The sequence below is a fragment of the Nocardia sp. NPDC055050 genome (assembly GCF_053608345.1).
The window spans coordinates 168,990-209,958 of sequence record NZ_JBSGVG010000011.1 but is presented as its reverse complement, the minus strand read 5'-3'; the positions used below and the strand labels follow the sequence as shown (position 1 = coordinate 209,958).

The following is a 40,969-nucleotide window of genomic DNA, read 5'->3' as shown; positions in this document are numbered from 1 at the left end:
CGGGAACCTTCGAAGGTACGTGGTGGGAGGACGGACAGCGGATGGTCGAAAAGGTTGCGACAACTCGCTCCGGTCTGCCGTTCGCCCAAGCGCCCGAGCGGCATCTCGCAGTCGCGCTTCTGTTGAAACACTGGGCGGCAGATTTTGTCACCCCGATGAACTTGCCGCTGCCGGGTTGGACACTTCTCGGCGAGATGTCGAACCCTGACCTGCGAAAGTTTGCCAATGACGCTTACGCCGGAACGAACTCCGGCGACGGATTGAACCTGCGCTCCGGGATGCTGACCCCGGGCCTAGGGATGCTCGCGACCGAGGTCGTCATCCGAACTCACACCCACCTCGGGGCATACCGCTCCACGGGCACGCCACGGCTGGCGACTTCCGCAGCGGCCAAACACACGGAGATGCTGCTCGCCGCACACGCCGCAGCCGGAGCGATCAGCGTATCGAAGACCACCGCAGCCGCAATTGCTGGTGAAACCGTCGTCGCCGCTCGACATCTCAACATTCCTGTTCTCATGCGGATCGGCATGCTCGCGTTGAAGGTCCGCTCCGACACCGCGGCCCGCGCGGAAGCCGGAGCACCGTCGTGGGAAAAGCTGCTCGCTGACGAAGCGGCAACTTGGACCCTGCCCGAGGCGCTCACCATCGCGGAACTACTTACGTCCCCATAGGTTCCGTGCGCAGCCGACAATCGCCGCAGTGTCAGCGCGAAGTCCGTCGCGGTGTGCGGTGGCACGGACCGAGCGGCCACTCGCGCGACGGTTCGCAGCAGGCCATGGATGGCGATTCGATAGCTTTCGGGGCGATGCACCAATTATGTCGGTGGCGGCGGCGATCGTTCCAACTGGGCGCACCTGTTGTCCGACCGGATCGCGGGGGGTTGGCGAGGGTTACGGTCGGCGTTCGAGGGCGCTCAGGAAGCTTTCGGCAGCATCCTGGACCCGGTTCCGGTCGCCGGTAGTGAGTAGGTCGAGCAGCAGTCCACGAATCGTCGCGATCACCAATGTGGCTGTGCGGGTGGCGGTCTCGGCATCGGTGTCCGGTATTTGCGCCTCGCGTAAAGCGGCCATCCAATCGGTGACGACGTGGTCGAGGAAGTCCGCGAACTGCCGGGGGGCTTGCAGGGCGCGGCCGTAGGCGGCGAAGAACAGCCGAAACTCCGCCTGCATGCGTGGGTCGGAGGTTCGAGTCCAGACCGCGCGTGCTGCCGTCGCCAGGTCGGGATGCGGACCCGCCGCATCACTGGTGGCGGCGAACATGCGCCGCCGTAACCGCTCGAGGACGACCTGGAGCATCTGCTCCTTGGTGCCGAAGTGGTGCACCAGCGTGGTCGGCGAGACACCGAGGCCGGCGGCGACGGGCCGCCACGACAGCTCGGAGAGCCCGTGCTCGACCATGTAATCCACTACCGCGTCGAGCAATTCGTCCCTGCGCTGATAGTCGACCGGACGTCCTGCCATTACTTGCCTCCCGATCCACCACGATTGACATTCCTAGAACGACTGTACTATCTATATTCATAGTACGACTGTACGAGAAATAGATGAGCGGTCAGGAGCCCCCATGTCACGAGTCGTCGTCTTCGATGAGACCGGCACCCCCGAAGTCCTGCAGATCGTCGACGAACCGGTCGGCGACCCCGGCCCCGGCGAGGTGCGGATCAAGGTCGAAGCCGTCGGTATCAATCGACTCGACCAGATGATCCGCGCGGGCATGTCACCGCGACCGATCCGCCTGCCACACGCCCGCCTCGGCATCGAAGCGACCGGCACGATCGACGCCCTCGGCTCGGGAGTCGCCGGATGGGCCACCGGTGATACGGTCATCGTCGCGGCCGTGCCCGACATGGACACCAACGGCACCTACGCCGAACACCTCGTCCTCCCCGCCGACCGGGTCGTCGCCAGGCCCGCCGGCCTGGACGCCATCAGCGCAGCAGCGTTGTGGGTGGCGTACTCCACCGCCTACGGCGCGCTCGTCGAAAAGGCTGGGATGCAACCCGGCGACCATGTCCTGATCACCGCAGCCTCCAGCGGTGTGGGCCTGGCCGCCATCCAGATCGCCAACCAGATCGGCGCCATCCCCCTGGCCGTCACCCGGAGCGCCGCAAAAGAACGCACCCTGCTGGATGCCGGTGCCGTCGCCGTCATCGTCACCGACCGCGACGATGTCGTCGAGGCCACACACCGACACACCAACGGCATCGGCGCTGACATCGTGTTGGACTCGGTCATGGGTCCCGGCCTGGCCGAACTCGCCGATGCGGCCACGCGATTCAGCGGCAGGCTGATCACCGTCGGCTGGCTGGATCCCCGGCCGGCACCGTATCCGGCCAGCCCCATCACCATGATCCGGTACATGAGCTTCGAGCACACCCTCGACCCGGCGGCCGTGGACCGCATCACCGCATTCCTGACCGCCGGCATCCGCACCGGCGCCCTGCGCCCCATCATCGACACCGTGTTCGCCCTCGACGACATCGTCGCCGCCCACCGCTACCTGGAACAGGGCCACCACACCGGCAAAATCGTTGTCACCGTTTGACGCCGACGCCGCCCGGGCGTCCTCGCGCCTACTGTCGTCCCGATCTCGTTGGGCGCGAGGCAGAGACGGTGAACGCAGTGCGGTCATCGGTGGAGTCGGCCCACTGCAGCGTAAGCACTCAGATCCGACGCCGCGCGGTGTCGCGGCGTCGTGGAGAGTGCACGTACCCCGCTGCTGGGGACGGGTCGCCACCGGTGTGGGGCGATCAGGCCGGGTGTGACGAGTCGGTACCCGGCGAGCATGGCCGTGATCTCGTCGCGCCCGCGTGCGTGGTAGGCGATGCCCGCACTGCGGAAAGTTTGGGTGGCTGAGTGGATCTGGTGAGTGTGGACGTCGTCGGTGATGTGGGTGAACACCATCCATGTCCCGGAAGCAAGGCGGTCGGTCAACGCCGTGACCATCGCGGGAGCGTCACTGATCAGTTCCGCGGTCCCCGACACAAACACCGCGATCGGCCTGGCTGTGTCCATCACGGCAATGATGTCGCCGAGGACCGCCGAAGTGTCGGTCAGATCGGTATCGGTAAAGAAGCGGTTCGGACCCGTCAGCAGGGCACGGCCGTAGGCGGCGACAACGGGGTCGTTGTCGATGTAGAGGATTCGGGTGAGGTCGTCGTTCCGGGCTCCCGCGATTTCGTGGATGTTCGGGGCGTGCGGGTAGCCGCAGCCCAGTTCGACGAACTGGGAAACCCCGTGCTGGTCGATCAGGTACTCGACCGCGCGCAGGATGAAGCGACGTGATTCGGTGATCGCGGGCGTGATCTTGTTCGCCGCCAGGCTGGTGGCCAGCGCGTGGTCAGGCGCGTAGTGGTCCTTCCCACCGAGGATCGCATTGTGCAGGCGCGCGGGGGTGGGCCGGTACGGGTCGGCGGTGGTCATTGCGGGCTCCTGCCGCTTGGGCATCGCAAGTTGTGCCTGTTGTTGCGGTGCAACAGAATTGGATGAGCTAGCTAGCGAGGCCTTTGGGGATAGGTCATCGCGGTGTCGCTTCCGCGTCGTAGGTCATCAGCACGAGTCGACTCCTGTCGAGTTGTTGCACCGTTGGAGTTCTTCGACGCCTTCGGCGTGAGAGCCCCTTCAACGACTTAGACGCCGCAAAGGTGAATTCGGTTCCTTTGCAACGAATATCGGTCTAGCTCGGCTCCTCCGGCGTTGGGCCGCCGGTCGACTTGGTGGCATTCAGGTGGTTTGGAAGCGCATGAGGCAAGGCCGAGGTGCGGCGACATCGCCAGGCCGGAAGGTCAGGGCAGCAGGGTTAGGCGAGCACCGCGAAAATTGTTGCGGGCGAGCCGCTCCTACTGCTGAATAGCCTCACGGATCTGATCGGCCAGCACCTGGTTGCCAGCGGCGATGAACTTGCGGCACGTACTCATTGTTGTTGATTTCAGGCAGGCTGTACCCCGACGGTTTCCCCGGGCCTGCCCGGCAAATCTGTCCATCTACCGATTGCCGCCGACGATGTGTCTTGCGACTGACCAGCCGATCAAGCGGCGCGCGGCGCGTACATGATGACTGCGACACCGACCAGGCAGATCACCGCGCCGACTACGTCCCACCGATCGGGACGGAAGCCGTCCAGCGCCATCCCCCACAACAGTGATCCGGCGACGAACACGCCACCATAGGCTGCGAGGATGCGTCCGAAGTTGGCGTCGGGCTGCAACGTTGCGACGAAACCGTAGATCCCCAGGGCGATGACTCCGGCGCCGATCCATGCCCAGCCACGATGCTCACGCACGCCCTGCCAGACCAGCCAAGCCCCGCCGATCTCGGCGATTGCAGCAAGAACGAACAGCAGGATCGAGCGCACCACGGTCATGGGCAGAGCCTAGATATCCGGTTCAGGATGCTGCGATCGTGGTGGCGTACCCGTAGACAGAGCCCGAACACGATGACCGTCCTCGTGATCGATTCAGTAGCCACAGCCGCTGTCTCCTGTACTCGATTTGCGGTTCAGATCGTCTAAAGGGACTGGGCAGGTGGGGTTTTCGCTACATACGAGCAGGTCATCAGAGCCTGCGGCAAGGGCGGCGCGCAATGTGTTACGTACCGCGGTCAGCTTGGCGAGCTTCGCGTCGATGTCAGCTGGTTTCTAGGTGGCGCGGGCCTGTAGCCCAGCGACGCCGATTTGCCGAACTGGGTTGCCGCGAGCGATCGGCGACTTCAATCCCTAACTGATTTCCTCCGCCGCGCCATGTACTCGATCGCAGCAGTCCGACCGTATTCGGTCATCAAAGTAGTCGCGAGCCCTCCCGCGAGGACACACGCGACCGAGGTCCCGCTGCGGGTTCGCAGCAACCGTCCGCGGACAGGTGCGCGGACCCGGTCGCCGCGCACGAACAGGTCCACCCGCGGTTCGCTCACACAACCAGGTAGCAGCGCACCAGTCGCGGTGCATGCCCCGACTGCCAGGCATCGTGGGTCACTCGCCGGGAAGAGGATCGGCCCTGCTGCCGAGTTGCCCGCTGCCGCGATCACGGCGATCCCGGCGTGGGTCGCTGCCCGCAGCGCGGCGATCAGTCCGGCATGAGCGTCGGGCTGGCCCAGCGGGATCACGATCACGTCTGCACCCGAAGACGTCAGCCATCGAATGGCGGTGGCGACATCATCGGGACGGATGACGCCGTCCGCTGACGCGGTGCAGGCAACGTTCAGGCGCGCACGTGGCACGGTTCCGCGCAGTCGAAATATGCCCTGTCCGACCAACAGCGATGCGGAGAAGGCCCCGTGTTCGCGGAACCACAGTGGGGCAGTCCGTCCGCCACCGAACCACCGGACGGTGATGCCGGCGCCGTCCAGGTCGGCAACCGACTGATCGAAGCCGCCTTCGATCAGTCCGATCGTGAGGCGCGTCTCCCGTTCCTCGGCCATCGAGTTCGGCCACCACACGACGCGCGGATCGTGCGCGGCGGCTATCCGCGGCCGCAGATAGTCGACCGCATCGATGACGGCCGTGCGCTCGCGCTCCACCGTCGACCTCGAGTTGTCGTTGATTCCGCACATCCGGAGCACTTCCTTCGATCTACCCACGGGCTACTGACTGCAGCCGTTCATCACCTCCACAGCAGCATGTGTCGCGAACGCGCCGACCGCATCCGGGCTACCACGGTGCCCTTTTCGGTGTCAGCACCGAAGTGCGCCAAAGAATTCATACATAGTGTCGAGTTCTCATCGAAGTAATGAAACACGAAAGGAAATCGACATGGCCATCAACAGCATCGATTCGCAGCTCGGCGATATCATCGATCCGAAACTGCGCAAAATTGGCGAGCGCGTGGTTCGCCAGCTCGAACTGGCGGCAGATAAAGTTGCCGCACACGCTGCCGACGCAGCGCGGTTCCCGCTGCCCACTCAACGAGATTCCGCCGAGAATATTTTGGCGGGCTGGTTCGACACCATGCCCGAAAAGAAGCGGGCCGCCGCCGGAGTCGCCGCTATCCAGCGGGTGAATACCACCGCGATCCGCACGGCGCATCTCGGGGAACTGGCCGGGGTCGATCTGCAGACACGGACTCCGATCGCCTCGCAAGGCTCCGCTTTCGCCATCCCCAACCTGAAGTTCTCCGCCGCGGACCTCGCGAAACTGCAAAATCCGGCGTTCCTCGGCACATTGCGCGGGATGATCCCCCAGCATGCACCCGCTCGAGCGACGCGGTCGGATAGCCTCCTGCTGCGGGTGACCCAGATCCGCTGCGCCAACGAGACCAACAGCCCGTTCGGCGGTCACATCGGCGAAGACGACATGTGGCTCGGTGGCACATCCGTCGATGAAAGCGGTGACACGAAAACCATCAAGCCGATCAAACTCGGGAGTTTCAACAATAAGGAAATAAAGCACTACAATCCCCCGCGAACCTTCACGAGCTTCAATATCACAGAGCGCGGAAATTCCTTCCCCAAGGCCTATCTCGTGACACTCGTGCTAGTCGAACGAGACAATGGTAAGGCTATGCAAACATTTCTGGATCGGGTCACGAAGGAGATCAAGAAGCAGGTTCAGGACGCTCTGGTCAAGGTGGGTACGACCATCGGAGGGCCGTTCGGGCTGGTGGTCGGAACCATTTCCGCTTGGGTATTCGGTGAGCTGATCGACTACATTTCCTCGGGATGGCGGGACACTGTATTCCGGCCCCTCACTGTCACTGCCCACATCGGCTCGTACGACAGCGTATGGGTCAGCTCCGGCCGCAAGGACAGCACGGACCGAATGCTGGAGACCAAGGCGCCACAGGCGCGGTATCAGCTCTGGTACGACTGGTTGCTGTACAACTCGACAGCCGGGTTAGGAATCATCTAGTGCCGCGTCAGTCGACCTTGGTTGGGTAATTTAACCGCCGGATCTTCGCACCGACAGCGAAGTTTCGGGTCGGGCGGGCGTGCTGGTTGTGCCAGCGAATGTTGCCGCCGATCGCCGCATCCTGCACGACAGGGCTGCGGCGATCGGTGCCGTTGAGCGCGAAGCAACGGAACGCCGCGAACTCGCCCGTCTTCGCTGGTCTGCCCCGTTCTATCTTCGATGCGAAGCGTCCACCCCTTCTCGTCGAAGTCGTGGATCACTTCTGCACCTACGCTTCCGACATCTAGCCGACCCGCCTCAGCCTCCGACCATGTGCACGCCGCCGGGCGCCCATGGCCGGTCTGACGGCGCAACCATGTCTGATCAAGGTGGGAGACAACATTCACGTCGCCCTTTCGAGCTGCGCACCATCGCCAGACGGCACCCGACGCCGCGGCTCCGGCCATCGGGGGTGTTGAGGTAGTACCACTTGCTGGAGTGAGACGTTTGTTACGCACCCCTGCTCACGTCGGTCGGGTTGGAGCAAAATGGCGGGTGGAACAGTCTTTCCTGACCTTTCACAACAGATTTCGATTTCCACGGATGCCCTGACGCAGCGGGTTGAAAGTCCGCGTCGCCACAGCGAACTCACGACTGAGCGTGAGTGCTGCCACCCGATCGTGCAGCAGTCCCTAATGATTGGGCGCCCTGCCGGGGAAGTAATGCCCGTTGTCCAAATCGGCGAGCAGGCCGGGCTGAGTGGGTTCCCAGCCGAGGGTCCGGCGAGTGATGAGGTTGGACGCCGGGTAGCTCTGCGTGACTATGTTCGCGAGGAACCCGAAGTATCCCGGCACCATCAGCACGTCCGAGGGAATGCTCACGACGGGCAGGCCCAGTCGGCTGCCGATGGCCTCGGCGATATCCCGGAGTGGGATGGCCCCGTCCCCTACCGCGTGCCAGTATCTGCCGGCCGGCCCCTTCTCCAAAGCCAGGCGGAACACGGGGGCGATATCGCGGACGTGCACGGCGTTCCACAGGTTCGCGCCGTCTCCGGGGTAGCCGACGAAACCCTTCTCCTTCGCGAGCGCGATCAGCTGCACGAGGAACCCGCCACGATCGGTCGTGCTGTGCGCGATGTTGGCAAACCGCACGACCGAAGACCGCACTCCCTGCTCAGCGAGGTCGACTACGGCGGTTTCCACGACATTGCGAACCCGCAGGGTGCCCTTGTACTCATCGCCGCCCGGAAGGGCCGGGTCCTCCTCGGTGGCCGGCCGGCCCAGGTTCCCGGCTGAGCCGATACTCCCCGCCGCGACCAACGGCTTTCCGGTTCCCGCGAGTGCCTCGCCGTAGGCGAGGATGATCGGGAGTTCCGCGGCGGCCACGGCGTCGAGCCCGCCGGAGGGAAGCAGGTCTTGCCGGTGCGCGACGTGAATGACACCCTCGGAATCCGCGGCCGCGTCTTTGAGCCCGTCGAGATCCTCCAGGTCGCCGCGACGTACCTTCGCGCCGAGCGCGGACAGGGCGGCCGCGGCCGTGTCCGACCGGGCCAGGCCGGTGACCTCGTGCCCGGCGGTGACGAGTTCGGGGATGATGTACGAACCGGAATGGCCGGTCCCGCCAGTGACGAAAACGCGCATGTTATTGCTCCTAGTGCGTGATGCGGCGGAAGAAATGGCGGTGCGCGCCCACTCAGTCGGCGATGTCGACGCTGAGGGCGATGTCGAAGCTCCCCACGCCGTGGCGGGCCAGGCCCATCAGCAGCGGACCGACCCCTTCCAGCCAGCGCGCCATCTCGAGTCCGCCGACATCGAAGGGACGCAGTCCCAGGCTCTCGATGAACGCCGACACGCCGGCCTTGGCCCGCGCGTCATCTCCGGCGAAGAACACGTCCAACGGACGGCCCTGGGCGATGATGTGACCGAAGACGGTGTTGAACGCCTTCACGACGTGTGCGCTCGCGGGGGCGGCCTCGGCGATCTCTTGCGCACCGGACGTACCGTCCGGAGTGACGAGCCCGGTGGCGTCGGCGTTGAAGGTATTGGTGATGTCGATGATGACCTTGCCTGCCAGTGCATCCCCGTACCGGGCGACGACCGATACCGCGCTGGTGTACGGCACGGCGAGGACGACGATGTCGCCGGCAGGGACGGTGCCGAATGTCCCGGCCGTGGCACCGCCGCCTAGCGCGGCAGCCAGGCCCTCGGCCTTGGCCGAGTCGCGGCCGAGGATCTGCACAATGTTGCCGCCGGCGACCGCGCGAGTGGCGATGGCGTGGGCCATGGTTCCCAGACCGATGAAACTGATGCTGCTCATGGATGTGTCCGTCCTTCTCTGATCTGAATCGAACTGCTCGGACCGGGGCTCAGCCGGTGAACTCGCCGACGCCGAGGGCGAAATCCCAGTGGCCTACCCCGTTGCCGTGTGGTTCAGATGGCGGTGGTGCCGCCGTCGGAGACCAGTTCCAGACCGTTGACATAGCTGGAGTCGTCGGACGCGAGAAATAGTGCGACGGTGGCGATTTCTTCTGGGCGGCCCATTTTCCCGCGGGGGATGAGCGACTCGAATTCGGCCCTGGTGGCCTCGTCGAACAATTCTTCTTGTTTGGCGGTGGCGACCTGGCCCGGGGTCAGGACATTGACCCGGATCTTGCGGTCACGCAATTCGTTCAGCCAGACGCGGGCCCAAGCCTGTTGGACGGCTTTACTTCCGGCGTAGAGGCTCCAGCCGGGGAAGGCGCCGAGGGAGGCGTTGGATCCGGTCATGAAGATCGAGCCGTTGTCGTTGATCAGCGGCAGTGCCTTCTGCACCGTGAACAGGGTGCCGCGCGCATTGAGCCAGAAGGAGCGGTGGAACTGTTCCTCGGTGATCTCGCCGAGGACGGCGGGTTCGCCCGTCCCGGCGCTGGCCCACAGCACGTCGATCGAGCCCTTTTCCCGCTTGACGGTGTCGTACAGGCGGTCCAGGTCGTCCAGATCGGACGCATCACCCTGGACGGCGGTGACGCTGCGTCCGATCAGCTCGACGGCGGCGTCCAGCGCTTCCTGGCGCCGGGCCTGGATGAAGACGTGCGCTCCTTCCTCGACGAACAGTTTGGCGCCGGCCAGTGCCATGCCGGTGGATCCGCCGGTGATTACCGCTACCTTGCCATCGAGCTTTCCCACGATAACTCCCTTGAATTGATGGGTATCCGAAACAGTTCGGTTTTTTGTTGCGCTCGTCAATTCCGTCGAATGACGCGATGGAGGGGACCGGTTACTGACGTACGAATTCTGGTTCGATTCCGAATTCGCTTGCGCCCCATGAACGATGCCACTGAGTCGAGTTGGCGTCCAAGACCCATTTCAGCCGTGGTGATACCTTGGAGGCATCACCGGACCAGGAGGCGCCATGGATCTGGATCTGCGCAAGTTGCGCTACTTTGCCGCCGTCGCCGACAGGCTGCACTTCGGCCGCGCCGCCGATGAGCTGCACATCGCGCAGCCGGCGCTCAGTCGGCAGATCCGTGCGCTGGAACACGATCTCGGCGCAGAACTGTTCACCAGAGATCGCCACGGCGTAGCGCTGACCGACGCGGGCCGACAACTGCTGGCCGACGCCGGTCCGCTGCTCGCCTCCGCGCACGCGGTCCGGCGCCGGGTGGCAGTCGCCGCCCGCGGCAGCCACCGGCTGGTGGTCGGCTTTCGGGCCGGCATTCCGGTCATCCCAGCGGCGCGGGCGTTCGAGGCTCAGCATCCGGACGTGGTCGTGGACGTGCAGCGCATGGAATGGGACGACCAGGCCCCGATGCTGCTCGACGGCCGCGTCGACGTCGGCTATGTGCGGCTGCCCATCAACGAGACCGGTCTGCGCCTGACTCAGCTCTACACCGAGCCGCTCATGGTGGTGCTGCCCGCCGATCACCGGCTGGCAGGCAAGGAGGAGGTCTCCGAGGCCGACCTGGCCGGTGAGCCGCTGATCTGGCATGCCGACGCGAGCACGCAGCCCACCACGCGCCCGCTCCCCGACTCAGGGCTTCGGGTGCGCGGCGTGGAGGAGAAGCTCGAGCACGTCGCGGCGGGCCGCGGAATCTCGTTCGTGGGGCGTTCGGAGACCGTGTTCTATTCACGTCCGGACATCAGCTACGTGCCCGTCCCGGATCTGGCGCCCGACCAGGTGTACCTCGCGATGGCGGCATCGCGCACCTCGCCGCTGGCCGACGACTTCTTCACCGCAGCTCAGGCGACGGCTGAGATCACGGCGGAATGCGGGAACTATGAAATGTGGCGGCGTCAAAGCGATGCGGTTTCACAGCACGGCTGAGCAGTCGCGTGCGCTCGGCAGCTGGTGGTCCGACGGCCCACTTCGCACCCCGCTCCGACGGCCGCAACTGCATCGTCGGCGGCAAGCGGAGACTTCGCACCAATCCGATTCTCTGACACTGGGTGACCCGACCGAACGCTCCGGGTACGCAGCATCAGTGATCCGCCGGCTCGTCCATGGCTGAGGGTCGCATTGCATCGGCCAGTTCGCCGAGGTTCGCGAATCTCTTGCCCGGCACCGCCATTCGACCAGTCGGTTCGCCGTTGAGCCAGTACACGATCTTCTCGTCGTCAGGCTCGACGCCATACATCCAGCCCACCGCATCCGTGGCGCGCGCGAGCTCGGCGAAAATCCGATGGAACGCGGGGGAACGACTGAACAGGAAGTGCGTCGAGGTCGACCATGAGAAGACGCGTATCCGTGCGCACGAGGGGACGAACCGACTGGCGAACTGGACCTTCAGTCGCACGTTTACCTGCGTTGTCCCAGTCGTGACGAGGGCGCCCTGCGCGAGTTGTTCCTCGGCGGTGAGTTCGAAGAGGTCCACCATCTCATCGGCGCTCAGATCGTCTCGGTAGCGGTAGAACTTCCCCTCGATCTCAGTGAACATGACCGACTCGAAAAGCTTGTACCGGTGGGCGATCTCCTCGTCGACGTCGACTCGCATCGCCAGCAAGAGATCGAGGTCGTTGCCCCTCCTGCAATCGACGAACGACCGGTCGACGATTCCGCCAACGCGATAGGGCAGGTCCACTTGCCGTCGGTCGGGCAACAACACCTTCGTTGCGACCTGCAGCGGTCGAGCGGCTCGATCGGCCAATATCTGCAGTGCGTGCTCGACCTCCGCGGGCCGGACATAGATCTCGTAGTCGACTGCTGTTCCCACCGCACTCCCCCTCGAATCTCCCCGCCCATAATGAATCAGGTTCGACTGACTGTCATCCGAAATTTTCAAGGCAGCGACGAGGGGGAATCACACATGTCGAGGCACGATCGCGACGACGAACTGGCCCAATTCCTCACGAGCGTCGGCGCAGCCTGGTACGCGATCGCGTTGGACGAGATCATGGGGTGGGCGACAGCGATCGGCGGATTTCGCCCAGGCCGTGTCGGCGGCGAAGGCTACATCGTTCGAGGTGACGAGCTCGGGCCGGAGTTCGCCGACTGGATCCAGCACTGTGCGACTCACCCGGACGCACGCGACACCCTGACCATCGTCGTGTCCGATATCGCCCCTGATGTCGTAGCTCGCATCCAGATTCTCGGAGCACGCGCAACGACACAGGTGCCAACGCAGGAGGGGCGGGTGGTCATCGCCTATAACGAGGTGATTATCGAAACGGCGCGCCAGACACCGACGCCATGAGCTCGGAACCGTCGTCGTGGCGAAGTCGTCGTTTCGCGAGGACACTGAGGAACGGAGCACCCAACTCGTCCCCAGGAGCAGATGCGATGGCTACCAATGAACCTTTCGGCATCGATCCGCAAGATTTCGAACGTGCGCTGCGTGAGGCAGGAACCGAACTGCGCGACCTGCTCGGAAAAGCTGGTGACTATCTGAGCCATGTCGATCGTGCCGACGTCGGTTCATTGACGTCGCTGTTCGGTCAGTTCTTCCAGCCGGAGCAGCCACGTCCGCCGATGCCAGAGGGCGAGACCACCGGCGACACCGGCAGCGGGGTGTGGGCGATCTTCAGCATCGACGACACCGGCCAGGCCAGCGTCGACCAGGTGTTTCCGACCGAGCTCGAGGCTTTACGCGCACATCGTGACAACACCGACGATCGCCGGCGGGTGCGGTTTCTGCCCTACGGGGTTCCGGCAAGCGTGTTGGACGCGCCCTGAGGGTCCGGACAGCTCCACGGCGTCGCGCGACGCCGTGGATGCCGAATCGCGGTGAATTCTCAGGTCGAGACAACGATGCTGGAGTGTGCCGTGGTCACTGCCCCGGTTCGCAGTCGATCCACTCCAGGTAGCCGCTTCCCGTGACCGAACGTCGGCCCTGCCAGGTTCCTCGGTAGGTGTAGGCGCCGACATAGCCGCGGCCGTGCCCGTAGCGGAGCGGGCTGTCGACTTCGGCGTCGAATGTCAGGACCTCCGCACCCGCCGCATCGCGCACCAGCCAGCGCAGTTGTTGCGGGACGCGCATCGGGCGGCCGCGAGGATCGACCAGCGGTTTCGGCTGATAGGACAGAACCGTCATGGCGACGTCGTCGTACACCCGCGTTGTCCCGTCGACGCACCGTACATGCGCGAGCAGGCACGCGACCGCGCCGGCGGCGCGAACCTCGGTGAGCAGCACCTGCGTCGAACTGTCGAGGTTGATGATCTGGTAGGTGAAGAAGTCGACGGGGAGCTTGCGTTGTGTCGGAAGCGCCTGTGCCGTAACCGATTGCGGCGACATGCAACGGGCGTATTCGAACGTGCACAACGTCTGTTCGATGGCGACCGTGCCGGTCTTGTCGGTCAGGGTTCCGGTGGCGGTCGCGAACAGGCTGAGGTGGTCGTAGAAGGGGGTGCGGACGAACCACGAAACCTGGTCCGTCGCTCGGATATCGAGGCTCACGTCGAAATCGTCATACTGACCGCGGACGTGGAAATAGGGATACGCCCCGGTGATGCTGAGCTCGCGGCCCCAATCGAGACGGGAGCCGTCGTCGGCGAAAGAGCAGTCGTGTCCGGTGTCGTAGGCGCGGTAGTGGTGTTGCCCCTCGGCGGCAGTAGACGACAGGACGGTGGCCGTGTCGCGGGCGTCATCGGCGGCGAGGTAGTCGTTGTCGAAGGCCAGTGCACCAGTCGCACCGATGAAGGTCATCGTGTTCAGGTAGCGGTGCGGGCCGGGTAGCTCGGGGAGGAACACTCCGTAGTGCGTCCATGCCCACCGCCGGGACTCGGCGTGCGGTCGCATCATCTCCGGTGTCCTGAACGGCCTGGTCGAATCCAGGACGCGCGAGTCGATTCGTGGCAGGACTGCGTCCAGTATCGGGCGTGCGAGACGATCGAGTACGCGCGATCGACGGTCGGCTGCGGGGTGCTGAGTGAATGCCGTGGGGTGTTCCATGAGCGCCATTGCTCCTTCGCTGGACGGCCGGGCCCGCGCCTGCCGGTGAGAGCCACATGTGTGTGTTACCGATAGTCACGGGTAGAATTGACTGATTGGTAAATTACGCTCGGGATTCCGAACCGTCAAGAGCGACCGAACGCTATCGGTCGGCCTCCCGACCTGGACTACGCGATGGAGTGGTCGCTTCACGGTGGTCCAACCGGCACCTGGACGGCGCCGGGCGCAGACCAACGCCGAACCACACCGCGGACCCTCGGTATCCCGCGCCGGTGTGATCTCAGCGCCGGGTGCAGAACCTGGACAAACAGCAGGTCAGCTAGGCGATTTGGTTTCCGACGGCGCGTCGGATAATCTTTTGGCACACCAGCAAGTCCGGGTGGCGGAATGGCAGACGCGCTAGCTTGAGGTGCTAGTGCCCGTATTAGGGCGTGGGGGTTCAAGTCCCCCTCCGGACACGCAAAGAAGGCCCCGATCATCTGATCGGGGCCTTCTTCGTCTGCAAAATGCATCGGCGAGAGGCCGCGCAGATCTCGGTTGTGCGAGACACCAACCAGCTGGCCGTCGACAAGGACCGGACCGCTCGGGCCGCAGCCGACGAGTCCCCGCTTGCGGGCGCCGGTGCACTGCCCGCAACCGCACAGATCTTCGTCGCCCACCCGCGCGAGGCATCGCCGACCTCACACCAGCAGGTTCGAACTGATGGCGATCAGCAGCGTTGCAGAACTGGACAACAGCCCGGACCCAGTCAGAAGTGCTGGCCTACCAGACTCACAGGATTTGAACCTGCGACCACCTGGCGCGGGTTCCAGTTGTCCAGAACCTACTCATCAGTTCCGAATAGTGCTCAGTACCAAGGGTTTCCGAGAAACGACTCTTCTCAACGAATCGCATGAATTCCGGTCAAAACTGTGGGGGTTCTGTGGAGGCAGCCGCTGAACGTCCGGTCGACGGGCTCATCCCCGCTCGCGCGGGGAGCACAGTGAGCAGGCCGGGGCAGATGAGCAGGGCGGTGCTCAGCGCACCGATGAGTGTGTGTCGCAGCGTCATTGCTGACTTCCTTGTCAGGTCAGAGAGCGGTGTCGGCGTAGCGGCGTACGCGGGCGTCGTAGTCGGCACGGGCGCCGGCGTCGAGGCTGTGCAGCACCCGGTCGCGGGTGAGGTGACCGCGCACGACCGCCGTAACCCGGTCGGGCAAGACCGCGGCGGCCAATTCGTGGACGCGCATCCAACCCGGCACCGCGACCAGGGTGCGCCCGTGGCGACAAGACGCGACCATGGCTTCGGCGATGCGTTCGGGCTTAACGGTTGGCAGCACCCCGCCGAGCTGCACACCGGCGACCAGATCGGTGCGCACGACCGACGGCAGGACCGCGGTCACGGTCACACCGGTGCCCGTGAGTTCGTCACGCACCGATTCAGTGAACCGGATGACCGCATGCTTGGAGGCGCCAGCTCAACGGGCGACCACGCAAAACGCTCGGCTGGGAAACCCCAGCCGAGCGTTTGCATAAAACTACTCACGGCCTGAACAACTGACCACGTGTTGCGACGACCCCTAGAAATCGCCGTTGCGGCGCGCCACACAGGCGCGCGGACGGCCTCGCGTAGATCAGGATGTGTCCTGTGGCCTCACCCGAGTTCGAGGGAAGTGACACCGAAAACCCTGTCCTGGAGATGGTTTCGGACGCCACCGGTGTACATGCGCGCGGTCTCGAACGTGGGTGTGAGGCCTGCCGTCTCGGCCAGTAGCACCGCCGGTTCGTTACCCAGTGGCACATCAACCGCCAGTGACGCGCCGTCCGAGGCTCGCGCGCACGCAGCGAGCAATTGGCGCGCGTCGTCGACCGTGTCGGCGAACAGCGGGCCGACCCGCCAACCGTCGCGGGCGGGGCGGACAGTACAGAATCCAGTGAGGGTCGCGTCGACGATCCGCAGGAAGGTGCGGTGTGTCGGCTCGGTCAGCCAACGCGCCAGAAACATGGGCCGGGCCGCGGGAACGCAGCGCGCATCATAGGCGAGCACATCACCCACCTCATCGGGCAGCAGGACGCGAACGGTCCCGTCCGGTGCGGGCATGGTCGCGACACCGCCGAAACGCGCACTACGATAGGCGAGTTCGAATCCGCTGCGGCGATAGTTGTTCTGCTGGTCCACGACCCCGTCGAGCCCGACCACACGGGCACCCGCGTGGGTGAGCCCCTTTCGCCACGTGGCAATCCCGAAGCCACGTCCGCGCAGATCGGGTCGGACCAGATAGAAGCCGAGGAAGGCATAGGTGTCGCCGTAGTTCACCACCGAGATCGCCGTGGCGGGCTCCCCGTCGACCCGCCCGAGGAAGAATCCGTGCGGATCCTGGGCGAAGAACGCGCCGCGATCAGCCTCCCCCGGATTCCATCCTTCGGCCGCGGCCCATTCGACGACGGTGGCCCACTCGTCCGGCGTGGCCCGGGTGATGACGAGATCTGCGGGGTGCACAGCAGTTGGCATAGCCTCCACGGTAGCTGCGGGCTCGCCCCATATCGGCGCAAGCGCCACCACCGGAGGCGCCCCCGACAGGCAACATCATGGATTCTGTATTCACTTTCGAGACATCCCCGAGCAACATCGGGAACGCGGCTTCCCGATCGAGAAACCACATCCAAGTCGCCGTTTCGGACCCGGGTTCAGGACGAACCAGCCACCGCAAGCCGGTGCGGGAGCATGGCAGGTGAGCCTGCACAACGACCTCGACCACTCCCTTGAACTGCGGGTACTACCTATGGTCGAGTGGCAGGCCGCAACGCGTGCGCACCTGGAGCGGCTCGACGGGTTGGTCGGGCAGTATCGCGAGCGGCGTGTGGCGGGCACCGCCCGTCCGGTGACGGATTTTCTGTTCACCTAATGGCGTACGGAGTGCCCGCGGTCCGAAGCCTTCGGGCAGAGCCGTTGAGCTGTCAGCCCATCATGGTCGACATCGCCCAACGGCGCGCTCACTGCCGCGACAGCGGAGCATCAGGTGGTGTAGCGGGTGGCGCTGCCGCAACCTCGGTGTTCGAGCGGCAGAGCGGCGACGGGTTTGCGCCATCCCAGCCCCGATCTGCCAGGTTGCCCCAATTCGACCGCAGGTCGATCGGCGATCTCTAGGGGTCGTCGCACGTGGTCAGTTGTTCAGGCCGCGAGTAGTTTATGCAAACGCTCGGCTGGGGTTTCCCAGCCGAGCGTTTTGCGTGGTCGCCCGTTGAGCTGGGTAGCGACCGCATCCAAACGCGCCGGGTCGTGGACGGAGAGAACGCACGCCAGCAGATCACGCAGATCATCGACACCGTGGACCTGGCCTCGGGGCTCATCGGTTTCTGATTCCGCGAGCACGCGCTGTTTAGAAACTGGTTTGCGCGGTAGCACCACAATCCGGCCAGCCGGTGTTCTCTCCGGTCGAGGTAATGGAACAACTTCTACAATCGATCCAACAACGAAATGTTGCGTCGACCAGTTGAATCCGCCCAATACACCTCGGTCGTGTTCACTGAATCCCTTGCCCTGCAGGGCCTCGGCCTCGATTGGCAGCGTCGGCGGTGCTTACGACAACGCCCCCGCCGAGTCGATTATCGGGCTGTTCAAGACCGAAGTCGTTCGCCGACACGGCCCGTTCAAGACCGTCGCCGCGGTCGAGTTCGCGTTGATGGAATCGCTCGATTGGTACAACAACGCCCGCCTGCATTCCCGGCTCGACTGCCTCACCCCGGCCGAGCACGAGACGGCCTACTACGCTCAAAACCCGCCACGCCGACCGGCGCTGGTCAACTCCTGAAGCCGGTCTTCAACCCGTGACGGTTCAAACCGCCCACAACTTGGCCTAGGCACAGCAAGGCCAAGCACCACGATCGGCCGGACACTCCACTCAGCTCCGTACTGAAGGCGAGCCGAGCTGGACTCGCATCTGGAAGCGGTACTCGCATGATTCGCACCGTGAGAAGTCGCTAACGCGTGCGCGAATACGGTGCTCGATGACTTGGACTCAACGAATCGGCATAACAGGACGGCAGGATGAGCGGCGCGAGTCTGCGGTCCGCACCGCTCACCTGCCGCCAAGAGGCTAGCAATCTCGTTGCAACGCAACATATTTGCCCTCGGACTACCCGAATAGCGTCACGCTGCACCACCAATACGCCTCTCCTCACAGGTCGCCACACACCGTGTACACGAGGGTGACAACGACAGCCATGGTCGAGCGCCAATGCCGTGCTTGTCGAGCGCCAGCACGTGCAGCAGGCCGGACCATGCTGTCGATTGCCGCACAGCAACCACCGCGATGCCGACCACCCTAGAAAGATTCGACGTCTAGGCAGTGGCCTCGACTGGCATTCGCGAGGGATTCGACGTCGGTTCCTCTCACAGCCGTGACTGGGAGCGGCGCACGGTTTCCGGGTCGATCTCCTGAATCTGGATCACGACCCCGTCGGGGTCAGTGACGCGGATACTACGGCCGAAGTCCTCATCGACGAGAGTGTGCTCGTATCCATCGTCGGTCAGGCGAGCGGAGACGTCCTCGAGCCGCTCGTCGGTGGAGAATCCGAGCTCGACCGTCCCAGGTGAGCGCCCCTTTGATACGGCGGCGTCATGGACGCCGACCGCGCCGGCAGAGGCGTCCAAGTGCGCCCACACCGCGACACTGACATCCGCGCGGTAAGTGAGACCGAGTCCCTCATAGAAGCGGCGGGATGCGGCCACGTCAGCGACATAGCGGATAGGCAGAACAGTGAGCACGGAATCCTCCTGGCAACTAGGAATATCGGTGTCCCAACTCTGAAACATAGGCCCTCGATAGTCGCTCAGACAGTCCACATTTGGTGGATTCCGACGTTAGACTGCCCATTAGTGGTGGATCATGTCACGCTCGACACCGACGACCGGCGAGTGCTGCACGCCCTACAACTCGACGGCCGGGCGTCATTCGCACGGATCGCGGCCGCGCTCGGCATGTCCGAACGGGCAGTCTCACGCCGCTATCATCGGCTGCGGTCTCAGTTGGCACTGCGCGTCGTCGGTGTCACCGGCCACCACCAGCAAACGCATGAGGACTGGTTCCTGCGCATTTCGACCGCGCCCGCGTCTGCGGAGGCCGTCGCGCGTGTGCTCGCCGCCCGCTGGGACACCTCCTGGGTAGCTTTCCTGGCGGGCAGCGGCGAGCTCAGTTGCATCTTGCGCGTTCCCACCGCAACCGGTGACGGCGGCAGCGCACTCGAGCAGTTGCGGCGTGGGACAGGTATCGGAACCATGACCGCCCAAAGGCTGCTCACCCCCATCGCAGGTGTGGGCGGGTGGCCCGGTCGGCTGCAAGCACTGACCGCCACCGAGCAGCAAGCCCTGAAACCGGCCACTACGGGGCACCCCACCCCGGCACCGCCGTCAAGTGACGACGAGCAGCTCCTGCGGCTGTTGGCCACCGACGGCCGTACCAGTACCGCCCGCCTCGCCAGCGCCTCGGGCATTCCCGAATCGACGGTACGGCGCCGGATCGGTGACCTGACAGCCCGCAGTGTGCTGATGTTCGAGGTCGAGGTCGACCCCAAGCTCTACGGACGGTACACAGACGTGATCTGCTGGCTCGACGTGCAACCGGCCGCGCTCCGCACCGTCACCGCTTCGCTCAGATCCCACACCGAGGTTGCATTCGCCGCCACGACCACCGGAACGAGCAACATCGTCGCCATACTCGAGGTCACTACCGCCGACGCGCTCCACGACTACCTCGCCGACCGCATCGGCGCGCTCCCCGGCGTGCATCGATTTCAGACAGAGATCGTCTCCCGATGGATCAAGCGAGCTGGCCCCCGCCTGTCGCCGCAGGCCTGATGATGGCGGCTACGCACCCGGTACCTCACATCCACCAACGACGTGAGCGGGCAACTTCACTGGGTGAAGGCGTGGCGCCGTCGGAGCTGATGGTGCCGGTGTAGGTCATGCCGAGACCGGCATCGACGAGTATGTCTCCTCGACGGCTCCACCGGTAGGTCAGCGGAGAACCGGAACCCGAGTAGATGTTCACGGCGAAACCCCGCGCGGCCTTCACAGGGTTAGCCTGTCCCGGCGAGGTGCTGGCCGCCGGTCTGGCCTCGATCTACCGCTTCGTCGCGGGCGCACTCGGGTTGGCTGTCTGCCATCCCTGATCGCTGCTACCGCATGACTCCCGTGTGCCCGGTGGAATAGCGGCCGGGCTGCGGCCACACCGTCAGCCCGTGTGGTCCGTGGCCAACGGGGATGCGCGCCAATAGAGTCCAGTTGACGATGTCGACCGCGTACACCTCGTTGTTGTATCGACCCGACACCCAGAACACCCGACCGTCAGCGGTGATGTTGCCCATGTCGGGGCTGGCGCCGCCGGGAACGAACCACTTGTGCACCAACGCGTTCGCGGCGAAGTCCCAGACCGAGATGCTGCCCTCGTGGCGGTTGGTGATCAGCATCTGCTTCGAGTCGCGGGTGACGTAAAGCCCGTGCGTCCCTTTGCCGGTGGGGATGAAGCCGGTGTTCTCGAAGGTATGCGCGTCGATCGTGTAGACGCCGTCGGCCATCATGTCGGCGACGAAGAACACATGTCCGTCGGGTGAGAGCTTCACATCCTGCGGCATACCGCCGCGCCCGCCCGGTAGATCGATCATCTTGATCAACGTGCGCTGCGCGACATCGAAAACCGCCATGCGGCCGATGAATTCACAACTGGCCACCGCGAAGCGACCATCGGCGGTGAAGTCCATGTGGTCGACGCCCGCGCACTCGGGCACCGCGAGCGCATGCAACTTCTGCCAGGTCACCGGATCGTAGAAGTCCAGCGACTTGTCCGCTTCGGCGACGACCAGAGCGAACTTCCCGTCGGGCGTGTAATACATGTTGTAGGGGTCTCGGACGGGAAAGGACGGTCCCGCGGGCGCTCCGGTGCGCGGGTCGATCGGCAGCAGGCTGCCGCCGCCGATCGGCAGGTCGTTCGTGGCGTATAGCGTCTGCATGTCATGGGACGGCACCACATGCTGTGGCTCGGAACCGCCGGTCGAGTAGTTGTCAACGATCTGGAAGGTGTTCTGGTCGATCACCGTCACCGTGTTGGACTTGCTGTTGGGCACGTAGACCAGCGGCCGGTGATCGGCGACCGAGGGGCTGAGTTCCCGATTGGCGGCGTAGATGTCGGTGGGCGAGAGCGGCGGCGGCATGCCCGGCAACAGATCGGTCATGTGTGCGGGCATGACCGTCGTCGAGGTCGTCGACGAGGGCGCGATGGTCTCGACTGTCACTGCCTCGCTGTTCGCACAGCCTGCGGTGACGGCAATCAGCAAGGACGCAGCAGCTTTTCCGATGCGCGACGTTCGGTGGTTCACCCGCGGCACGGTTCCACCCGCAGGTGTCATCCGAATGACATGCTTCGAAAGCCTAGAACCCCACCTGGCTAAAAGCGAGCAAGCTCTCCTCTGCACGCCTTTCGGCCGAGCGTGCGCTCCCCCACCTCTCCACGCATGGTCGCCGTGGCGAATTTCTGACCTCCGGAAAGACATGACTATCGGCGGCTAGAACAACCACCTGCGCTGGCCTGGGCATTCAGCCTGCGGGTCGCTCCCCGTGCGGCTCGCACACACGACGTCGAAACCCCCGGCCCATGCTGAGCTCGGGGCGGGCGGAGGCGAGCCCGTTGCGCGAGCAGGTGACGCAACGGGCTTGATTCTCAGCGCTTCCGCAGGTCGACCACTGTGGATAGCGAATGTATCCCCCTCCGGACACGCAAAGAAGGCCTCGATCATTTGATCGGGGCCTTCTTCATCTGCAAAATGCATCGGCGAGAGGCCGCGCAGATCTCGGTTGTGCGAGACACCAACCAGCTGGCCGTCGACAAGGACCGGACCGCTCGGGCCGCAGCCGACAAGTCCCCCGCTTCCGGGCGCCGATGCACCGCCCGCAACCGCACAGATCTTCGTCGCCCACCCGCGCGAGGCATCGCCGACCTCACACCAGCAGGTTCGAACTGATGGCGATCAGCAGCGTTGCAGAACTGGACAACAGCCCGGACCCAGACAGAAGTGCTGGCCTACCAGACTCACAGGATTTGAACCCGCGATCACCTGGGGCGAGTTCCAGTTGTCCAGACCCTACCCATTGACGCCCAATAGTGCTCCGTACCAGGAGCTTTCGCGAAACGACACTTCTCATCGTTTCGCATGAATTCGCATTGATTCCGGTCAAAGTGTGGGGTTTCTGTGGGGCGTTTCCAAGCTCGCCTCAGGACATCACCACCGCCAGCGATTCTGGGGACGAAGCGACAGCGGACCGTCTTCGCGCCGAATTGTCGAAGGCTGTGGAACAGTTCGACGATCAATCTGCCAGCGGAGGAAAGTGAAGAAGGACCGGTTCCTGGCCGTACCAAGTGGCGCTGTCACCGGCCACGATCTCGGCGACGGCTCGCATTCAGTGTCGGATACCGGTGGCGCGCTTGATAAGTGCGTCGAAGGCACGGTCGGGCAGCAACCATTTCAGGAAGATCAGTGGTCGGGAACCGAACCCGACCTGGTAGCGGGTCTTGGGTCGGCGGGCGGTGACGGCCTTGCCGATCGCGTCCGCGATCACCTCCGGCGGGGAACCAAGGCGGGCGACGGTGGCCTGCGGGCCCAATGAGGCGGCCACCGCTTCAGCCTGAGCCGAGTAGGGACCGTCGCCGGAGACCTTGCGCAAGTGGTCGGCGGCGATGCCGCCCCACTCGGTACGGATACCGCCGGGTTCGATGACGACCACGTCGACGCCGAAGGACTTGGCCTCGAGCCGCAGGCAGTCGCTGAGCCCTTCGAGAGCGAATTTGGTGCCGTGGTACCAGCCGCCGAGCGGGGTGTAGATCTTGCCACCCATGGAGGTGATGTTGACGATGGTGCCGCTGCGCTGTTCACGCATGTGCGGCAGGGCCAACTGGGCCAGGCGCGCGGCGCCGAAGACGTTGACCTCGAACTGGTAGCGGGCCTCGTCGAGTGGCACGTCCTCGACCGCACCGTAGGAGCCGTATCCGGCGTTGTTGACCAGCACGTCGATGCGCCCGGTCTCGGCCACGACGAGTTCGATACCGGCGCGCACAGAGGCGTCGTCGGTGACGTCCATGGCCAGCGGGCGGATCCCGTCGGCGGCCAGTTTCTGTAACCGGTCGGTGCGGCGGGCGGCGCCGTAGACGGTGTAGCCGAGGGTGGCGAGTTTGCGGGCAGTAGCTTCGCCGATACCGGAGGAGGCTCCGGTGACGAGGGCGATCTTGTCGGTCATGTCGTCTCCTGTCGGTAAGGTGAACAACAATTCATGTTCTATCGTGAACGAGTATTCATCTTCACGCAAGGACCCTGTGGGAGAAGTTCATGACCGAGGCCAGACCGCAGCGCGCCGACGCGATCCGCAACCGCGGCAAGATCGTGTCCGCCGCCCGTGAACAGATCACCACGCACGGACCCGACGTGGGGATGAACGAGATCGCGACTGCGGCCGGGGTTGCCGTCGGCACCCTCTACCGTCATTTCCCGACCAAGGCAGACCTGGTCACCGCCATCGTGGCCGAATATGTGGCCCAGGTCGCCGATGACGCCGAAGCGGCGTGCGATCGTGTCGCGGGCGGCGCGGACGCCACGCACGAGATCACGGCGTTCTTGCGACGGGTCGTGGAGGTCTCGGCCATCAATCACGCTGCCAAAGCAGCGGCACAGACCCTCGGCGCCGATCTCCGGGTACAGACCGACGAACAGCGCGCCGGCGCCGCACTGGCCACGCTCATCCGCGCCGGGCAAGCCGACGGCAATGTCCACCCCGATGTCACCGTCGCCGACATCTACCTGCTGTTCTCCACTGCTCCGATCGACCGGTCCCCTGCCGCGCGCGAACGCTGGCTCATGCTGGTCTTGCCCGGCCTGAGCGCCCACACCCGAACGGTTGGTTGATCAGCCCGGAGTGTCGCGACCCTGGGCTGGGCACGTTCTAGTCACTGACCCTCCCGCCCACGCGTGCGTCTGGAGACCGCGACGCCGATCGTTCAGGTCGAATGCGCGCCCCACGACATCCGAAAACGGCCCGAAGCCAAAGGCTTCGGGCCGCGCGTCCGATATCGGAGTCGAACAAGGCTATCGCGAGGCTCCATGGCGGCCGGTGACCAGCTTGACGAGGAACAACAGAACGACCGCGCCGGCGATGCAGGTGAAGAAGCTGAACCACAGTCCGCCACCTTCGACGTCCACCCCGAGCAGTTCGAGCAGGAATCCTCCGAGCAGACCGCCGATGACGCCGACGACGATGTTGAGCAGGATTCCTTGCTGGGCATCGGTTTTCATGATCTTGCTGGCGATCCATCCGGCGAGTCCGCCGATGATGATCCATCCGAGAATACCTAGACCGAGCATGGCCTGCTCCCATCGTCTGAATGTGCTGACGAGCATCCGGTGCGCTCGTCCGATCGCGGCATACCCCGGCATGGCGCAGCCAATCAGCCGAAGCGGCAGTCCCGCGAGTCGTTGGCCGGAAACGACGTGGAAACTGGCATGGCCGTTTTGCGCCTGGCAGCTCCACGGCCTCGCCGACCGTGGAGTCGAGCGGACCACTCGCCTATTTGATGCTGCCGGAAAAGGGAATTCGAGGTTGTGTCATGCCTCTCAGTTCGAAAGCGCCGGCACTCGTACGCCTGCTTCGGGCTGTTGACCGCCGACGCAACGATGAGCGGTGTGACCCGAGCGATAAGTGGCGTCGACTGTCGATGTTCGAAGTCGTTTCAGTGGTGCTCGAAGTCGTGTTCAGCTGTCCCGGATTCCTTCGGTGAGCAGGTGCTGAACGGTCCGGTCATGGGTGTGGTGCTGCGGCTGCGGTGATGGCCCGGTTTTCCAGGACGTGGTCGGGCCAGCCGTGGCGGGCGAGGTGGAGCGCGGTTCGGCCGAGCTGTCCGGTGTCGGTGATCAGGGCCGGTGCCAGCCCGAGTCGCCGTAGCAACGGGATCAGCGGGGTGATGGCGGTCGCGCCCCAGCGGTAGGCCGTGGTGTTGGAACGCTTGTGGTGTGCGGGCAGGACGAATCCTGGCCGTAGGGCGTATCCCTTGGGGAAGGTCGCGATGATCAGGTTCTCGGTGCGGCCTTTGACCCGGGCCCACCGGCTCCGGCCCTGTTCTGTGCTGTCGGTCCCACCGCCGGAGACGTAGACGAAGGTGGCCTCGGGGCGGGTGGCAGCGATGTACTGGGCTGCGATGCTGGTGTAGCCGTAGGTGATTCGTTCGTACTCTGCGGCGTCGACCAGGCTCGCGGAGACGCCCAGGGCCCAGAAGCAGGCGTCGATGTCGGCGAGTTCGTTGCCGAGGCCGGTGAAGTCGGTGAAGTCGCTGTGGGTGAGGTGGCGCAGTTTCGGGTGTGTGAGCCCCGATGGGGTGCGCCCGATCGTGAGGACCTCGGTGACGTCGTGGGCGCGCAGGCTTTCCTGGAGGAACCCGTCGCCGATCAGGCCGCTCGCGCCGAAGATCGCCACTTTCATGTTCTGACTCCTCGAGTGTGTCGGGATCGTGCGTGGATGTCAGCGAGGGCCGGGAATCACCGCACCGGTGAGATTTTCGGCTTCGGCCCACAGCCGGGCAGCGGTCGCTCGGTCGCGGCCGGGTCGCGGCAGCGCGACGGGCTTGGTCGGGCCGACCATCGCCCATCGGGGTCCGTAGTACCCGCCGGAGACCGCGTCGGGGCTCGTCGCGGCGTAGAGCAGCGGCTCGGCGCCCTGTTCCGGGGCCTGGGAGGGCACGATCTTGTAGGCGATCGTCTCGAGCAGGCCGGGGCGGCCGCCGTTGAGGGTGGGACCGGAGGTCATCAGGTTGGTGCGGGTGTAGCCGGGGTGCGCGCCGGCCGAGACCAGGTTCCAGCCGCGTTGTTCGGCGAGTTCGGCCAGGTGCACCATCATCAGCATGTCCGCCAGCTTGGACTGGGCATAGGCGCGGGTCGGGCTGTAGTCGCGCACCGACTGCAAGTCCTCGAAATCGATCTTCGCGCGGTTGGCGGTTCCGCTGCTCATCGTGGCGACCCGGGGTGCGGGTGCGTCGAGCAGCAGCGGCAGCAGGCCGGTGGTCACGGCGAACGGACCGAGGAAGTTGCTGCCCAGCTGGAGCTCGAAGCCGTCCGCGGTTTCGGTGCGCTGGGGCACGTTCATCACCCCGGCATTGTTGAGCAGCAGATCCAGGGGGCGGCCGTCGGCGCTCAGCGCGGCGGTGAACGACCGCACCGACGACAGGTCGGCCAGGTCCAGCCGGTGAACCTGGACTTGGGCATCGGGGTGAGCGGCCCGGATCTCGGCGGCGGCCTGATGGCCCTTGGCGGGCGTGCGTACCGCCAGGATGACCTCGGCACCGGCTCCGGCGAGACGTTTGGCGGCTTCTTTGCCGGTGCCGCTGTTCGCGCCGGTGACGACGGCGAGCTTTCCGTGCTGGTCGGGGACCTGATACATCGTGAACTCCTTTAAGTACTGCCGGTATCTTGCGTGGGGCCCACGGTAAAGTACCACCGGTTTGTTGTCAACGAACCGGCGGTACTTTAGTCTTGGGTGGTGACTTTCCAGCGAGCCCGCACCGACGAACAGCGCACCCAGCGCCGGCGCCAGATCCTGGACACCGCGGCCGCGATGCTGCGCGAGACACCGGTGGCCAAGCTCAGCCTCAACGAACTGAGCCGCCGCACCTGCCTGGCCAAGGTCAACGTGCTGCGCTACTTCGAGTCCCGCGAAGCCATCCTGCTCGAACTGCTCGACACCGAATTGCAGGAGTGGATCGGCGAACTCGATCGCACGGTGGGCTCGGGTACCGGGTCGGTGACCGAGCGTGGCGACGAGCTCGCCACGCTGCTCGCCACGTCGCTGGCCGCCCGGCCGGTGCTGTGCGATCTGCTCAGCGCCCAGGGCGCCGTTCTCGAACGCAACATCTCCACCGACCTGGCCATCGGCCACAAACATGCCGCCCAGCGATCGCTGAGCGCGCTCCAAGCCCTGATCTGCAGGCAGGTGCCCGAGCTTGGCGATACCGGGGCGGGCACGCTGATCGAGACGACTCTGCTGATGGCCATGGCCGCCTGGCCGTGCAGTCACCCTTCCGACGCGATGACCGCCGCTTACGCTTCCGATCCCGCGCTGGCGGCGATGCGGGTGAACTTCATCGATGTCGTGCGCCGAACCGCCGCAGTCGCGATCTCCGGTCTGATCGTCCGGCAGCACGATCGGCCCACCGACCTGTTTCGCCCATAACGTCGACCGGCCGGCGGCTCACCCAGGATCGCGGCAGTCAGCCCGCGCCGCCCGCCTCGGATCCGGCGGCCGCCGCGGCCTTCTGGTCGTGGTCTCGCGGGATCCGCAGAACCGTGGCCGGTGAGGGGTGGCGGCCCTTCTTCTTACCCGTGGCGATGACCAGACGGGCGGCCCGGGCAGTCTCGATCCCACCGAGGTCTGCGACAAGCCCGCGTACGACCTGTTTGGCCTACACCGTCGCCACGAGGCCTTCGCGGTGGCCCGGTCTGCGCGCTCGATCCAGGTAGGGCAGGACGCTCATCTCGAGCTGAACGGCTAGCTCGACGTACCCACAGCGCGCAGCGCATAGCTCGAGTCCACCAGCGCTTTCCACCGGTGTTCGGTCCGTGGCGCCTTCCAGGAGTCGACGGCGTGTTCGCGGTGGGGGTGAGCGGGGTGGTGTAGTGGAGTCCGAGAGCGTCGGCGACGCCCGGTGCCGGTGCTTGCAGGAGGAATTGCCGCAGGGCCGAGACGCGGCCGGGATGGCAGGGACGCCGGCCGATGGAAGATTGCCGGCCGAACGTTCCGGGCCGGAGCGGTTGGCCTGCGCGCGGGCCCGGGAACAGTCAGTGGGCCTTCGGGTTCGCCGCAGTGCGCTTGTTCGTGCGCTGGTCGATCCGATCGTGGACCAGGCTGGCGATGCGCGACATACGATTCCATCCTTGCCGAGTGATGAGGGGAATTCACACATTGATGACACGGCTCTGGGGTGTCACGGGGATCGCACTGACAGTGATGACCGTGGCCTGCGCTCCCACCAGCTACCCTGCTGACGCCATCGAGAACGCGAAAGTCGGGGACTGCGTCTTCCGCGAATCCGGTGCCTACGAGGAGAGTTACAAGGTTGTGCCGTGCGATTCGCAGCCGGATGACGACTTGGTCGACAGGATCCTTCAGATCAACACCGGCTACCACAGTGACGACAGCTGCCCGCGCCACACAACGTCCTACCTCAACACCCGCAAGGAGACCACCCTCTGCTTGTCGAGCTACGGTTCGTGGAAGTTCAACAACAAGCCGCCGCCATGATCGAACATATGCCGGGTCAGCGGACCGTTATCGTCGCGACGCATCGTCTGCACACGATCATGGCCGCTGACCACGTCGTCGCCCTGAGCGAAGGCCGGTGGTCGAGTCCGGGAATCCCTGGGCGCTCACCGAGCGTGGCGGTGCGTTCGCACGCAGGTTGAAGCGCCCGCTGAGCTCTGGGATCGACTGTGCCGCAAGGGTGCTCGTTCACCGGTCCAGTTGCGGCATCTGGCGGTCCAACGCCGCGAAATGACGCCGGGTCGCGAACCATTCCGCGCAGGTGATCGAGCACCACGCGGCCAGCCCGGCACCGGCCATGATCAGCACGGTGACGCCGATCGCGTTCATGACCGCGGCGATCGGTGGCCTCGGTGCGTCCACCGGGTCGCCGGATCGGTTCAGCCACACCGAGATTCGATCACCCTTGTCGACCGTGCGACTGACCGGCACGGTGGCCACGACCGGCCCTGAGGCACCGGTCCAGGTCACCTCGGCCTGCCGGATATGTAGTGAAGTGTATTCGGGCCGGTCCAGCACCAGTGCCTCGACGGCAGTCGTTTGCGCGTGCTCGACACGGATCCGCGCGGCGTCGTCGGAGTAGGCGACGCTGCCGACCGCACCGGCCACCGGCACCGCGGCCAGCACGACGACGACGGCGAGCAACCGCACCGCGGCGCCCAGCCGATCCGGCCATCGCATCAGCGAGTTGGTGTTCCACGGGCGGCACCGCCACCAGCGCGCCACGCGCGAGAACACCGCGTCGGTCCGGAATGTCGACGACGTCATCGCGATCACTCCCTTGCCCGGGCCAGCAATTCGGCTATCCCCTGCTCGATGCCCGCGCTGATCGCGTCGATATCGGGGGTGGTGTCGTAGTCGCCGGTGATCCCGAAGACGAGCTGATCGTGATAGCTGAGGATGGCGATCGTTGTGCGCAGGCGCATCGCGATGGGGATGCAGGGCAGGATTTCCAGCACCTCGCGTCCCCGCAATGACAGCACCCGGCGCGGGCCGACGACATTGGTCGCCAGGGCGGCGACGCTGCGCTGCGGGAAGTGCCCGGCCAGCTGGAAAGCTCGTGCCACGACCGCGTGGGGTAGCCATTCAGCCATCGCCAGCACCGATTTCTCCGCCTCGGCCTCGCCTTTCGCGCGGTGCCGAGCGACGCGATCGTGCACGGTGGCGAGCCGTTCGACGGGATCGGTGAGCTCGATCGGCAGGAAGGGCATCATCACCGAGACACGGTTGTCGGCGATGTCTTCGGCGCCGGGCGGCCGGACGGACACCGGAACCAGCACCCGCAACTTTCCGGCCGTCGGCTCCTCACCGCGCAGGGACAGCACCGCCCGATAGGCCGACGCGATAGCGGCCAGCACCACATCGTTGACCGTGACGCCGAAGACCCCGCCGATCTCGCGAGCTTCGGTCAGCGACGCCCTGGCGACCGCGAATCGCCGCTGCCTGCCGATGGGACCGTTCAGCGACGACGATGCCGTCGGGGTGAGCGCCGCGGTGACGACCGGGACCAGACCGCGCACCATCGAGAAGGCGAGCCGAGGCACCGTCAACGGCAACCGGAGAGTGCCGGCCACGCGGCCGGTTCGCGAACTGCGCTGTGCCGTCACAGGTTTCCGGTCACCACCCGGCGGCGGATCACAGAGCCGTTCGAACAACGCGATCCCCGAAACGCCGTCGACCATGCTGTGGTGGGCTTTGAGCAGCAAGGCCCAGCGTCCGCCGGCCACATGCTCGATGACCACGCATTGCCACAGCGGATGATCGCGGTCGAACCGCTCCGCCAGTTCGGTGGCGACGAGCTCGCGCAGCATCGGTTCGTCACACGGTTGAGGCAGGGCCGTCCACCGGCGGTGGTGAGCCAGTGCGAAATCGGGGTCGTCCTCCCACACCGCGGCCTTCAGCTCCAGCGGCGAAGTGCGGACTCGCTGCCGGAGACGTTCGTTGCGGTCGAGCGCGTCGGTGAGGATGGCGTCGAACTCCGCGCGGGTCGGCGCCGGTCCCGCCACAATCGCGACGGCACCGATGCCGAGGCTGATGTGCCGGTCGGTGTCCTCCAACTCCATGAACCCCGAATCCAGAGGATGCAGCTCAGTCATCAGATCGACCTCGAAGTAGACGATTGGGTGGGCCGGTCACCGCGGCGGGGACCTACATCAATCCTCACGCCGGGCGGTCGGGGACGGTAAGAGCAGATGGTCCATCGCCGACTGCCGAACGGCTCTGCCCTGCGGCCCGTCACATACGCTGTGCTGCCGCTCAGTGTCGTGAACGGTAAGGAGTACCGCGTGCCCCCTCGTCCTCGCCGTCAGCCCACGCAGGATCGAGCCGAGGCGACCCGGAACCAGATTCTCGACGCCGCGCCGGAGCTGTTCGGGGAGCGCGGGATCACCGAGACCTCGACCAACCGGATCGCGGTGGCGGCCGGCGTCAGCATCGGCACGGTGTACCGCTACTTCAGCGACCGCTCGCGATGCCGGGCTGGTGCGAGCGCTGATCACGGGCGTGCAGTTCTACCGCAGCGGCCTGCCGAAATCGAGCCGCGGCTGCGGGTGATCAAGATGCCGGTCATCTGCTCCTCGATGTCCGGAGGTGGCGTCGGCGAAGTAGCGCACGGCGCCGCTGGCCGTGACCCGCACGCGCCAGTCGCCGGTGCGGAAGTAGCCGGCCGTGGCCAGCGTTCGGTCGAGTCCATCCAGGTCGGTCGGCATGTTCGGCGCGAGGGGCAGGGACCGCGACCAGCTCGCGGTGGTGCGGGCGGAGATCGCGCCGTCGTCGGCGTGGTCGCAATAGACCTCGCTGCTGTAGAGATCGGCCGCGGCGTCACCGAAGTCGAGCCGGGCGATGACATACAGCTCGCTCGTCGCCATGAGAGTTCGGGGGCGATATCGGAGAACTTCAGTTGTCACCTGAGAACCTCACATCCTTGGGGCAGAGCGTTTCACGGGCCCCGATCCCACCATCCGCAATCGACGGGCAAATAGAGGATAAAGTCCCTTCGAATCAGGCCCTATTCCCATCATCGGAACTGGTCAGCCTGGTCGGCGGGCGTCTGAGGTGTCGTCGGCGAGGCTGATTTCGAGAAAACTGTCGAGGGTCCGGCGAGGGGTACGCGGTGGCGGTTCCGTGCGCGCACAGCCGATTCGCACCAGCACCTGTGGGTAACGCTGTCCGACAAGTTCGGCCACCTTGGCTCTGGCCGATGGAATTTCCACGACGTGGGAGATGGCGCAGGTCGAGAGGCCCTGCGCCGTGCACTCGAGCAGCACGGCCGAGAGCGCGCGTCCACAGTCGAGCAGGTCGGTCGCCGCATCTCCGGTGGTGGACAGCACCGCGACCATCGCCTCATCATTGCCGTCTCCGGCCGGACCCGCTGTCCCCGCCGGGAATTCGCGCCCGATCGGTATGCGGGATCGGTCGAGGGTGGTCGGCAGCACGGCGGCGGGCAGGCCGGCTCGGCCCGCGTCGGGGCCCGCGGTCCACCAGCTCAGCTCCGCTTGGTACTTGGGGTCGTAGCGACGGAATCCGGCGGTCATCGCCGAGATCTGGTGCAGTGCGGCCGACGCGGCCGGGTCGAGAAAGGTTGTGGTCGTGCCGGATCGGCCGGCGATGAACTCCAGAATCTGGGACGTGGTCTGCCAACCCGACGGCTCCGACATCGGCATCCGGTCGCTATAGCGCCGTTCGATCGCCTCGCCGAGTAGTTGTTCCGGTTCGGTGGGGTCGTGCGGGCACACGGGTTCGAGCGAGGCGAGGTGGCTGCGGACGGCCGGGTCAGGGAACGTGGTCACCCGGGTCTGCCACCCCGCCGCACCCCACGCGACTTCGGCGTGATTCAGCATCACCCCGGCCCCGACCACGCCTTCGCGGTTGAACATGTCGGTCGCGGGGAGCAGCCGCTCGGGGTCGACGGACAGCGCCGCGGTGGTGCCGTCCCACCGCCAGCGCCACGGTTGACTGTTGTGCAGCGACGGCGCGCGCGAGGCGTGGCCGAAAACGGTACGGACAGTGTCGATGTCAGGGCTGGAGCTGCTGGTCATCGGATACCTCGTCCTCTCCGATCATCAGGTCCTCGATCCGTCGCCGTGGCGTTTCGGGAGGGAGGTCGGCGCTGTCCGGCGCCCATCCGACGCGCAGGAACGCCTGCGGATAGATGGTGTCGGACAGCAGGTCGTTGCGGATCTCCGCGCGCTCGGCGGCGACCTCGAGCGGTTCGGTGAGCAGGCAGGTGGCGAGTCCGATTCCGGTCGCCGTCAGCAACACGCTGCTGATCGCCTCCCCCGCGCGCAACCGCGACAACCGATCGTCGGCACCGGTCCCGATCACCAGCAACTCGGCGTGATCGGGTCCGCCTGCCGGATCGGTGAATTCGGCGGCGGCGTACGCCCGGGGCGGGAAGTCATCGGCAGGCCCGCCGGGCGGCACATTGCGGGCGGGGACGCCGTCGGCGCTGCTGTGCCTGCCCGACCACATCGCGAGTTCGAACCGATAGGACTCGTCGGCGGCGTGAATTCTGTCCGCCTGCCGGGCAGCGGCCTTCACCCGTTCCCGGTCGCCGATCCGGCGCACCACCGCACCCAGTACCGCGGCCCGCTCGGTGAACAAACCGAGGTAGCCGGGCGGGACCGGCCACGAGGTGTAATGGCGCCGATCGGTCCGCCGGACGGTGATGGCCTTGCTCAGCTCGATGTCGAGCGCGGTGGGCCGGTGCGGTACCAGGGTCAAGGCCGCCAGGTGATCCGGTGCGGCGGGGTCGGGGATCCGGCGGATCACCGGCGCCCAGCCCATCGCCGTCAGCGCCACCGACAGGTGATGCAGGGCCGCACCGCAACTGATCACGATGTCGCGGTAGTCGGGATCGGTCGCGGGCAGCGCGCGGCCGGTGTCGAGATAGAGGTGAATGCTGTGGTCGGCGACGCGCCAGCGCCAGGGCTGCACATTGTGCACGGACGGGGCGCGCCCGGACAGCACCAGCGCCGCCTTCACGGTGTCGTCGTCAGGCAGTCCGCGTTCCATGGGTGTCCGTCCTTCGTCGAAACGATCCGTCCTCCCACGATCGCAGCAGCGCGAGGCACGGATAAGGGCACGACGACCCCGTTCGGAAGGACTTCAGGTCACCCGTCGGCCTGCCATGCAGCACTTCCTGGGCGTGGCCGGGGCGAGCAGGCTGAGAAGGAGCCGTACCCCCACAGGAAAGGTTCGATCATCGTGTTCGATCTGCATGGACGCAGCGTCGTCGTCACCGGTGCGGCGCGCGGCATCGGCGCGGCCGTCGCGCACACCCTCGTCAAGTCCGGCGCCGGGGTCGTCGTCGCTGACATACTCGACCGGGACGGCAGGTCCACCGCGGCCGAACTCGGCTCCCAGGCGGTGTTCCGCCATCTCGACGTCACCGATGAGAACAAGTGGCGGCACGTGCTCGACGACGCCGAAGCGACGTTCGGGCCGTTGGCGGTGCTGGTGAACAACACGGGCATTCTCGACTTCGGCGGTGTGGAGTCGGAATCACCGGCACAGTTCCGCCACGTCCTCGACGTGAAGCTCGTCGGCGCCTGGCTCGGTATGCACCGGGCCGCACTCGTGGTCCCCGCCTGACCGGCGTACCCGGTTTTCCGGTCGATTTCAGCACACCGCACCGGCGTGGACACCGCGGGCGCACGCGCCGAGTCCGTAGCGTCGGCCTGCGATCAGCCCACCAGCCAGAAAGGCCGACCATGACTCAGTACAGCGAGAACCCGCACCTGGTGTCGTCCGCCGCGGTGGTCGTCGGAATCGACGGATCGGACGGATCCGCCGCCGCCGTGCGCTGGGCAGCCCGCACTGCCGCCGCCCGCGAACGCGCGCTGCACATCGTGCACTGCACCGCGCCGATCGCCGACCGCACCCCGCGCAGCGCCTACGACGCGTTCATCTACGCCACGATGCAAGACATCCGGCTCGCCGCCGAACGCGTACTGACCGAGGCTCGCGAGCAGGCGCACACCATTGCCCCGGCGATCACCGTCACCACCGAGCTCGCCAACGGCAATCCGGCCCGGACGCTCATCGCGGCGTCGGCGCACGCGCATCTGGTCGTCCTCGGGGTCGCGCCGTGGGCGGGCTCGATCGCCCACCTGGGGTCGACGCTGCTCGCGGTGACTTCCCACGCGCAGGGCGCGGTCGTCATCGTGCGCGGCCCCGACCCGGACAGCCGGACCGGACCGGTTGTGGTCGGTGTCGACGGCAGTCATGTCGGCGAGCCCGCCATCGGCGCCGCGTTCGCCGAAGCGTCGCTGCGCGGAGTGGAACTGGTCGCCGTGCACGGCTGGAGTGATCTCTCGGGCGGCGAATTCGGTGGTGCCAGTTACCTATCGGTGCCGATCGCCGACTTCGAGACCGCCGAAGCGGCACTGCTGGCCGAACGGCTCGCCGGTTGGACCGAGCGATTCCCCGATGTCGTCGTGCGCCGTGAGGTCGAGGTGTACGGACCGCGCGAACGGCTGGCCGAATGGTCGCGAACCGCGCAGCTCCTGGTCGTCGGCAGCCGAGGGCGGGGCGGGTTCCGTGGTCTGCTGCTCGGTTCGACCAGCAACTGGCTGGTGCAGCACGCCGAGTGCCCGGTCATGGTCGTGCACCACGACTGACCCGGGCGATGAGGGCATTAGGTCCCCACCGAACGGGCGCAAAGACCGTCTCGGCAAATACCTGGCAAGGACGAGACTTGCTGGTATGAGCGATGAACGAGCCACCGCAGTCCCCGACCATCCCATGATCCGAGCGGCGATCCGCCTCGGGTGCCGCGCACCGTCGGTCCACAACACCCAGCCGTGGCGGTGGGTGTTCGACGGCACCCGGCTGCACCTGTTCCGTGACCACGACCGTCAGCTCACCGCCGCCGATCCGCATGCGCGCCAAGCGGTGATCAGCTGCGGTGCGGCACTGCACCACGTGCGGACCGCGTTCGCCGCGAAGGGCTGGCGCACCGACACCCTGCGGCTGCCCGACCCGACCCGGCCGGAGCTGCTGGCAACCCTCGAGTTCCAGCCGTGGCCGGACCCGCCGATGGGCGTCTTCCGCCGCGCCGACGCGATCACCCGCCGCTACACCGACCGGCTGCCGATGGCCGAACCCATCGGGTGGGGATCGGTCCGGCCGGCCCTCGACGATCTGGTCTCGCCGCACGAGGTCACCCTCGATGTCCTCGACGAGGACGCCCGCGAGCGCCTGTCGGTCGCCTCCGAGCAGTCCGCGGCCCTGCGCCGCTACGACATGGATTATCAGGGCGAACTCCACTGGTGGTCGGGTCATCCCAGCACACCGGAGGGGGTGCCGCCCTCGGCGCTGGTCTCGGCCTCCGAACAGGCCAGAGTGGGTGTCGCCCGGGCCTTTCCGAAGCCGGGCCCCTCGGCCAGACGCGGCGAACTGCGCGATCACGCCCGCCTGGTCGTGCTGACAGCGACGGAGGAGACACCGCCGACGTGGCTGCACACCGGGGAGGCGCTGTCGGCGGTGCTGCTCGAATGCACCGCGTCGGGGATGTCGAGCTGCGCGCTCACCCACATCACCGAGCTCACCGCGGGACGGCGGCTACTGAGCAGCCTGATCGGCCATCCCGGCATTCCGCAGGTCGTCATACGGATCGGGACCGCTCCCGACGACCAGCAACCACCGCCCACTCCGCGGAGGTCACTCGCCGAGATTCTCACGGTGCAATGACCAGACCACGACGACACAGGCGAAGGCGGCCACCGGATTCCGGTGGCCGCCTTAGTATTTCGCCGAGCCGTTCGCTGATCACAGTCTGCTGCGGACCACGATCGTCGGGATCTCCACCGAATGCAGGAGCGCGTTGCTCGTCGACCCGAGCAGCATGCTGGAGAAGCCACCTCGACCGTGGCTGCCGACCACCAGCAACTGCGCCGAAGCCGACTCGTCGAGCAGCGAGCGCACCGGCCGGTTCGCGACCACGATGCGGCGGACCGGCACGTCGGGATACTGCTCTGCGTAACCCGCCAGCGCTTCGGCGAGATCGGCCTCAGCCGATTGCCTGCCCATTTCCCACCCGAACGCGGGCAGATCCAGCGCGCTGGAATCGCTGAACGCGTGCAACGCGACCAGCTCCACCTTGCGCCGCGACGCCTCGTCGAAGGCGAGTTCCACCGCGGGCACACTGTTGGCGCTGCCGTCGACGCCGACCAGTACCGGCTGCGCCGCCGACACCGGATCGATCCCGGCCATGCCGTGGATCACCGCCACCGGGCAATGCGCGTGCTGGGCCACGGCGCGGCTGACCGAGCCGAGCAGACCGCGCTGAAACGCGCCGAGCCCGCGACTGCCGACCACCAGGATCTGCGCCGAGGTGGAGCGCTCGATCAGCAGCGGCGCGGCCAGCTCGAAACTCACCTCGGTGGTGATCGCGAGGTCCTCGTCGGGCACCGCGGCGCGGGCGACGCGCTCGGCCTCCCCGACGACCCGCTCGGCGTCGACGCGCAACCACTCCAGGTCCGCCTCACCCAGTGACATCCCGGGCCCGAACCCGGTCTGGACCGCGCCCGAGGTGAGAATGTGCAGTGGCAGGTGGTGCAGGGCGGCTTCGGCCGCCGCCCACGCGGCGGCCTGATACGAGCTCGCGGAACCGTCGACCGCCGCCAGCACCGGCCTGGGCCGGTGTTCGGCTTGGTGCTCGTCGCTCATCATCGCTCCTCTCGTCATCGCGATCGCGTGACGATCGCGCTCTCGACATCGAGCATCGTCGGGTCCGGCCCGCCGTATCAGGGGACAAGGTCATCGCGCGACCGGGCCGATCGGCCCCGGATCGGATCGGAACGCCGCCACCCCGGTTGCCAGCGTGGGGAACAGCCGATCGGGACCGATGCGTTCGGTGAGCCCGCTCGCATCGAGCTCCTCGCGTAGATCCTGTTTGACCCGCGCCATCGCGAAGACGATCCCGCGCGAGACCAGCTCGGCACGCACCTGTTCGACCGCGTCGAGCGCGGTGAGATCTACTTCGACATTGGCCTCGGCGCTGAGCACGAACCAGCGCACCGGTTCCCCGCTTCGCTCGCGCCACCACCCGACGGCGGCGAGCGCCCGCTTGCGGAAATCCTCGGCGTTGGCGAAGCACAGTGGCGCGTCGTAGCGGTAGACCACCAGTCCCGCAACGGGTTTCGCGTCGGGGTAGTCGTCCACGTCGTGCATGCCCGCGAGACCGGGAACGAATCCGAGCACCGCGTCGTGCGCGCGGGCGAGGCGGCGTAGCAGGTCGAACACCGACAGGGCGATCGCGACGAGAACGCCGTAGAGCACACCGAGCACCAGCACGGCGAGCACGGTTCCCAGCGCGAGCACCAGTTCGCTGCGCCGGAAGCGGGCGATCCGGCGGAACTCGGCCACATCGATCAGCCGAAGCGCCGCGTAGACGACCAGCGCGCCCAGCGCGGCATAGGGGAATCCGGCCAGCACGCCGCCCGCGCCGAACAGTACGACCAGCACCGAGGCGAGAGTCACGAGCGCGTAGAGCTGCGTGCGCGCACCGAGCAGGTCGGCGATGGTGGTGCGGCTCCCGCTGCAGCTCACCGGGAATCCGTTGGTCAGCGCGGTGGCCACATTCGTCGCCCCCAGTGCCGCCAGCTCGGTATCGGCCTGCACATGGGTGCCGTGGCGCGCCGCGAACGCCCGCCCGGTCAGTGCGTTGTCGGAGAAGGCGACCACCGCGATGCCGACGGCGGGCAGCAGCAACGCGGACACCTCATCGACACCGACACCCGGAAACGCCGGCGTCGGCAGACCGGCGGGAACCGCGCCGATCACGCTGATCCCGAGCCGCTGCGGCGAGATCACCGCCACCGCGACGGTCGCGGCCAGTACCGCGATCAGCGGGCCCGGTGCGCGCGGTGTCCATTTCGCCATCACCAGGAGCAGGAGCAGGACCAGCACCGAACCCGCCACCGCGGCGGTCGCGGGATGCCACTGGTCGATTTCGGCTACGAACGAGCGCAATTGCGCGGTGACCGACGTCCCGGTGACCGGCACGCCCGTGACCTGCCCCAGCTGGCCGACGATCATCAGCCCGGCGGTCCCCGCCAGATACCCGACCAGCACCGGATACGAGAGCAGATCCGCGAGCACCCCGAGTCGCACCAGTGCTCCCAGCAGGCACACCAGCCCGACCAGCAGCGCCAGCGCCGCGGCGAGCGCCGCATACCGTTCCGGGTCGCCCGCGGCCAGCGGTGCCAAGGTCACCGCGGTGAGGAGTGCGGTGGTCGACTCGGGTCCGACCGACAGTTGTCGTGAAGTCGCCAGCAGCGCGTACACCGCCAGCGGGGCGACCGCCGCCCACAGCCCCACCACCGGCGGCAGTCCGGCGACCGTGGCATAGGCCATGACCTGCGGGATCAGGTACGCGGCGACCGTCACGCCCGCGACCACGTCCGAACGCAGCCACGCCCGTCGATAACCCTGGAATTGCCGAAGACCCGGCAGCACACGTGTCCACACCGTCCCAGCATTGTGCGCCGAACCCGGTGCCGAGACAGCTGAACGTCACCGGATCGGGACCCGGGTCCTTGTTCCGCGTGACCTTCGGCCCTGCCGGTGACCGGCCCGAACGCGCGAGGCTTTACCCATGTCCACCTACCTGCGACGATTCGACCCCCGTCGGTCCGTCCTGTGCCTGATCACCGGCTTCCTGGCCACGTGGGCGCTCGCAGGGGCGCTCGCCCTGATCACTGGGGCGCTGACGCTCGGACCGACAGCCGAGGACCGGTTGCCGTGGCAGAGCCCGATCCTGGCCGGGGTGCTGCTGGCACTCGTGGTCGGTCTGCCGATGACGGTCGTCACCCTCGATGCCGCCCGCGAGGACAAGCGCACCGCGCAGACGGCGATGATCGCCGCCTGCGCGCTGATCGGCTGGATCCTGTTGCAGCTGTTGATCTTGCGGGAATTCAGCTGGCTGCAGCCGCTGTGTGTGGTCCTGGCCGTCACGATCGCCACCCTCGGCGCCCCACCGCTCACCCACCGCTCCGCGATTCGACGCTGAACCGAGCCGACGATGATGCGCGAAGATGGGAGACAACAGCCCGACCGAGGCGAGAGCGAGTCAGCGATGATCACGGTGTTCCTGGTCGACGACCACGAGATCGTCCGGCGCGGCGTGGGCGACCTGATCGCCCTCGAACCCGATCTCGAGGTGATCGGCGAGGCCGGATCCTGCTCGCAAGCCCTCGCCCGCATCCCGGCACTGCGCCCCGACGTGGTCGTGCTCGACGTCCGATTACCCGACGGCAACGGCATCGAACTGTGCCGTGAACTGCTCTCGACCGAACCCGAGCTGCGCTGCCTGATCCTGACCTCGTTCACCGACGAACAGGCCATGCTCGACGCCATTCTGGCCGGTGCGAGCGGCTATGTCGTCAAGGACATCAGAAGCCTGGAACTGATCAGCGCCGTGCGCGAGGTCGGCGAAGGCAAGTCATTGCTCGACAATCGGGCCGCGGCCGCCCTGATGGCCAAGCTGCGCTCGGAAGCGGAGGAGAAGACCGGCCCGCTGGCGACCCTGACCGAACAGGAACGCACGCTGCTGTCGCTGCTGGGCGAGGGTCTGACGAACCGGCAGATCGCCGCGCGCATGTTCCTCGCCGAGAAAACCGTCAAGAATTATGTGTCCCGGTTGCTGACCAAACTGGGTGTCGAGCGCCGGACCCAGGCCGCGGTCATGGCGGCCGACCTGAATCGGGAACAGCGCAGGTAACAGCCGTCGCCACCCACCCCCGGCGTGGAAGAATGCGCCCTATGGACAACACGTCAGGGGCCAGTGGCCGGGCGCCGGTGACCGAGACCCTGTCCCAGCTGCGGTTGCGTGAACTGCTCGCCGAAGTCCAGGACCGGATCGCCCAGATCGTCGATGTGCGCGACCGGATGGACCGGCTGATGGAAGCCATGCTCGTGATCACCGCGGGGCTCAACCTGGACAACACCCTGCGCACCATCGTGCACACCGCGATCGAACTCGTCGACGCCGGCTACGGCGCACTGGGCGTGCGGGAAACCGAGAAGAACAGCAATCAGCTCGCCGAGTTCGTCTACGAGGGCATCGACGATCGCACCCGGGTGCTGATCGGCGACCTGCCCCGCGGGCACGGCGTCCTCGGCCTGCTCATCGCCGACCCGAAACCCATTCGGCTGTCCAATCTTTCCGACCACCCGTCCTCGGTCGGCTTCCCCGCCAACCACCCACCTATGCGGACCTTCCTCGGCGTGCCGGTGAAGGTGCGCGACGAGGTGTTCGGCAATCTGTATCTGACCGAGAAGGCGGGCGGTCAAGAATTCACCGAAGACGATGAGGTGGTGGTGCAGGCGCTCGCCGCCGCCGCGGGCATCGCGATCGAGAACGCCCGGCTCTACGAACAATCGCGCGTCCGCCAGCAGTGGCTCGAAGCCATCCGCGATGTGGCGACCGAACTACTGGCGGGCAGCCCGTCCGCCGAC

General features: G+C 66.2%; 44 protein-coding genes, 1 tRNA gene and 2 pseudogenes (1 of these 47 running past the window's edge). 21 read left to right on the top strand and 26 right to left on the bottom strand.

Annotated features, from left to right (window positions below):
• Positions 1–674, top strand: a pseudogene (locus ACWGCN_RS14745) (hypothetical protein); the annotation flags it as partial.
• 219 nt (positions 675–893) lie between these two features.
• On the opposite strand, the gene ACWGCN_RS14740 reads toward ACWGCN_RS14745, so the two are convergent.
• Positions 894–1,463 (bottom strand): TetR/AcrR family transcriptional regulator, encoded by a 570-nt coding sequence (locus ACWGCN_RS14740; protein ID WP_452460167.1) that lies wholly within the window; start codon positions 1,461–1,463, stop codon positions 894–896.
• A 103-nt stretch (positions 1,464–1,566) separates the two neighbouring features.
• Here ACWGCN_RS14740 and ACWGCN_RS14735 point away from each other — a divergent pair, with 103 nt between their 5' ends.
• Positions 1,567–2,547 carry a zinc-dependent alcohol dehydrogenase family protein gene (locus ACWGCN_RS14735; protein WP_452460168.1) on the top strand — a complete coding sequence of 327 codons (981 nt, stop codon included), beginning with the start codon at positions 1,567–1,569 and terminating at the stop codon, positions 2,545–2,547.
• Between the two features lie 83 nt (positions 2,548–2,630).
• On the opposite strand, the gene ACWGCN_RS14730 is transcribed toward ACWGCN_RS14735, so the two are convergent.
• The 3 genes from ACWGCN_RS14730 to ACWGCN_RS14720 all read right to left on the bottom strand — a co-directional run bounded on the left by ACWGCN_RS14730 (position 2,631) and on the right by ACWGCN_RS14720 (position 5,549).
• Positions 2,631–3,425, bottom strand: a complete 795-nt coding sequence (locus ACWGCN_RS14730) for an SAM-dependent methyltransferase (protein ID WP_452460169.1) — start codon at positions 3,423–3,425, stop codon at positions 2,631–2,633.
• A 604-nt stretch (positions 3,426–4,029) separates the two neighbouring features.
• Entirely contained in the window at positions 4,030–4,365 is a 336-nt protein-coding gene (locus tag ACWGCN_RS14725; RefSeq protein ID WP_452460170.1) for a YnfA family protein, read from the bottom strand.
• A 344-nt stretch (positions 4,366–4,709) separates the two neighbouring features.
• Positions 4,710–5,549, bottom strand: coding sequence for a S8 family serine peptidase (locus ACWGCN_RS14720; protein ID WP_452460171.1), 840 nt, complete (start codon positions 5,547–5,549; stop codon positions 4,710–4,712).
• A gap of 199 nt (positions 5,550–5,748) precedes the next feature.
• On the opposite strand from ACWGCN_RS14720, the gene ACWGCN_RS14715 reads away from it, so the two are divergent.
• Complete coding sequence (locus ACWGCN_RS14715) at positions 5,749–6,843, top strand: hypothetical protein (RefSeq protein ID WP_452460172.1); 1,095 nt, start codon at positions 5,749–5,751, stop codon at positions 6,841–6,843.
• A gap of 671 nt (positions 6,844–7,514) precedes the next feature.
• On the opposite strand, the gene ACWGCN_RS14710 is transcribed toward ACWGCN_RS14715, so the two are convergent.
• The 3 genes from ACWGCN_RS14710 to ACWGCN_RS14700 form a co-directional block, all read right to left on the bottom strand.
• Positions 7,515–8,462, bottom strand: coding sequence for an SDR family oxidoreductase (locus ACWGCN_RS14710; protein WP_452460173.1), 948 nt, complete (start codon positions 8,460–8,462; stop codon positions 7,515–7,517).
• A 52-nt stretch (positions 8,463–8,514) separates the two neighbouring features.
• Complete coding sequence (locus ACWGCN_RS14705) at positions 8,515–9,138, bottom strand: NADPH-dependent F420 reductase (protein ID WP_452460174.1); 624 nt, start codon at positions 9,136–9,138, stop codon at positions 8,515–8,517.
• 113 nt (positions 9,139–9,251) lie between these two features.
• A complete protein-coding gene (locus tag ACWGCN_RS14700) occupies positions 9,252–9,986 on the bottom strand; it encodes an SDR family NAD(P)-dependent oxidoreductase (RefSeq protein ID WP_379218653.1) in 735 nt (244 codons plus the stop codon).
• A gap of 226 nt (positions 9,987–10,212) precedes the next feature.
• Between ACWGCN_RS14700 and ACWGCN_RS14695 the strand changes: the two genes are divergently transcribed.
• Positions 10,213–11,124 (top strand): LysR family transcriptional regulator, encoded by a 912-nt coding sequence (locus ACWGCN_RS14695; RefSeq protein ID WP_378990414.1) that lies wholly within the window; start codon positions 10,213–10,215, stop codon positions 11,122–11,124.
• Between the two features lie 154 nt (positions 11,125–11,278).
• Here ACWGCN_RS14695 and ACWGCN_RS14690 read toward each other — a convergent pair whose 3' ends face one another.
• On the bottom strand, positions 11,279–12,010 hold the full coding sequence (locus ACWGCN_RS14690) for a hypothetical protein (protein WP_452460175.1): 732 nt from the start codon (positions 12,008–12,010) through the stop codon (positions 11,279–11,281).
• A gap of 93 nt (positions 12,011–12,103) precedes the next feature.
• Between ACWGCN_RS14690 and ACWGCN_RS14685 the strand changes: the two genes are divergently transcribed.
• Together ACWGCN_RS14685 and ACWGCN_RS14680 are read left to right on the top strand one after the other, a co-directional pair.
• The gene (locus ACWGCN_RS14685) at positions 12,104–12,490 is read left to right on the top strand and encodes a hypothetical protein (RefSeq protein ID WP_452460176.1); all 387 of its coding nucleotides are present in this window, start codon (positions 12,104–12,106) and stop codon (positions 12,488–12,490) included.
• An 86-nt stretch (positions 12,491–12,576) separates the two neighbouring features.
• The gene (locus ACWGCN_RS14680) at positions 12,577–12,969 is read left to right on the top strand and encodes a hypothetical protein (RefSeq protein ID WP_378990417.1); all 393 of its coding nucleotides are present in this window, start codon (positions 12,577–12,579) and stop codon (positions 12,967–12,969) included.
• Positions 12,970–13,063: 94 nt separating this feature from the next.
• Here the strand turns inward: ACWGCN_RS14680 and ACWGCN_RS14675 are convergent, their stop codons facing one another.
• Positions 13,064–14,035 carry a DUF6670 family protein gene (locus ACWGCN_RS14675; RefSeq protein WP_452460177.1) on the bottom strand — a complete coding sequence of 324 codons (972 nt, stop codon included), beginning with the start codon at positions 14,033–14,035 and terminating at the stop codon, positions 13,064–13,066.
• Between the two features lie 523 nt (positions 14,036–14,558).
• On the opposite strand from ACWGCN_RS14675, the gene ACWGCN_RS14670 reads away from it, so the two are divergent.
• Positions 14,559–14,643 (top strand) — tRNA-Leu (locus ACWGCN_RS14670).
• 445 nt (positions 14,644–15,088) lie between these two features.
• Here the strand turns inward: ACWGCN_RS14670 and ACWGCN_RS14665 are convergent.
• The 3 genes and pseudogenes from ACWGCN_RS14665 to ACWGCN_RS14655 all read right to left on the bottom strand — a co-directional run bounded on the left by ACWGCN_RS14665 (position 15,089) and on the right by ACWGCN_RS14655 (position 16,675).
• Positions 15,089–15,235 carry a hypothetical protein gene (locus ACWGCN_RS14665; RefSeq protein ID WP_452529034.1) on the bottom strand — a complete coding sequence of 49 codons (147 nt, stop codon included), beginning with the start codon at positions 15,233–15,235 and terminating at the stop codon, positions 15,089–15,091.
• 19 nt (positions 15,236–15,254) lie between these two features.
• Positions 15,255–15,626, bottom strand: a pseudogene (locus tag ACWGCN_RS14660) (short-chain dehydrogenase); the annotation flags it as partial.
• Between the two features lie 191 nt (positions 15,627–15,817).
• Positions 15,818–16,675 carry a GNAT family N-acetyltransferase gene (locus ACWGCN_RS14655; RefSeq protein WP_378987175.1) on the bottom strand — a complete coding sequence of 286 codons (858 nt, stop codon included), beginning with the start codon at positions 16,673–16,675 and terminating at the stop codon, positions 15,818–15,820.
• Between the two features lie 220 nt (positions 16,676–16,895).
• On the opposite strand from ACWGCN_RS14655, the gene ACWGCN_RS14650 reads away from it, so the two are divergent.
• The 3 genes from ACWGCN_RS14650 (at position 16,896) to ACWGCN_RS14640 (ending at position 17,975) form a co-directional block, all read left to right on the top strand.
• Complete coding sequence (locus tag ACWGCN_RS14650) at positions 16,896–17,069, top strand: hypothetical protein (RefSeq protein ID WP_452460489.1); 174 nt, start codon at positions 16,896–16,898, stop codon at positions 17,067–17,069.
• Positions 17,070–17,353: 284 nt separating this feature from the next.
• A complete protein-coding gene (locus ACWGCN_RS14645; protein WP_452529037.1) occupies positions 17,354–17,524 on the top strand; it encodes a hypothetical protein in 171 nt (56 codons plus the stop codon).
• 175 nt (positions 17,525–17,699) lie between these two features.
• Positions 17,700–17,975 carry an integrase core domain-containing protein gene (locus ACWGCN_RS14640; RefSeq protein ID WP_452460014.1) on the top strand — a complete coding sequence of 92 codons (276 nt, stop codon included), beginning with the start codon at positions 17,700–17,702 and terminating at the stop codon, positions 17,973–17,975.
• 581 nt (positions 17,976–18,556) lie between these two features.
• On the opposite strand, the gene ACWGCN_RS14635 is transcribed toward ACWGCN_RS14640, so the two are convergent.
• Complete coding sequence (locus tag ACWGCN_RS14635; protein WP_452460015.1) at positions 18,557–18,931, bottom strand: VOC family protein; 375 nt, start codon at positions 18,929–18,931, stop codon at positions 18,557–18,559.
• A 114-nt stretch (positions 18,932–19,045) separates the two neighbouring features.
• Here ACWGCN_RS14635 and ACWGCN_RS14630 point away from each other — a divergent pair, with 114 nt between their 5' ends.
• Positions 19,046–20,020, top strand: a complete 975-nt coding sequence (locus tag ACWGCN_RS14630) for an Lrp/AsnC family transcriptional regulator (RefSeq protein WP_452460016.1) — start codon at positions 19,046–19,048, stop codon at positions 20,018–20,020.
• 25 nt (positions 20,021–20,045) lie between these two features.
• On the opposite strand, the gene ACWGCN_RS14625 is transcribed toward ACWGCN_RS14630, so the two are convergent.
• The 3 genes from ACWGCN_RS14625 to ACWGCN_RS14615 all read right to left on the bottom strand — a co-directional run bounded on the left by ACWGCN_RS14625 (position 20,046) and on the right by ACWGCN_RS14615 (position 23,449).
• On the bottom strand, positions 20,046–20,237 hold the full coding sequence (locus ACWGCN_RS14625; RefSeq protein WP_452460017.1) for a hypothetical protein: 192 nt from the start codon (positions 20,235–20,237) through the stop codon (positions 20,046–20,048).
• A gap of 103 nt (positions 20,238–20,340) precedes the next feature.
• Positions 20,341–21,633 carry a YVTN family beta-propeller repeat protein gene (locus tag ACWGCN_RS14620; RefSeq protein ID WP_452460018.1) on the bottom strand — a complete coding sequence of 431 codons (1,293 nt, stop codon included), beginning with the start codon at positions 21,631–21,633 and terminating at the stop codon, positions 20,341–20,343.
• 982 nt (positions 21,634–22,615) lie between these two features.
• A complete protein-coding gene (locus ACWGCN_RS14615; protein WP_452460019.1) occupies positions 22,616–23,449 on the bottom strand; it encodes an oxidoreductase in 834 nt (277 codons plus the stop codon).
• Positions 23,450–23,538: 89 nt separating this feature from the next.
• On the opposite strand from ACWGCN_RS14615, the gene ACWGCN_RS14610 reads away from it, so the two are divergent.
• Positions 23,539–24,111, top strand: coding sequence for a TetR/AcrR family transcriptional regulator (locus ACWGCN_RS14610; protein ID WP_387443837.1), 573 nt, complete (start codon positions 23,539–23,541; stop codon positions 24,109–24,111).
• 180 nt (positions 24,112–24,291) lie between these two features.
• Here the strand turns inward: ACWGCN_RS14610 and ACWGCN_RS14605 are convergent, their stop codons facing one another.
• The 3 genes from ACWGCN_RS14605 to ACWGCN_RS14595 form a co-directional block, all read right to left on the bottom strand.
• A complete protein-coding gene (locus ACWGCN_RS14605; RefSeq protein WP_452460030.1) occupies positions 24,292–24,567 on the bottom strand; it encodes a GlsB/YeaQ/YmgE family stress response membrane protein in 276 nt (91 codons plus the stop codon).
• 433 nt (positions 24,568–25,000) lie between these two features.
• Positions 25,001–25,678, bottom strand: coding sequence for an epimerase (locus ACWGCN_RS14600; protein WP_452460020.1), 678 nt, complete (start codon positions 25,676–25,678; stop codon positions 25,001–25,003).
• Between the two features lie 39 nt (positions 25,679–25,717).
• The gene (locus tag ACWGCN_RS14595; protein ID WP_452460021.1) at positions 25,718–26,632 is read right to left on the bottom strand and encodes an SDR family oxidoreductase; all 915 of its coding nucleotides are present in this window, start codon (positions 26,630–26,632) and stop codon (positions 25,718–25,720) included.
• A 99-nt stretch (positions 26,633–26,731) separates the two neighbouring features.
• On the opposite strand from ACWGCN_RS14595, the gene ACWGCN_RS14590 reads away from it, so the two are divergent.
• Together ACWGCN_RS14590 and ACWGCN_RS14585 are read left to right on the top strand one after the other, a co-directional pair.
• Positions 26,732–27,421 (top strand): TetR family transcriptional regulator, encoded by a 690-nt coding sequence (locus tag ACWGCN_RS14590; RefSeq protein WP_452460022.1) that lies wholly within the window; start codon positions 26,732–26,734, stop codon positions 27,419–27,421.
• 732 nt (positions 27,422–28,153) lie between these two features.
• On the top strand, positions 28,154–28,489 hold the full coding sequence (locus tag ACWGCN_RS14585; RefSeq protein WP_452460023.1) for a hypothetical protein: 336 nt from the start codon (positions 28,154–28,156) through the stop codon (positions 28,487–28,489).
• A gap of 207 nt (positions 28,490–28,696) precedes the next feature.
• On the opposite strand, the gene ACWGCN_RS14580 is transcribed toward ACWGCN_RS14585, so the two are convergent.
• The 3 genes from ACWGCN_RS14580 to ACWGCN_RS14570 form a co-directional block, all read right to left on the bottom strand.
• Entirely contained in the window at positions 28,697–29,275 is a 579-nt protein-coding gene (locus ACWGCN_RS14580; protein WP_378987211.1) for an Rv1733c family protein, read from the bottom strand.
• Positions 29,276–29,280: 5 nt separating this feature from the next.
• Positions 29,281–30,603, bottom strand: a complete 1,323-nt coding sequence (locus ACWGCN_RS14575) for a wax ester/triacylglycerol synthase family O-acyltransferase (protein WP_452460024.1) — start codon at positions 30,601–30,603, stop codon at positions 29,281–29,283.
• A 209-nt stretch (positions 30,604–30,812) separates the two neighbouring features.
• Positions 30,813–30,941, bottom strand: coding sequence for a hypothetical protein (locus tag ACWGCN_RS14570; protein ID WP_452460032.1), 129 nt, complete (start codon positions 30,939–30,941; stop codon positions 30,813–30,815).
• Here ACWGCN_RS14570 and ACWGCN_RS14565 point away from each other — a divergent pair.
• Positions 30,892–31,488 (top strand): TetR family transcriptional regulator, encoded by a 597-nt coding sequence (locus ACWGCN_RS14565; protein ID WP_452460031.1) that lies wholly within the window; start codon positions 30,892–30,894, stop codon positions 31,486–31,488. The genes ACWGCN_RS14570 and ACWGCN_RS14565 overlap by 50 nt on opposite strands.
• A 48-nt stretch (positions 31,489–31,536) precedes the next feature.
• Here ACWGCN_RS14565 and ACWGCN_RS14560 read toward each other — a convergent pair whose 3' ends face one another.
• Both ACWGCN_RS14560 and ACWGCN_RS14555 read right to left on the bottom strand, forming a co-directional pair.
• Positions 31,537–32,544: an Acg family FMN-binding oxidoreductase gene (locus ACWGCN_RS14560; RefSeq protein WP_452460025.1), complete on the bottom strand. Its 1,008-nt coding sequence runs from the start codon at positions 32,542–32,544 to the stop codon at positions 31,537–31,539.
• A complete protein-coding gene (locus tag ACWGCN_RS14555) occupies positions 32,522–33,520 on the bottom strand; it encodes an Acg family FMN-binding oxidoreductase (protein ID WP_452460026.1) in 999 nt (332 codons plus the stop codon). Before ACWGCN_RS14555 ends, ACWGCN_RS14560 begins: the two co-directional genes overlap by 23 nt.
• Positions 33,521–33,712: 192 nt before the next feature.
• Between ACWGCN_RS14555 and ACWGCN_RS14550 the strand changes: the two genes are divergently transcribed.
• From ACWGCN_RS14550 to ACWGCN_RS14540, 3 genes are all read left to right on the top strand, one after another.
• Positions 33,713–34,099, top strand: a complete 387-nt coding sequence (locus ACWGCN_RS14550; protein ID WP_452460027.1) for an SDR family NAD(P)-dependent oxidoreductase — start codon at positions 33,713–33,715, stop codon at positions 34,097–34,099.
• A 119-nt stretch (positions 34,100–34,218) separates the two neighbouring features.
• Complete coding sequence (locus ACWGCN_RS14545) at positions 34,219–35,127, top strand: universal stress protein (RefSeq protein WP_452460028.1); 909 nt, start codon at positions 34,219–34,221, stop codon at positions 35,125–35,127.
• An 85-nt stretch (positions 35,128–35,212) separates the two neighbouring features.
• Positions 35,213–36,199, top strand: a complete 987-nt coding sequence (locus tag ACWGCN_RS14540; RefSeq protein WP_452460029.1) for an Acg family FMN-binding oxidoreductase — start codon at positions 35,213–35,215, stop codon at positions 36,197–36,199.
• 78 nt (positions 36,200–36,277) lie between these two features.
• Here ACWGCN_RS14540 and ACWGCN_RS14535 read toward each other — a convergent pair whose 3' ends face one another.
• Both ACWGCN_RS14535 and ACWGCN_RS14530 read right to left on the bottom strand, forming a co-directional pair.
• A complete protein-coding gene (locus tag ACWGCN_RS14535; protein ID WP_378987232.1) occupies positions 36,278–37,177 on the bottom strand; it encodes a universal stress protein in 900 nt (299 codons plus the stop codon).
• A 90-nt stretch (positions 37,178–37,267) separates the two neighbouring features.
• Positions 37,268–38,980, bottom strand: coding sequence for a SulP family inorganic anion transporter (locus ACWGCN_RS14530; protein WP_452457190.1), 1,713 nt, complete (start codon positions 38,978–38,980; stop codon positions 37,268–37,270).
• A 127-nt stretch (positions 38,981–39,107) separates the two neighbouring features.
• Here ACWGCN_RS14530 and ACWGCN_RS14525 point away from each other — a divergent pair, with 127 nt between their 5' ends.
• The 3 genes from ACWGCN_RS14525 to ACWGCN_RS14515 all read left to right on the top strand — a co-directional run.
• Entirely contained in the window at positions 39,108–39,521 is a 414-nt protein-coding gene (locus ACWGCN_RS14525; RefSeq protein WP_378987238.1) for a hypothetical protein, read from the top strand.
• A 66-nt stretch (positions 39,522–39,587) separates the two neighbouring features.
• On the top strand, positions 39,588–40,232 hold the full coding sequence (locus ACWGCN_RS14520; RefSeq protein WP_378987241.1) for a response regulator: 645 nt from the start codon (positions 39,588–39,590) through the stop codon (positions 40,230–40,232).
• A 41-nt stretch (positions 40,233–40,273) separates the two neighbouring features.
• Positions 40,274–40,969, top strand: partial view of a sensor histidine kinase gene (locus ACWGCN_RS14515; protein WP_452457191.1) — the 5' end (the start) only. Its footprint extends 1,041 nt past the window's final position; the window shows 696 of its 1,737 coding nt (coding positions 1–696); it begins with the start codon at positions 40,274–40,276; its stop codon lies off the right edge, out of view.

Coding starts and splice junctions, on each gene's coding strand:
- ACWGCN_RS14605 (WP_452460030.1), bottom strand. CDS start 24,567: ATGCTCGGTCTAGGTATTCTCGGATGGATCATCATCGGCGGACTCGCC.
- ACWGCN_RS14570 (WP_452460032.1), bottom strand. CDS start 30,941: ATGCTGACGCCGGCCGCCACCGCGATCCGGTTGGTCGAGGTCTCGGTG.
- ACWGCN_RS14575 (WP_452460024.1), bottom strand. CDS start 30,603: ATGACTGAGCTGCATCCTCTGGATTCGGGGTTCATGGAGTTGGAGGAC.
- ACWGCN_RS14720 (WP_452460171.1), bottom strand. CDS start 5,549: ATGTGCGGAATCAACGACAACTCGAGGTCGACGGTGGAGCGCGAGCGC.
- ACWGCN_RS14685 (WP_452460176.1), top strand. CDS start 12,104: ATGTCGAGGCACGATCGCGACGACGAACTGGCCCAATTCCTCACGAGC.
- ACWGCN_RS14740 (WP_452460167.1), bottom strand. CDS start 1,463: ATGGCAGGACGTCCGGTCGACTATCAGCGCAGGGACGAATTGCTCGAC.
- ACWGCN_RS14695 (WP_378990414.1), top strand. CDS start 10,213: ATGGATCTGGATCTGCGCAAGTTGCGCTACTTTGCCGCCGTCGCCGAC.
- ACWGCN_RS14645 (WP_452529037.1), top strand. CDS start 17,354: ATGCAAACGCTCGGCTGGGGTTTCCCAGCCGAGCGTTTTGCGTGGTCG.
- ACWGCN_RS14730 (WP_452460169.1), bottom strand. CDS start 3,425: ATGACCACCGCCGACCCGTACCGGCCCACCCCCGCGCGCCTGCACAAT.
- ACWGCN_RS14710 (WP_452460173.1), bottom strand. CDS start 8,462: ATGCGCGTTTTCGTCACTGGCGGGACCGGCCATTCCGGTTCGTACATC.
- ACWGCN_RS14705 (WP_452460174.1), bottom strand. CDS start 9,138: ATGAGCAGCATCAGTTTCATCGGTCTGGGAACCATGGCCCACGCCATC.
- ACWGCN_RS14675 (WP_452460177.1), bottom strand. CDS start 14,035: ATGATGCGACCGCACGCCGAGTCCCGGCGGTGGGCATGGACGCACTAC.
- ACWGCN_RS14680 (WP_378990417.1), top strand. CDS start 12,577: ATGGCTACCAATGAACCTTTCGGCATCGATCCGCAAGATTTCGAACGT.
- ACWGCN_RS14595 (WP_452460021.1), bottom strand. CDS start 26,632: ATGTATCAGGTCCCCGACCAGCACGGAAAGCTCGCCGTCGTCACCGGC.
- ACWGCN_RS14555 (WP_452460026.1), bottom strand. CDS start 33,520: ATGGAACGCGGACTGCCTGACGACGACACCGTGAAGGCGGCGCTGGTG.
- ACWGCN_RS14585 (WP_452460023.1), top strand. CDS start 28,154: ATGACACGGCTCTGGGGTGTCACGGGGATCGCACTGACAGTGATGACC.
- ACWGCN_RS14560 (WP_452460025.1), bottom strand. CDS start 32,544: ATGACCAGCAGCTCCAGCCCTGACATCGACACTGTCCGTACCGTTTTC.
- ACWGCN_RS14540 (WP_452460029.1), top strand. CDS start 35,213: ATGAGCGATGAACGAGCCACCGCAGTCCCCGACCATCCCATGATCCGA.
- ACWGCN_RS14520 (WP_378987241.1), top strand. CDS start 39,588: ATGATCACGGTGTTCCTGGTCGACGACCACGAGATCGTCCGGCGCGGC.
- ACWGCN_RS14725 (WP_452460170.1), bottom strand. CDS start 4,365: ATGACCGTGGTGCGCTCGATCCTGCTGTTCGTTCTTGCTGCAATCGCC.
- ACWGCN_RS14655 (WP_378987175.1), bottom strand. CDS start 16,675: ATGCCAACTGCTGTGCACCCCGCAGATCTCGTCATCACCCGGGCCACG.
- ACWGCN_RS14580 (WP_378987211.1), bottom strand. CDS start 29,275: ATGACGTCGTCGACATTCCGGACCGACGCGGTGTTCTCGCGCGTGGCG.
- ACWGCN_RS14615 (WP_452460019.1), bottom strand. CDS start 23,449: ATGACCGACAAGATCGCCCTCGTCACCGGAGCCTCCTCCGGTATCGGC.
- ACWGCN_RS14610 (WP_387443837.1), top strand. CDS start 23,539: ATGACCGAGGCCAGACCGCAGCGCGCCGACGCGATCCGCAACCGCGGC.
- ACWGCN_RS14525 (WP_378987238.1), top strand. CDS start 39,108: ATGTCCACCTACCTGCGACGATTCGACCCCCGTCGGTCCGTCCTGTGC.
- ACWGCN_RS14545 (WP_452460028.1), top strand. CDS start 34,219: ATGACTCAGTACAGCGAGAACCCGCACCTGGTGTCGTCCGCCGCGGTG.
- ACWGCN_RS14715 (WP_452460172.1), top strand. CDS start 5,749: ATGGCCATCAACAGCATCGATTCGCAGCTCGGCGATATCATCGATCCG.
- ACWGCN_RS14600 (WP_452460020.1), bottom strand. CDS start 25,678: ATGAAAGTGGCGATCTTCGGCGCGAGCGGCCTGATCGGCGACGGGTTC.
- ACWGCN_RS14665 (WP_452529034.1), bottom strand. CDS start 15,235: ATGACGCTGCGACACACACTCATCGGTGCGCTGAGCACCGCCCTGCTC.
- ACWGCN_RS14735 (WP_452460168.1), top strand. CDS start 1,567: ATGTCACGAGTCGTCGTCTTCGATGAGACCGGCACCCCCGAAGTCCTG.
- ACWGCN_RS14535 (WP_378987232.1), bottom strand. CDS start 37,177: ATGAGCGACGAGCACCAAGCCGAACACCGGCCCAGGCCGGTGCTGGCG.